The organism is Candidatus Eisenbacteria bacterium (genome assembly GCA_018831195.1).
GTDB lineage: Bacteria > Eisenbacteria > RBG-16-71-46 > CAIMUX01 > JAHJDP01 > JAHJDP01.
Window position 1 is genome coordinate 1 of sequence record JAHJDP010000037.1, and the last position, 57671, is coordinate 57671.

41 protein-coding genes (1 of these 41 running past the window's edge) are annotated in these 57671 nt (G+C 55.0%); 25 read left to right on the forward strand and 16 right to left on the reverse strand.

What is annotated here, in order from left to right; all coding sequences use genetic code 11:
- The first annotated feature begins 462 nt into the window (after positions 1 to 462).
- From KJ970_07535 to KJ970_07565, 7 genes are all read left to right on the forward strand, one after another.
- Complete coding sequence (locus tag KJ970_07535; protein MBU2690766.1) at positions 463 to 969, forward strand: hypothetical protein; 507 nt, start codon at positions 463 to 465, stop codon at positions 967 to 969.
- A gap of 155 nt (positions 970 to 1124) precedes the next feature.
- Entirely contained in the window at positions 1125 to 1601 is a 477-nt protein-coding gene (tsaA, locus tag KJ970_07540) for a tRNA (N6-threonylcarbamoyladenosine(37)-N6)-methyltransferase TrmO (GenBank protein MBU2690767.1), read from the forward strand.
- A gap of 87 nt (positions 1602 to 1688) precedes the next feature.
- Positions 1689 to 2825, forward strand: a complete 1137-nt coding sequence (locus KJ970_07545) for an ATP-binding protein (protein MBU2690768.1) — start codon at positions 1689 to 1691, stop codon at positions 2823 to 2825.
- A gap of 211 nt (positions 2826 to 3036) precedes the next feature.
- Positions 3037 to 3291 carry a hypothetical protein gene (locus KJ970_07550; GenBank protein MBU2690769.1) on the forward strand — a complete coding sequence of 85 codons (255 nt, stop codon included), beginning with the start codon at positions 3037 to 3039 and terminating at the stop codon, positions 3289 to 3291.
- A gap of 341 nt (positions 3292 to 3632) precedes the next feature.
- Positions 3633 to 4085 carry a hypothetical protein gene (locus KJ970_07555; protein MBU2690770.1) on the forward strand — a complete coding sequence of 151 codons (453 nt, stop codon included), beginning with the start codon at positions 3633 to 3635 and terminating at the stop codon, positions 4083 to 4085.
- Positions 4086 to 4316: 231 nt separating this feature from the next.
- Positions 4317 to 4799 carry a DUF3795 domain-containing protein gene (locus KJ970_07560; GenBank protein MBU2690771.1) on the forward strand — a complete coding sequence of 161 codons (483 nt, stop codon included), beginning with the start codon at positions 4317 to 4319 and terminating at the stop codon, positions 4797 to 4799.
- A gap of 122 nt (positions 4800 to 4921) precedes the next feature.
- Positions 4922 to 6010: a toll/interleukin-1 receptor domain-containing protein gene (locus KJ970_07565; protein ID MBU2690772.1), complete on the forward strand. Its 1089-nt coding sequence runs from the start codon at positions 4922 to 4924 to the stop codon at positions 6008 to 6010.
- 645 nt (positions 6011 to 6655) lie between these two features.
- Here the strand turns inward: KJ970_07565 and KJ970_07570 are convergent.
- Together KJ970_07570 and KJ970_07575 are read right to left on the reverse strand one after the other, a co-directional pair.
- Positions 6656 to 7885, reverse strand: a complete 1230-nt coding sequence (locus KJ970_07570) for a YcjF family protein (GenBank protein MBU2690773.1) — start codon at positions 7883 to 7885, stop codon at positions 6656 to 6658.
- Positions 7886 to 8010: 125 nt separating this feature from the next.
- Complete coding sequence (locus tag KJ970_07575) at positions 8011 to 8316, reverse strand: nucleotidyltransferase domain-containing protein (GenBank protein ID MBU2690774.1); 306 nt, start codon at positions 8314 to 8316, stop codon at positions 8011 to 8013.
- Positions 8317 to 8506: 190 nt separating this feature from the next.
- Here KJ970_07575 and KJ970_07580 point away from each other — a divergent pair, with 190 nt between their 5' ends.
- The 4 genes from KJ970_07580 to KJ970_07595 all read left to right on the forward strand — a co-directional run bounded on the left by KJ970_07580 (position 8507) and on the right by KJ970_07595 (position 15330).
- Positions 8507 to 9844, forward strand: a complete 1338-nt coding sequence (locus KJ970_07580) for a 3-hydroxyacyl-CoA dehydrogenase family protein (GenBank protein ID MBU2690775.1) — start codon at positions 8507 to 8509, stop codon at positions 9842 to 9844.
- Between the two features lie 84 nt (positions 9845 to 9928).
- Entirely contained in the window at positions 9929 to 11170 is a 1242-nt protein-coding gene (locus KJ970_07585) for a 3-ketoacyl-CoA thiolase (GenBank protein MBU2690776.1), read from the forward strand.
- Positions 11148 to 12293, forward strand: a complete 1146-nt coding sequence (locus tag KJ970_07590) for a glycosyltransferase (GenBank protein ID MBU2690777.1) — start codon at positions 11148 to 11150, stop codon at positions 12291 to 12293. Before KJ970_07585 ends, KJ970_07590 begins: the two co-directional genes overlap by 23 nt.
- A 118-nt stretch (positions 12294 to 12411) precedes the next feature.
- Complete coding sequence (locus KJ970_07595; GenBank protein ID MBU2690778.1) at positions 12412 to 15330, forward strand: M28 family peptidase; 2919 nt, start codon at positions 12412 to 12414, stop codon at positions 15328 to 15330.
- Positions 15331 to 15421: 91 nt separating this feature from the next.
- Here KJ970_07595 and KJ970_07600 read toward each other — a convergent pair whose 3' ends face one another.
- Positions 15422 to 16879 (reverse strand): aminoacyl-histidine dipeptidase, encoded by a 1458-nt coding sequence (locus KJ970_07600; GenBank protein ID MBU2690779.1) that lies wholly within the window; start codon positions 16877 to 16879, stop codon positions 15422 to 15424.
- Positions 16880 to 17029: 150 nt separating this feature from the next.
- Here KJ970_07600 and KJ970_07605 point away from each other — a divergent pair, with 150 nt between their 5' ends.
- Complete coding sequence (locus tag KJ970_07605; GenBank protein ID MBU2690780.1) at positions 17030 to 18589, forward strand: tetratricopeptide repeat protein; 1560 nt, start codon at positions 17030 to 17032, stop codon at positions 18587 to 18589.
- Between the two features lie 34 nt (positions 18590 to 18623).
- Positions 18624 to 19550: a DUF362 domain-containing protein gene (locus tag KJ970_07610; protein ID MBU2690781.1), complete on the forward strand. Its 927-nt coding sequence runs from the start codon at positions 18624 to 18626 to the stop codon at positions 19548 to 19550.
- Positions 19551 to 19737: 187 nt separating this feature from the next.
- Here the strand turns inward: KJ970_07610 and KJ970_07615 are convergent, their stop codons facing one another.
- Positions 19738 to 20013 (reverse strand): hypothetical protein, encoded by a 276-nt coding sequence (locus KJ970_07615; protein ID MBU2690782.1) that lies wholly within the window; start codon positions 20011 to 20013, stop codon positions 19738 to 19740.
- A gap of 74 nt (positions 20014 to 20087) precedes the next feature.
- Between KJ970_07615 and KJ970_07620 the strand changes: the two genes are divergently transcribed.
- From KJ970_07620 to KJ970_07630, 3 genes are read left to right on the forward strand one after another with little or no spacing between them, the layout of a single operon-like run.
- Complete coding sequence (locus KJ970_07620) at positions 20088 to 20849, forward strand: nitroreductase family protein (GenBank protein MBU2690783.1); 762 nt, start codon at positions 20088 to 20090, stop codon at positions 20847 to 20849.
- Positions 20846 to 24043, forward strand: a complete 3198-nt coding sequence (locus KJ970_07625; protein ID MBU2690784.1) for a PDZ domain-containing protein — start codon at positions 20846 to 20848, stop codon at positions 24041 to 24043. The genes KJ970_07620 and KJ970_07625 overlap by 4 nt, the downstream gene beginning before the upstream one ends.
- 16 nt (positions 24044 to 24059) lie before the next feature.
- Complete coding sequence (locus KJ970_07630) at positions 24060 to 25469, forward strand: malonyl-CoA decarboxylase (GenBank protein ID MBU2690785.1); 1410 nt, start codon at positions 24060 to 24062, stop codon at positions 25467 to 25469.
- A gap of 8 nt (positions 25470 to 25477) precedes the next feature.
- Here KJ970_07630 and KJ970_07635 read toward each other — a convergent pair whose 3' ends face one another.
- Positions 25478 to 26392: a DMT family transporter gene (locus KJ970_07635; GenBank protein ID MBU2690786.1), complete on the reverse strand. Its 915-nt coding sequence runs from the start codon at positions 26390 to 26392 to the stop codon at positions 25478 to 25480.
- Positions 26393 to 26578: 186 nt separating this feature from the next.
- Here KJ970_07635 and KJ970_07640 point away from each other — a divergent pair, with 186 nt between their 5' ends.
- Entirely contained in the window at positions 26579 to 28654 is a 2076-nt protein-coding gene (locus KJ970_07640) for a S9 family peptidase (GenBank protein MBU2690787.1), read from the forward strand.
- 42 nt (positions 28655 to 28696) lie between these two features.
- On the opposite strand, the gene KJ970_07645 is transcribed toward KJ970_07640, so the two are convergent.
- The 5 genes from KJ970_07645 to KJ970_07665 all read right to left on the reverse strand — a co-directional run bounded on the left by KJ970_07645 (position 28697) and on the right by KJ970_07665 (position 34364).
- Positions 28697 to 29677, reverse strand: a complete 981-nt coding sequence (locus KJ970_07645) for a class I SAM-dependent methyltransferase (GenBank protein ID MBU2690788.1) — start codon at positions 29675 to 29677, stop codon at positions 28697 to 28699.
- Positions 29678 to 29751: 74 nt separating this feature from the next.
- A complete protein-coding gene (locus KJ970_07650; GenBank protein MBU2690789.1) occupies positions 29752 to 30402 on the reverse strand; it encodes a T9SS type A sorting domain-containing protein in 651 nt (216 codons plus the stop codon).
- A 243-nt stretch (positions 30403 to 30645) separates the two neighbouring features.
- Positions 30646 to 31035, reverse strand: a complete 390-nt coding sequence (locus KJ970_07655) for a hypothetical protein (protein ID MBU2690790.1) — start codon at positions 31033 to 31035, stop codon at positions 30646 to 30648.
- A gap of 221 nt (positions 31036 to 31256) precedes the next feature.
- Positions 31257 to 32675, reverse strand: coding sequence for a metallophosphoesterase (locus KJ970_07660; protein MBU2690791.1), 1419 nt, complete (start codon positions 32673 to 32675; stop codon positions 31257 to 31259).
- A 12-nt stretch (positions 32676 to 32687) separates the two neighbouring features.
- The gene (locus tag KJ970_07665) at positions 32688 to 34364 is read right to left on the reverse strand and encodes a BamA/TamA family outer membrane protein (protein MBU2690792.1); all 1677 of its coding nucleotides are present in this window, start codon (positions 34362 to 34364) and stop codon (positions 32688 to 32690) included.
- A 111-nt stretch (positions 34365 to 34475) separates the two neighbouring features.
- Between KJ970_07665 and KJ970_07670 the strand changes: the two genes are divergently transcribed.
- From KJ970_07670 to KJ970_07685, 4 genes are read left to right on the forward strand one after another with little or no spacing between them, the layout of a single operon-like run.
- Entirely contained in the window at positions 34476 to 35567 is a 1092-nt protein-coding gene (locus tag KJ970_07670) for an NAD-dependent epimerase/dehydratase family protein (GenBank protein ID MBU2690793.1), read from the forward strand.
- A gap of 34 nt (positions 35568 to 35601) precedes the next feature.
- On the forward strand, positions 35602 to 38445 hold the full coding sequence (locus KJ970_07675) for a prolyl oligopeptidase family serine peptidase (protein ID MBU2690794.1): 2844 nt from the start codon (positions 35602 to 35604) through the stop codon (positions 38443 to 38445).
- Positions 38442 to 39314 (forward strand): MBL fold metallo-hydrolase, encoded by an 873-nt coding sequence (locus tag KJ970_07680; protein MBU2690795.1) that lies wholly within the window; start codon positions 38442 to 38444, stop codon positions 39312 to 39314. Before KJ970_07675 ends, KJ970_07680 begins: the two co-directional genes overlap by 4 nt.
- A 23-nt stretch (positions 39315 to 39337) precedes the next feature.
- Positions 39338 to 40570 (forward strand): winged helix DNA-binding domain-containing protein, encoded by a 1233-nt coding sequence (locus KJ970_07685; protein MBU2690796.1) that lies wholly within the window; start codon positions 39338 to 39340, stop codon positions 40568 to 40570.
- A 4-nt stretch (positions 40571 to 40574) separates the two neighbouring features.
- Here the strand turns inward: KJ970_07685 and KJ970_07690 are convergent, their stop codons facing one another.
- The 4 genes from KJ970_07690 to KJ970_07705 form a co-directional block, all read right to left on the reverse strand.
- Positions 40575 to 43970 (reverse strand): tetratricopeptide repeat protein, encoded by a 3396-nt coding sequence (locus KJ970_07690; GenBank protein ID MBU2690797.1) that lies wholly within the window; start codon positions 43968 to 43970, stop codon positions 40575 to 40577.
- A gap of 62 nt (positions 43971 to 44032) precedes the next feature.
- Complete coding sequence (locus tag KJ970_07695) at positions 44033 to 44827, reverse strand: nucleotidyltransferase domain-containing protein (protein MBU2690798.1); 795 nt, start codon at positions 44825 to 44827, stop codon at positions 44033 to 44035.
- 59 nt (positions 44828 to 44886) lie between these two features.
- Positions 44887 to 46263, reverse strand: coding sequence for a S41 family peptidase (locus KJ970_07700; GenBank protein ID MBU2690799.1), 1377 nt, complete (start codon positions 46261 to 46263; stop codon positions 44887 to 44889).
- 162 nt (positions 46264 to 46425) lie between these two features.
- Positions 46426 to 47637, reverse strand: a complete 1212-nt coding sequence (locus KJ970_07705; GenBank protein ID MBU2690800.1) for a hypothetical protein — start codon at positions 47635 to 47637, stop codon at positions 46426 to 46428.
- Between the two features lie 252 nt (positions 47638 to 47889).
- On the opposite strand from KJ970_07705, the gene KJ970_07710 reads away from it, so the two are divergent.
- A complete protein-coding gene (locus KJ970_07710; protein MBU2690801.1) occupies positions 47890 to 50538 on the forward strand; it encodes a carbohydrate binding family 9 domain-containing protein in 2649 nt (882 codons plus the stop codon).
- A gap of 24 nt (positions 50539 to 50562) precedes the next feature.
- Here the strand turns inward: KJ970_07710 and KJ970_07715 are convergent, their stop codons facing one another.
- The gene (locus tag KJ970_07715; protein ID MBU2690802.1) at positions 50563 to 51816 is read right to left on the reverse strand and encodes a hypothetical protein; all 1254 of its coding nucleotides are present in this window, start codon (positions 51814 to 51816) and stop codon (positions 50563 to 50565) included.
- A gap of 349 nt (positions 51817 to 52165) precedes the next feature.
- Between KJ970_07715 and KJ970_07720 the strand changes: the two genes are divergently transcribed.
- Together KJ970_07720 and KJ970_07725 are read left to right on the forward strand one after the other, a co-directional pair.
- Positions 52166 to 53266, forward strand: a complete 1101-nt coding sequence (locus KJ970_07720; GenBank protein ID MBU2690803.1) for a hypothetical protein — start codon at positions 52166 to 52168, stop codon at positions 53264 to 53266.
- 69 nt (positions 53267 to 53335) lie between these two features.
- Entirely contained in the window at positions 53336 to 54640 is a 1305-nt protein-coding gene (locus KJ970_07725) for an NAD(P)/FAD-dependent oxidoreductase (protein ID MBU2690804.1), read from the forward strand.
- A 51-nt stretch (positions 54641 to 54691) separates the two neighbouring features.
- Here KJ970_07725 and KJ970_07730 read toward each other — a convergent pair whose 3' ends face one another.
- Entirely contained in the window at positions 54692 to 56527 is a 1836-nt protein-coding gene (locus tag KJ970_07730; protein ID MBU2690805.1) for a T9SS type A sorting domain-containing protein, read from the reverse strand.
- Between the two features lie 325 nt (positions 56528 to 56852).
- Here KJ970_07730 and KJ970_07735 point away from each other — a divergent pair, with 325 nt between their 5' ends.
- Positions 56853 to 57671, forward strand: partial view of a winged helix-turn-helix domain-containing protein gene (locus KJ970_07735; protein ID MBU2690806.1) — the 5' portion only. Its footprint extends 1338 nt past the window's final position; only the first 819 of its 2157 coding nucleotides appear in the window; it begins with the start codon at positions 56853 to 56855; the stop codon falls past the right edge of the window.

Consider the following 57671-nt stretch of genomic DNA (forward strand, 5'->3'; position numbering starts at 1 on the left):
GATAAGGACGTGAACTTTCACTGCACAACCGCGCCATTTACCGTGTCCCCCGGACCACAGGGCTTTGTCATGTTGTGCTGACTCGCCCCGGGGATGTCGGCCTTCTATGGCGTTCGTGTTCCTCGGCTCGCAGCTTTGCCGCCGGCTTCCTTCGGACCATTCCTCGCGGATTGGCCCTTGCCTTGAGCTGGCCGTTGGCGTCATCATTGATGACGGTGGTCCTCCTACAGGGGACTTTCACCCCTTGAGTTCACGCCCATGCCGGGCGTACACAACCGGCTCCACCGGACTCGCTTCGTTCGCCGGTGAGCCGAACGTTATAGGTACTTAACTGAAATTGACGGTCGGTCGATTGTCAAAAAGCGGAGGCACAAATTGAATCCACGATTATCCTTCGCGCTTGTTTCCGCCCTCCTCCTCGGCTCCCTGCCCGCGAGTCAAGCTCTAGATGCAGAGATTTTTGTGGATTTTGATACGGATAATAGTATCTGGACGATCAATCAATATGCCGGAGCGAGCTACGGGACGATCAGCATTATTTTGGAAATATCTGAAGGCAATATTGAACCCGGCGCAGAACTTATGTTGGTCGCCGAGCATGATATGTATACGGTTGGCATTGATGATGACTACCCCTGCATAATTTTCGAGGGTGATTGCGGACCATATGAATGGGGGAACCCAGACCTTTTTGAAGAATCATATTTAATCCCGTGCCCTGTGTGCTGTGCGGACAATCGGCATATCTACGGGAAAATTAAGGAAGGGGTGACTCTATCCAGTGGAAACAGGTATCTTTTGGGCTCTGTAGGCCTATCTCTTGACACTTCAGGAGAGTGCTCATCCCGACTCATAATTAGAGGGGAATGTGATCATATCGACCATGAGGCATGGGCGCCGGCTTGGCTTGAATCAGATCCGAATCCTGTCAAACAGGGAACCTGGGGCAAAGTAAAATCCTTATATTAGTAAAGTGATACAGACCTATAACGACTTTTGAACCTGCCGAGGGCCCTTGTCACGGCCTCTCGCACAGGACTATTATAGTGACGCAAAGTTGAGAGTGGGCGGGGGCCGCGCCAAGCGCGCCTCGCAGGTTAAAAGAACGTTCGCGTGAGGAGAAAATGACTGAATTGAAGCCCATCGGCACTATCCACAGCCCATTCAAGGAGCTGAACGGCATGCCGATCCAGCCCGCTGGCGCGGCCGGCGTAAAGGGTACCGTCGATATCTTTGAGGAATACCGTGCCGGGCTCAAAGATCTGGACGGATTCTCTCATATCATATTGCTGTACCAGTTCCACCGCAGCCAGGGATTCAACCTCCAAGTCGTGCCTTTCATGGATTCAGAACCCAGGGGCCTCTTCGCGACCCGTGCGCCCAGGCGTCCGAACCCAATCGGACTCTCTGTTGTGCAACTGGACAAGATCGAAAACGGTTTGCTGCAGATTCAGAACGTGGACATCCTCGACGGGACCCCACTTCTGGACATCAAGCCCTATGTTCCGGAATTCGAGGCCCAAGTGAAGGTGCGCACCGGCTGGCTTGAGACAGCCAGGAAGACCGTTTCACACCGAAGGGCGGACGATCGATTCAAATAGGACCGCGAACGCCAAGCAGCTTGACTCCCTCAAGCGCGTTATGCAATATGAATAATGCAGTACGCATAATGCGGAGGGCATACTGAAATGAACCCATTCCAACACAGCGCGCTGGCACGCAAGGGCGCTTTCTGTAATCGAAAGAAGGAGTTACGCGAGATCCGCCGATCCATGGAGAATGGCGATCGTGCGTTTATCTACTCGGAGCGCAGGCTGGGCAAGACTTCTCTGGTGAAGCTCGCTCTCAGTGGTCTCCCGAAAGAGGAGTTCCTGGGTGCCTACATAGACCTCTGGCCCACGGATGACGAGGAGTCCTTCATCATTGCTATGGCGCGAGGGATCTCGGAGAGCCTCGAAAGCAAGGCGGACAAGATGCTTAAGTCTGCCCGCCAGTTTTTCGGAGCAATGGCTCCGTCCGTGACTATGGACTCTGATGGCAAGCCCACCGTGACTTTCGCCCAACGCACTGCAAGTCCAGGACACCCCGAACTCCGCTCGATCCTAGCCACCCCTGCAATCATAGCCAAGAAACGCAAACGACGCGTCGTCATTGTCTTCGATGAATTCCAGCGCATCCTTGAGTATGACAATGATCTGGTAGAACGGACTTTGAGGAGTGTCATCCAAGAACAATCGGAGATTGCCTATATCTTCCTTGGAAGCCGAAGACACCTCATACGAAGCATGTTCTTGGATCAGAACAGGCCGCTGTATCGGGCAGGCACGCACTATCCACTTGGACCAATCGCAACCGAGCACTGGATTCCGTACATTCGATCACGATTCCGCAAGACCGATCGGGAAATCGCTTCTGCTGTCATCAAAGAACTCTGCGCAATGACTGACGGACATCCTTTCTACACACAGCACCTTTGCCATGTCCTTTGGGAAATGAGCGATCCTGGTACCGTGATCTCTGCCGACAATCTTCAGGCGGCCCTTGGGCTGGTTCTTGAGCGAGAGAGCTACGCGTACACCGTTCTCTGGGAGTCCTTGGGAACCAATCAACAGCGCTTCGTGACTGGCCTGGCCCACGAGCCTCCGGGAACTCAAGTTTATTCGGCAGATTTCATTGCGCGCTATCGGCTTCGCAGTCCCGCCAGTGCTCAACGTGTGGTTCAAACGCTTCTTGAACGTGATGTCATCGATCATGCGGAGGGGTCCTTCGTCTTGACGGACAGGATATTTGGTGCTTGGGTCAGACAATCAGCATTGTTGCCGTGATCGTGGGAAAGGATGAAGAGAGATAACACTACATGCACCAGATGTCTCGTGCCGTCACGGTCCTTGCTGCGCAAGGTCCGCACCGGCCCATCCGCCGGTGATGTTCTCGTTACAGAGGTTGGAATTTTCTTGATTTTGCCCTTGACGCCCACAACTACGATTTGTAGTTAATTGACTACGATATGTAGTCAGCCTGTTTGCGGGCGGCCCAATGGCAAAAATAAATCGTACATCCCCTTCTCTGGCAAGGCTTTTCCCGAATCCAGCTATGCTCGATGTCATGGTTCTGATCATGTTGCATCCCGACCAGGAGTTCTACCAGCGGGAAATTGTTGAGAGAACACAAAATACAGTTCTGCAGGTTCAAAGGGCTCTGAAGCGAATCCAAGATGCAGGCTTTGTTCAAAAGAACAAAAGTGGCAACCGAGCCTATTACAGGGCGCGACGCGAACCAGCCTTCCATTGAGGCCTTGATGTCCACTGCATGCGGATCCGCACAGGGCGGTTCACGATGATGGAGCACACGAGAAACCTCACTCTTACAACTGATCGCTGTCAAAATCACCGCGCGTTGGCGCGTTCCCATTGCTAACAGATTCTCCACCGTGACCCAACAAGGGAGCGGGGGTGTCCACAAGGAGGATGAGTATTCGTGATAGTCTGACACTGACGCCATCATAATCGGCCTGCGCCGTCTCGTCTGAGGCGGGTACCCGAGACCGTCGGGTTCATCGCGGGCCACTTCTTTGACATGCCATCCCCGTTGCAGCGGATCGTGTTCCCTCGCTCGGGGAGCGTGAACGAGACGTGGACCGCGAGCTGATGCTCGACGTGGAGGCAAGACTCTTCGCGGCCGTTGGCGAGTACGGACAGGGAGCAAGCGAACAGGGAGCGGCCGGGCTCCGCAGCGCGCTTCAGGATGGTCTCTCGGGAGGCGTTCTCACGGAGGACATGATAAACGACGTGGGCTACTACTGTCTTGAGAACGGCCTCTCAGAGGCCGCAGTGGAAGCTTTCATGTTCAACGTAGAGCAGTTCCCGGATTTTGCGAACGCCCACAAAAGTTTGGGGGATACGCATTCCACGGTTCTGGCTTTAATCCGCCGGCCCATCCGAATGCGGCCCCGGGATCCCCCCCATCCAGCTTTTTGTACTGGCTGCAATACAGACTTACCGATATCCGGGCTCCCATGGTGTTATCGCAACATCATAGCGCAGGAAAACCGTTACAAATTGGACACCCAACAGGGTTTGCTGTAATCTATTTTCAGCAGTGTGCCAGTGAATAAACATGTAATGAAACAGAAGCATTAAGGGAGCCGTTTGCAGCGCAGACGCCCCCCAATCCTGTGAATCATGATGGTTAGATAAGGAATGGTTAAACAGAGAAGAAATATTTGAAGATAGGCCAATGCATTGAGGTTATGAAATATGAATAAATTCAACCCCGATACATATTGCGGAATCTACTGTGGTGCTTGCTCAATATCTATGCATGATAAAACCGGTCTCACTGATGATTTTTCTGCCTGTCTCAAAAGTGTGCCGAAGGAGGATTTATCTTGCGGCGGCTGCAAATCCGACAATGTGTACTATGGTTGCCGTATTTGTACTCTCCGTTCCTGTGCGCGTGAAAAAAATGTCGAGCATTGTATCGACTGTCCCGATTATCCATGTAAAAAATATAGAAAGTGGCAAGGGGTGGCAAAATTTCTCCCTCACATTAATGAAGCTGAGGATAACCTGGAGGCTATCAAAGACGACGGTGTTGACCACTGGCTTGATTCGCAAAAAAAAGAATGGTCATGCCCTACCTGCGGCAATCCTTTCTCATGGTATGCATCTATATGTTCAAAGTGTGGTCGTAGCCTTGTGTCAAAAGCATTCAAACTATCCGGCTGGAGGAAATTCTTGTGCCGCTTTATGATCCCGATGGTGTATCGAAAGGGAAAGGCGAGGTATAAGAGTGTTTAACAACGGCATTAAGGGCGATGGCAAAAAGCCGTCGCGCCTTATGTCGGGAGTTAGGCCGATTTTAAAGGGTTAGATATCCTTGCGAGAACAATCGGCCACGGGTTGACAGACAGGAACACGCCATGGATTCGTTTCCATATCGAGTATTTATAAGCTATTCACATACCGATCGATCGATTGTAGATAGTCTAGTTCAAGTTTTACGAGATTCAGGGACCTATCCAATGTGGGACGACGACTTAGTTGGCGGGAGCGGCTTTTCAGATCAAATTCAAGATTTCATCAGCAATTCTCACATATTCCTTCCTGTGCTAACTCAAGAGTCAAAAGATCGTCCATGGTTACACCAGGAAATAGGCTACGCACTCGCCCTGGGAAAACCCATTATACCGATTGCCTTAAACGCCTTGCCGGATGGAATCATAAGTGGAGTTCAGGCAATTCAATTGAAAGACGATCTCTCGGACGCGCAGCAAAAACTTACGCCGGCTCTATTTCGAAAACACATGACATCCATCCAAGAGCACCCGATAACGTATCAATGCACCGATGACAACATCCGCCGCGCGCAACTGCTAGCCCAACATGCAGATAGCGTGAGCTCTATTCATCAACATGGCCGAGTGCGCCAAATGGCCTCGCTAACATCATTCCATCTCCCGGGGCGTGGGACCAAGGACCCTATCTGGAAAAAATATTATCCAGCGACTCCCGATAACAAGATTCTCTTTGATGCGTTGCGCAAAGAGCGAGTTGCTTTAACTGAACACGCCGAAATAGCCGGATGCAGCCTAATCCTTGATCCGTTCGATCGACTTGAAGAAATCTACAAAAGACATGGCGCAGGTAATGTTATAGCCCGTGTTAACGGACTCATTTCCTTTCTGAAAGACGATACAGTAAGTAACATAGAAGTTGCTATAAATGATGACAGAGAGCGCGAGATCTCACTGACTGTTGTTGGTGATTGGTTTTCATCCGAAGCTGTGTCTTCAGGCGAGAAAAGCATCTTGAAGGAAGCCGTTTTTACACGATGTGCCACGGAGGTTCGACAACATATCGAGGATTTTGATGAACGGCTTGAGGAGCTCCTAGATTCCAGAGGGTGGCACGTGGAATCATCTCGCACAGAAGCAATATCATGTTTGGAATCCTATCTGGAGAATTTGAAATCCAAGGAGCCTAATTTGGCTCAGCGTAGGTTAAGATAATGCGGTCTAACGAACGTTAGGGTGCACCAATAAAGGAACAGTGAAACATGATAACTATGAAAACAAGAATCTCTATCTTGCAATCGGGCAAATGTCGTTGGCAATAAGCATTCTCCTAAATCGCTTTGTAGGTGATAGTAATCCTGTTTCATTTATCGTCGGTCTACTGACCGGATTATCAATAGTATTCAACATTGCATTTATGATGCTTTATCGAAAAGACAAATCAGACAAATGACATTGTCTCTGAGGATCTTTGTGCGCCCTAACAATTGCATGACCCAGATTTGGCTTTCACCAAGCAGGTTATGCACCCGTTGGGCACGCACGTGCAGCATGAAGCGGTGGAGCAAGTGTTTCGGCCAGTCGAGGAGAAACCCTCGGGCGAATGCGGAGCACGGTCCGACTTCTGGAAGGAGCGCACGGAGAGGCAGGCATGAGCAGCTTGTCCGGAAACTGCCGTCTTGTGAAGGAGTCCGCCCGATTGCTCCTCCGAATCACAACCATCAAGGAGGTGTCGTGTGAGAACTGCAATCGTGTGCTTTGCACTCATCGGCTCGCTGCTGGTCAGTTCGTCTGCGGGTGCCGACCCCATCAGCCTCATATAGATGATAGCACTACTCCTAAGTACGGCAGCCGCGGTCTTTAATCCACCGGTCCATCCGAATGCGGCCCCGGAACCCGCTCCGTCTCAGGTTCAAAGACCTCTTCTATATGTTCCCAGAAACGAATCATCTGCTTCACGGCAAAGACAGGCGGTTCGGAAACCTTCTTCGCCGCGGTGCCGGCCGCTTTGCCGGCCAGCTTGGCGATGCCGGCGAGGAGATGACCGCCCACGCCTACCGCCCCCACCACCCCCATCGCCGCCTTCTGCGGAAATCTTACCGCCCCGCCGACAACGAGGCGACGTGTTGCGGCGGCCACACGGCTCGCTCCCTCGGCCACCACACCGCCGAGAAGACCGGCCGCTTCGAGCGAGGCGCTGCGTGTTAAAGCGCGGCGGTCCGCATCAATGCGGATTCCACAATAGCGGCGCGCGAGAACACCAATCCGCAAGGTGAGCAGCGCGTTCGCCGAGCCGTCGAGCAACGAGTTCACAAGCAGAGAGATCAGGGGATCCATTCCGTTGACGGGGATCAGTCCCGAGAGACCGGCCGAAACGGGCGCCCCAAGGACGGCGAGGACTTCGCTGTCCTGGATCTCCCCCGCGATAAAGGCCGCCGTTCCCACATTAAGATAGAGCGCCCACAGCTCACGGGGGTGGGGCCGCTGATAATAAACCTCAGCGATCTCCTTCACCATACGCAGTTGCGCCGAGAGCACGATCGCCGTATCGAGGCGGCCGCTTTGTGAAACGGCTGTCGCGGCGAAGACGGCGGCGGCATGCCGGCGGATGATCTTCTCCGTACGCCGGTCAAGAAACGTTAAAGTGTTATTGATCTCATCTTCCAGTTGCGACACCCGCATGACGGATGAAACAGCCTCGGCGCCCGATCCGGCACCCTGCCGCTTCTTCTCACCGCGGGTCGCATTGAAGGTCGCCTCCAGCGCGGCCAATCCCTCATACTCATTCCGCACCGCGCCGTTCTTGAGAATCCGCCCGGCATACCGCTGTAGAAATTTCTCCCATTTTCTGCCCGATGTCTTTTCGGGGCGCACCAATGAGGCCGGCAGCATGAGAAGTTTCGCGACAGGATAAACAATAAGAAGTCCCACTCCCACCAGGAGAAGCAGGATGACAAACCAGCCCAGAATCGGGTGCACCGCGGCCGCTTCCCGATAAAGCATCAGGGCCGAACCGAGCAGGCCGATCAGGGCCAGGATCGTGAAGCCGATCCCGACGGGAATCAGAATTTTTCGGAGAGTTTGCATCATGATTCTCAGTCTACTCGCTATCCGAGGCTTCTGCTGGAGGAGGCGGAACCAAGCACTCCAACTTATCAATTAAATCGTTGATGTGCGAAGTGGCAACTTCCCAAAGATGGGCCGGATCACGTCTATTAAGCGGCATAAATGACTTTCCTGGTCCGAAGAATCTCAGATCTCCTAAAGGGATTTCGCAGGCTTCTTTTTTCTATGAGATCAACTTCTCGACCCAAAATCGTCTGAAGTTCATCACGCATATCAATAAGATCGAATAAGGACCATTTGGCATGATCCTCAAAAGCAACAAGCACATCAACATCACTGCTCGAGTTGAAATCATCCCGCAAAACTGAGCCAAAGAGAGCCAACTCCGTGATCCTCCATTTTCGAGCGAAGTCACGGATACGCTCATCACCAAAGTCAATTCGAGTCTTCTTCATCTTTGGAATCCCAGGGTTTACATCGATCTATCCTATTCATTGCAATCGCTTGAATAAGGATAGCGTTTACCGCCCTATCGTGCAAACGACACGCTCATAGACCAACCCATTTCCTCCCCGCCCCTCCTTATGCTATTCTCGCGCTGGTATGGCTGAAACCTAGGGATGGCTGTCATGGGAGGAGCTCAGGATGGAGTTGGCGGAACGTTATGAAAATGTTGGAGTTATAGGCGCGGCGGGGAAGATGGGCAGCGGCATCGCTCTGCTCCTCTCCCAGCAGATGGCGGAGCGCAAGCTCGACCCCAAGGGCAAGGGCCGGCACTTTCGCTTGGTCGCGATGGATGTCGATGATGCCGGATTGGATGGGCTGCGCTCGTATCTAGCCGCCCAAATGCGCAAGGCCGCCGAGAAGATGACGGTCGCCCTCCGCGGCCTCTATGCCGATCGCGCGGATCTGGTCGAGAATTCCGAGATCATCGATGCCTTCATTGATGACGCCGTCGGCGTCGTCCGTTTTACAACCGACCTCAACGCCCTCAAAGATTGCCACATGATCTTTGAAGCGATCGCCGAGAATATTCCGCTCAAAGTTAAGATCTACAGCAGGCTCAATGAACTCTGCGGGCCCGACACCTGGTTCTTCACCAACACATCATCGGTTCCCATCAGCCTGCTGGATCGCGATGCAAATCTCGGCGGACGGATCATCGGCTACCACTTTTACAATCCGCCGGCCGTTCAGAAACTGCTCGAGCTGATCACGACGCCGGCGACAAAGCCCGAACTGATTGAAGCCGGGAAGGCCATCGCCGCCGATCTCCGCAAAAAGGTGATTCCGGCCAACGATATCGCGGGATTTATCGGTAACGGCCATTTTATACGGGACGGACTCCACGGCATCGCCGAAACGGAGCGTCTCGCCAAGGAACATGGTTTCGCCGAAGCGGTATATATGGTGAACCGGGTGAGCCAGGATTGGCTGGTCCGCCCCATGGGGATTTTCCAGCTCATCGATTATGTCGGCGTGGATGTCTTTCAGTGCATCCTCGGTGTGATGAATCCGCATATCGATGGCGAGGATCTCCACTCCGACCTGATCGACAAGCTCATGAAGGCCGGTGTCAAAGGCGGGCAAAACCCCGACGGCAGCCAGAAGAACGGCATTTTACAATACGTCAAGGGGCGTCCCGCCGGCGCGTACAGCTTCGACAAGAGCGGTTATGTTCCCTTGGAAGCAGCCTGGACGGGCAAGTTGGACGCTCTATTAGGCGCCCTTCCCGCGGGTCACGCTCCGTGGAAGGCGCTGATGGGCGATCCAGGCAAGGACGAGAAGCTGGCCGCCTATTTTAAGAATATGAAGAAGGACGCAGGGATGGGCTCCCGTTTGGGGACGACCTATCTCAAGAGATCGAAGGAGATCGGAGAGCATCTCGTCAGCAGCGGCGTCGCGGCGCAGGCCGACGACGTCAACGGTGTTCTCATGAACGGCTTCTTCCATCTTTATGGGCCGATCAACGATTACGCCTGATGTGGCGGATGGAGTGGCGGATAATGTTGCCGATCCTGCCCAAATGCGTATCAAGATTTTAACTTTGGAGCTGGAGGGAAAAAGATGCCGTTAAGCCGAAAAGTCTATGGAGCCGCCGGGGCTTATACAATTTCGCTCGGATCGGGCCGAAAAGAGTTCAATCCCAAAAAAGCCCGCCCCGGTCTCGAACACTACATCAAAGAGGCGGGCCAAGCCGCCATCGCCCAGATTTCCGATCCCGCCATCATCGATGAGTGCGTCATCGGGAATTTCATGGCGGCCCGTTTCAACAGACAGGGCAACCTGGCGGCTCTGATGCCGACCATCCATCCCTCGCTCGAGTACAAGCCGAGCACGCGGACCGAAGGAGCCTGCGGATCGGGTGGGTTGGCCGTGATGACCGGACTCAAGTCCATCGCGGCCGGCTTGGCCGATGTTGTTTTGGTTCTAGGAACGGAAGTGCAGAACACGGTGAAGGCGATCTATGGGGCCGATATTCTCGCGGGCGCGGGCCACTATGCCTCGCAGCGCAAAGAAGGCCACGCTTACTTCTTCCCCTCCATGTTCTCCGACCGGGCCGGCGCGGCCTTCGAGAAGTTCGGCGAGGAAAAAGTGCGCCGTGCGATGACCCAATGGTTTGTCAATGCGGTTGAGGGCGCCCGCCGGTGCCCTGAGGCGCAGGAGCACCACAATACGGTTGAAGATCTTCATGCCTTGGGCAACACGAAGCCCAATCCCAGAGCCTTTGTCGACAACTTGAACGTTTTCGATTGTTCAAAGGTCTCCGACGGCGCCGCCGCCATCCTCCTCTTTTCCGATGAAGGCCTGAGAAAAGCCGGCATCGCAAAGAAGGACGCGATGGAAATCACGGGCCTCGGCTGCTCGGTCGCCGACCTCACCAAACCGCCGGTGGATCCCACCAAGGCCACCACGAGCGAAACGGCCGTACAGAAGGCTTATAAAATGGCCGGCATCACGGCCAAGGATCTCGGCTTCGCCGAGGTGCACGATTGCTTTACCATTACCGGCGTACTGATGGCCGAAGCGACCGGCTTTGTGGGCTACGGAGAAGGGTACGATTTCATCTCCGAGGGCCACACAAAGCTCGGCGGCCGTTTCCCGCTCAATCTTTCGGGCGGACTGGTCGGCTATGGCCACTACACCGGCGGCACCGGTGTGCGCCAGACGGTGGACAACTGGAAGCAACTCACCGGACGCGCGGGCGACTTCCAGGTCAAGAATCTGGAAGGCAAGCACGGCCTGGTGATCAGTATGGGCGGCAACGACCGGACCGTCGTATCGCTTGTCACACGGCGCGCACAATAGAGGAATCGGCTGCATTCCCGGGGAGCGGGTTCTGAAAACCGTTCATATTGATACCGAACGCACATGGCGCGGCGGTGAGCAACAAGCCCTCTACCTCGCGCAGGGTTTGGCGCGGCGATCGATCGATGTGACAATGGTCGGAAATCCCGGAAGCCCATTCATTGAGAGCGCCCGGCGGGACGGCCTGCCGGGCTTTGAATTGCCGCTGCGGGGTGCGTTGAACCCCGCGGCCGTCTTCCAACTGATGCAGCTGTTCCGCGACATCCGGCCGGATATTGTACACGCGCACAGCGCGCATGCCCACGCGCTCGGCGCTCTTGCCGGCCGCCTCTCGGGGATCGGGCGCATCGTCGTTTCCCGGCGCGTCGACTTCTCGATTCATCATGCGCCTCTTCGATTGAGCCTCCTCAAATACCGTTTCGGCGTCGATCGCTTTATCGCCATTTCCGAAGGTGTCAAAGCGGTCATGATCCGGGACGGTGTTCCGGCGGACAAAATCGATCTGGTTCCCTCCGGCGTTGATATTGAGATGCTGGAAGCAACGCCAACCCGCGATTTCAGGAGTGAATTCGGCATTCCGGAATCGGCGCCGGTTGTCGGCGATGTGGCCCATTTCGGGTGGCACAAGGCGCAGGAAGTGCTGGTCCGGGCCTGTCCCCTCATCTGGGAGCAGGAACCGGAAACCCGTGTGATCCTTGTCGGCGACGGCGGCGAACGCGCCAAGGTTGAACGGATCGCGCATGCGATCGGAGCCGGTCACCGGCTCATCTTCACGGGGCACCGCACGGACGCCCGGGAGCTTATCCGCTGGTTTGACATTTTTGTCATGTGCTCGGTCCTCGAAGGACTTTGTACAAGTATTCTGGACGCGCATATCCTCGGCACACCGGTGGTGGCGTCTGATGTCGGCGGCATCCCCGAGATTGTTAAAAATGAAGAGACCGGATTGCTCGTGCCGCCCCAGGATCCGGCATCCCTCGCCGGCGCGATCCTCCGGCTGCTTCGAGACCGGCATCTGGGCGCCCGGCTCAATCAGGCCGGCCGCTCGCTCGTCATGAAGCGCTACAGCGTTAACGCCATGGTGGAGGGAACGTTGGCGGTTTATCGCCGGCTCCTGCATTGATCGGACCCATCCCCACAGATGCATATAAGACTTGAAGATACGCCGCATGAGGTGTATCCTATTAGCATGTAGGATTGCGAAAAATTCTAGGGAGGAAAGATCAAATCGAGGGGGAATCATGATGTCGCAGCGTCGCAATGGAAATCATCTTCTTCTCTCGCTGCTGCTGGGCTCCATTTTTCTACTGAGTGGAGCCGGGGCAGGAGCGGAGGAGACCTTACTCTGGGCGCCAGCTTCAATAGATATCAGCACGGCTCAGAGCACCACAAACCTCTACTACAACGGACTCAGCGGACGGCTTCTCGGCGCCGGAACCGAACAGGCGGCGGAATTGGAGAACCGCGGGGCGGTACGGATCTCGGCCGGCGCGGAAGAGGCGCTCTTTGTTTATCTCATCGAGGATGCGTCACGGGCCGCGTTTGAAGCACCGGCGCGCATTCTTTTTCGCAGCGGGCATGAGGTTCTGCTGGCCACCGACGGCGCGACGCCGCAACTCACCGGCGCGGCTGATGCTACTTCAAACGGATTGAAGCAGCCGGTGCGCCTCGCCAGAATTCCCATCACCTGGCCGGCGGAAGCGGCGGCGCCGCGGCTGCAAGACCGGGAGGCCGATCCACTCATCCAGCAGATGGTCTCCGGCCTGACCATTGCGAGCTATATGTCCACATGGCAGCCCCTCGAGGACTTCGTGACGCGCTACACCCTTGCTCCGCAGAATCTGCAGGCGTCGCAATGGATACTGAACCAGTTCCTCTCCTTTGGGATCGATGCGGAATTCCATTACTTCGAGCAGAGCGGGCAAAGGCGCAATGTCGTCGCCACGATTCCAGGCCAAGTCGATCCGTCAAAGGTTGTTTATATTACGGCCCACTTTGATGCGACATCTTCTGATCCCTATGTCTGCGCTCCCGGCGGTGATGATAACGGAAGCGGTTCGGCCGGGGTCATTGAAGCGGCGCGCATCATGAGCCAGTACCTCTTTGAGTACACGATTAAGTTTGTTTGCTTCAACGGGGAAGAACAGGGGCTCTACGGCTCTTCCGCCTATGTCGCCGATATTGCCGCCGCCGGCGAGGATGTGATCTGTTGTTACAATATGGATATGATCGCCTACGCCGGCACCGATCCGGCGCCGCCCGATCTCATCATTTACACCAATCCCGCTTCAACCTCCGTCGCGGCGACGCTGGCAGAGGCCGCCAATACTTATACACCGGGTCTGATCGAACCGGTGATCGTCAACGAGAGCATGGGATCGAGTGATCATTCGCCCTTCTGGAATCATGGTTACCAGGCGATTCTGGCGATTGAGGAAGAAGCCTGGGGGCCTGATTTCTGCCCCTGGTACCATACCTGCAACGATATGATCTACCGCTATCCTCAGGACTATCCGACCTATTGCGCCCAAGCCGTCATGTCCGCGGTCGCCATGACCGCCATCCCATTGAACCCCAATGGTCCCTACCTCGTCCTCAACGAGTCGACGCTGGATGATGACGGCATCGCGCCCTCCAATGGCGACGGCGACGGCATCCCGAATCCGGGAGAGACGATCGAGGTTTGGGTCAATGTGAGAAATGTCGGAACCGATATAGCGCAAAATGTCTCCGGCGAGCTGAGTTCGGCCGGCGGAAGCGTTACTATCCTCACCTCCTCGGCTGCATGGAATAATATTCCGGCCAGCGGGCAGGGAACCAACCTCACCGCCTTTCTCATCGAGGTTTCCTCATCCGCCGTCGATGGCGAGACCCTTCCTTTCACATTAACCATGACGGATGATTCCGGGAATCGGGAGCTGGCCTTCCAATATACCGTCAGCGCCCCCGATCTCTCGTTTTACTTCTACACCCTGGATGACGCGCCCAGAGGAAATGGAAACGGCGTCATCGACCCGGGAGAGGCCTCTGAAATCTTCGTCACCATCGCCAATCGCGGCGGAAGAAGCGCGGCGGGAGTCTCCGTCGACATCTCAAGCCCGAGTGGTTATGTCAACATTATTGAAGGCACCGCGGGTGTGAGCGAGATCCCCATCGGAGAGGAGCGAGAGTTGACCTCTTCCTTCCGGATCGGCGTCGCCGCGGGCGCGCCGGCGGGGGAAATCCTGCCATTGGATCTCGCGATCACATCAGGCGCCGGGTACCAGGCCGATTCGGGCTTTAAAGTTAAAGTCGGCGCGGCCACCTACGACGAACTGGAAGCCGACGGCCCCTGGAGCACCGCCGCCGCGGGCGATGACGCCACATCAGGCGTTTGGATCCGTGTCGATCCCAACGGCACCTTGCAGGATACCAGCCCGTGCCAGCCTGAGGATGACCACACCGCGGCCCCGGGAACCGACTGCTTCGTCACCGGGCAGGGTCCGGTGGGCGGCACCGCGGGCGGGAATGACGTCGATGGCGGCAAGACGACGCTGACATCGCCCCTCTTCAATCTTCTCGGCATGCAGGCGGCGCGCGTCACCTACTGGCGCTGGTATACAAATGATCTTGGCAACGCCCCGGATGAGGATGAGTGGGTTGTGCAGGTTTCCAGCAACGGCGGAACCAACTGGGTCGATCTCGAGCGCACGATGCAATCGGCCAATTCCTGGCAGCAGCAATCTTTCTTGTTGGATGGATACATCACCCTCTCCGACAATGTGCAATTCCGGTTCATTGCCAGTGATGAAATCAACGGATCGCTGGTGGAGGCGGCGGTCGATGATTTCGAGATTACCGGCGCAACCGCATCCGTCGATGTCGGGGATGCGATCGCGCCCCTCGCGCTGCGCCTCTATCCCGCCCGGCCCAGCCCGGCCAGCGGCAACACGTCGATCGCGTTCGCCCTTCCCACCGCCGGCCGTGTTAAACTCGATCTCTACGGCGTCGACGGCCGGCATATCCGTTCCCTGGTGAACGGGCGGCGGCATGCGGGAATCCACAATATTCCATGGGACGGTGCGGGATCCAGCGGGAAAACCGTGGCGCCCGGTGTCTATTTCTACCGCCTGGAAGCGGGCAACCAGAGCCTGGTGCGGAATCTCGTTGTTATACATTAACGAATAATTTCAGCGAAGCATTCCGCGTTGATGCGGATGGGGCCGGTGTTGATCTCACCGGCCCCATTGATTTGCTGATAGATACCGTCTCTTATTCCGTAGCAAGAGCTCGGATATATTCACCGACGAAATCAAAGAAACGTTGAACCGATCCGATATGCAGCCGTTCGTCGGGTGAATGCGGATTTTCGATCGTCGGTCCCAGCGAGATCATATCCATCCCCGGATATCTCTCACCGATGATGCCGCACTCCAATCCGGCATGAACCACCTCGAAGGCCGCATCCCCATGGTGAACCCGGCGCCAAACCTCCTTCGCCCGGGCCAGCATCCTGGAATTCAGATCCGGCTTCCATCCCGGATAGCCCTCATCCATATCGACGGTCGCGCCGTTGGCCAGCGCCACCGACTCAATTTGATCCATGACACCGTCGATCGCCGACGCGATGGAGGAACGGGACGCCGTCAGAATGGTGAGGGAATCCTGCTCGAGGCGGACCCGGGCGAGGTTACTCGACGTCTCCACCTTGCCGGGGATATCTCTGTTCATCGCCAGGACGCCGTAGGGCAGACCGAGGATCAACCGTAGAACGGCGTCTCTCGATCCGGCGGTCAGAACGCCGGCCGGCGCCTTGTCTTGCGACACCGTCAATGACAGATCCGGATCACCCGAGGCGAATTCATCCCGGAATCCATCCAGCTGTTCTTGTATAACATTCCGCAGCGTCTCCTCCTGCCCAACCGGCAAAACAACCACGGCCATCGCCTCCCTCGGGATGGCGTTGTGCTTGTCACCGCCGTGAAGCGCCGCCAGAGAGAGATCCGTCATCCTCGTGAGAGTACGGATCGTGCGGGCCAGAAGACGGATGGCGTTCCCGCGATTGTGTATGATATCCATCCCGGAATGACCGCCCCGCAGCCCCTTGAGATCCAACCGATAAGCTTGCCCGGCGGGTGTGGATCCTGATTTGAGCGGCAGCGTTATGGAGGCGTCCCGGCCGCCGGCGCATCCGATATAAAAGATCCCATCCTCCTCCGAGTCGAGATTGAACAACATCCGTCCTTTAACAAAATTGGAATCCAGGTTTCGGGCGCCGGTTAATCCGGTTTCCTCGTCGACCGTCATCAGCAGCTCGAGCGGCCCGTGAACAGCGTTGGGGTGATCGAGAAAGGCCAGGGCGGTCGCGACCCCGATCCCGTTGTCGGCGCCCAATGTTGTGCCATCCGCCGTGATCCAATCCCCATCGCGGACCAGGGTGATCGGATCCTTTTTGAAATCGAACTCCTTGTCGGAGTTCTTCTCGCAGACCATATCAATATGGCCCTGCAAAACGACGGTGGGCGCTGTTTCAAGGCCTTTGGAGCCTGGAATGCGGGCCAGGATATTCCCGATCGCATCGATCTCGCATTCGTATCCCTTATCAAGGACCCAGGATCTGATCGCCTCTCCCAAGGCTTTTTCATTCCCCGATCCATGCGGGATTTGGCAGATCCGGGCGAAATATTTCCAAACGGCTTTCGGTTCGAGCGACTCCACTGAAGTTGGCATCTTTCCTCCTTGATTCGAAATAGGGGTACCCGCAAATGCTATCACACGGCTCGGGGTCCAGCGAGGGAAACAGATTCCGGGCGGATCCGTATTCCATCAAGAGCCACCCACCGGGGAGAAAAATCCATGATCCTGAATAAAAACGTGCCCATGACGGCCATCCTTATGATCCTGCTTTGCCTCGCCCTAGGGGCGGCCGGAGCCCAAGACCGATTCGGTCGGGCCACTGCGTTTGAAAAGGCCGGAAATTACGAGGCGGCCATAGGCGAATATGCCTCCTTTTTGAAGGCACATCCCCAAGACGCCTTGGCGCCGACGGCGGCCATGGCGATCGGAAATATCTCCTTCCTCGCTCTCGAAAATCATACGGCGGCGGTCGAGGCGTATGACCGGGTATTGAAAGAATATCCGAAGAGCTCTTGGGCCGCCGAGGCGGCGCGGCGCAAGGCCGAGTGCCTCGAGGTGGAGGAAAATTGGGAGGGCGCCGGCGAGGCTTATGGAGAAGCCCTCAAATTATGTGGTGAGGGGGACAACCGCCCTCCTCCAAATTGGGTCAACGAGGTCTCGTTGGCCGCCGCCGATTGCTACTACGAACTTGGGGACCGGAGCCGGGTGATTGAAACTTATGAGACCGTCTTAAAATCCTCGATGCCGCCCCCCGCCGCCGCGACGACCCTTTACCGTCTCGCCGATTCGTATGAATCGAATGCGCAGGGAGAAAAAGCGGCGCGGAAATATGCCGAGCTTATTGAAGATTATCCATTCTCCGCCGAATACGCACAGGCGATAGGCAAAAGGGAATGTATCGATCAGTACCTCGATTTCGAATGGGAGCACTATCTCACCTACACCCAAACAACCCAGGATTTTCAAACGCGGGATTTTGCGGCGGCCATACCGCGCTGTGACGATATCATCACCCGAAGTCCAAACGAGAAGCTCAAGCTCTGTGCTGAATACCGGAAAATCGTCGCGGAGACGGTCATCGCGGGAGACTACACGGAGGGCGCCGGGCGGCTGGAATCGTTCCTCAACCGTATCCCCGACCGCCGGGCCTTTCCGAACGCCCAGCGGCAGTTGCTGCTCTTCCAACAGACCGCCGGTTTGGAGCGACAGGTGCGCGAATCGCCGGATGATGGTGCGGCGCTCCAGCAGTTGGGCGAGCAATATCTGCGGAGCCAATCCCTCGCGAAAGGAGTGGATGCGCTCGAAAAGGCCCGCGCGATGGATCCCGATAATGCCGATATCGCGTTGAGTCTGGGTTTGGCCTACCTCAATACCGGCCAGCCTGAAGCGGCGCAGACGGCCTTTGGCGTTTACTTCACACAGAATCCCACGAATACCGGCGTCCTAAATCAGGTTGGTTATACATATCTCGGCCTGGGCGATGTCGAAACGGCTCTCGAGTATTTTGTTAAATATGTCAAGGCGGGGCCGGATGACGCCAATGCCCATGACAGCTATGGCGAGGGACTCCTGGCGGCAGGCCGGGTGGAAGAGGCCGAACAGGAGTATGAAACCGCCGTCCGGATTGATTCCACCTTCTTCAATGCCTATTTCATGCTGGGAACAATCTATCAGCAAGGGAGCAAACCTGAACAAGCTGTAGCGGCTTATCAGAAATTTCTGGAACTGGCTCCGGCCGACCCGCGAGCTGAAAGGGCTCACACCGCCTTGCGCGAGCTGCGGGCGGCGCAAGCTGCCGACTGAAAAGCCACCGCGGAAACCTTCACCTGGAGGCGACATGAAGAGTTTCGATCACATTTCCAGAAGAGAATTCCTCAAACGCTCGGCCGCCCTTGGAGCCCAGACGGCCTTGATATCATCCGGGATCGGTCTCGGGGTCGGATGCGGCGCCGGTTGTCATACAACGCGCGCGGGCATCGATCTGGCGGTCGCCAAGGGAGATTCTCCCGTCAAAAACTGCCTGGCCGCGGTGGAGGCCATCGGCGGGTTTCCAAAATTCGTGAGCGCGGGAAACCGGGTTGTCATCAAACCGAATCCGATCGGCCGCAATCAACCGGACCTGGCGACAAATACGCACCCGGACATGATTGAAGCGGTCATCAAGGGCTGCCTCGCGGCCGGCGCCTCCGAGGTGCTCGTCGTGAGCCATGATGATCTCGGAAGTATGGAAGCCAACGGTACGGCCGCGGCGGTGGAACGCGGCGGAGGCATCCTGAAATCCTTGATGCGACAAGAAGAGTACCGCGAGATCGTTGTTCCACGCGGCAAGATCCTCCGCACCGAACAGGTCGCCGCGGATGTCCTCGATGCCGATCTCTTTATCAATATGCCGATCGCCAAACATCATGCCGCGACAGAGGTCACCCTGTCGATGAAGAACCTCATGGGGATCAATTGGGATCGGGTTTTCTTTCACCAGACCGATCTCCACCGCTGCATCGCAGAACTCACCAGCCTTATACGGCAGGATCTCATCATCATGGATGCCAACCATGTGTTGATGACCAATGGCCCGAGCGGTCCAGGAGAGGTTCATCTGGGACGGCAGGTGATTGCAGGCGTGGACCCTGTGGCGGTCGACGCCTTCACGACCCAGGCCTTTTTCCGCGAGCCGGACCGGATTGATCATATCCGGATCGCTCATGAGCTGGGTGTCGGCGAAATCGATCTGGCCAAATTGAAAATTCATGAGTTTGAGGTGTAATCGCGAAGAGAATACCGAGTGAGATTGCCGAACTTTAAAAAAAAAATCTCACTTCATCAATTTTCTTTGAACCCATTTGTCATTTTTTACGTCTTATATAATACCATGGTTACCTTCTCATACCCCATGAGAAAGGTGCTGATACACCATGATTCTGCCAGTGGGCCGACCTGGCGGCCACCCCCCGTCAGTCGGCCCATCTCCTTAAAATGTAACCCCTTATGGGTCTCGGCATTCCGGCGATGCCCACCCCTTCATTCGCTGGATTGTTCGAGACCCTTAAGTCAGGCGCGCCGTTGTCAAACCGGCCTCCGAGGTCCATGCCGCCTATACTCGCTGGTGTATAAGGATAGCGCTCTGGATACCCCGGTTTGACGGCGGCCGTCGATGGAACAAAATACGTCTCTACCAAGGTGACTTCAACCCCGCGGATACTCTTCCAGCCATAGGCTTTACACCGCAAACAAAAGATTGACCTTCACACTAAAAGCTCCAAGGATAAAGGATATCATTTCCATTCATTGGAGGATCGGCGCTATGGAAAAGAATCCTATGATCGACATTCTCATGAACCGCAAGTCGGTGCGCTCATTCAAGGAAGAGGCGCCGTCGCAGGAGGTGATTGAAACGATCTTCCGGGCGGGACAGCAGGCGCCCTTCGCCATGCAATTGTGCAGCGCTATCTTGGAGCGAGGCGAGGGTATCCCCTGGGGCGCCCCACTGAATTTTATCATATGCGCCGATGCGCATCGGATGCGCTTGATCGCAAAGAAACGCGGCAGACGGCTCCTCATGAATGATCTCACGATGCTGCTCTTTGCCCTGCAGGATGCGGCCTATATGGCTCAGAATATGGTGATCGCCGGCGAGGCCCTGGGCTTGGGCAGCTGCTATATCGGCTCCGCACCCATGATCGCCGGCAAAATCGTCGAACAATACAAACTTCCGCCCAAGGTCTTTCCAATGGTCATGCTTGTCATGGGATATCCGGCGGAAAACAAACCGGTTCGTCCGAGATACCCCCTCTCCTTTTCACTCTTTGAGAATGAATATCCCTCATTCACGGATGAACAGGTAACGGAAGCCATGCGAGTCATGGATGAGGGCTACCTTGCACAAGACTACTATAAAGAGGGCCGTCTTATGATCAAGATGGAGGAGGGCAAAGAGGAGACTTCCACTTTCGACGACTATTCCTGGACGGAACATATCTCGCGGAAGTTTCAATGGTTTCCCCTGCAAAGCGAGATCCTTGAAAGTCTGAAGGCCTGTGGATTCAAACTAGGAAGCGACTTATGAAACGTTATTCCGTTTTCGCCATGGCGCTGCTCCTGCTCCTCGCCGTATTCACTCCGGCTGCCGCAATCAAGCCGGTTCTCCCCCGGCACCCCTCACTCAATCCGGACGGCAGCCTGATGGCCTTCGATTGGAGAGGCGATATCTGGATCGTCCCCGCGGAGGGAGGCGCGGCCCTCCGCGTGACCGCTCATGTCGCTCATGATGCCTATCCCTATTGGTCCCCCGACGGCAAGGAAATCGCCTTCTCAAGCGACCGCTACGGAAATACCGACATCTTTGTTGTCGGGACCCAAGGGGGATCGCCGGAGCGACTGACCTTCCACAGTGACGAGGATCAGATTTACGGCTGGAGTCCGGATGGGGGCACCGTCTATTTCGGCAGCCGCAGGGAGTCGCGGCAGAATCTCATCTACGCTGTTTCACGAACCGGTGGCAGGCCGCTTAGAATCACGGGTGATCTTGCCTTCAACTCATCCGTGAGTCCCGATGGCCGCTGGCTCGCCTATGTCCGTGGTTATACAAATTGGTGGCGGAAACACTACCGGGGTTCAGCGAATCGGGATATCTGGATCCGTCCCATGGGCGGCGGCGAAAGCTTTCAGATCACTTCCTGGGATGGGGATGACGATCAACCGAAGTGGGCCGCCGGCGGCCGGACCCTTTATTTTCAGAGCGAGCGGGAAGACGGCGTGATGAATTTATATCGTCTGGATCTGGCCGTAGACGGGGAAAATATATCGCCGTCCGGAGAGCCGGTCCAGATCACCCACATCACCGAAGATGGGATTCAGTATCTTAATCTCAGTCAAGACGGCCACTGGGCCGTCTTTGAATGCAACGGCGGATTGTACAGAGTCTCTACGGCCGGCGGGGAACCCCTGGAGGTCCCCATCGATTGCCCCGGGGATCTGAAGGAAAACCCGGTGGAACGCCGGATCCTCACTTCCGGAGCTTCTGAATTCGCCTTTGCTCCGGGTGAGAAACAAATTGCCTTTGTCGCCGAGGGGGAAATCTATGCGGCTCTAATAAATGAAAATGAGCTGCGGGAGCCGATCCGGCTGACAGAGACCGACGCCAGGGAGAAGGATCTCGCTTGGCTGGATGAAAACACCCTCATCTTCACCAGCGATCGTTTCGGCGATGATGATCTGTTCTTATTGCGCAGCACCGATAAAGAGGAAAAGCGGCTGGGAAAGAGCCGGTATCGCGAAGAAATCCGTCTGACGGATTCACCGGAAACAGAGCGGGCGCCTCAGGTCAGCCCCGACTCGAAAACGATACTCTACCGCCGCGGCACGGGGTTTCTTTGGACCATGGACGGCGAGGGAAGGCATCAGAAGCTTCTGGTCGACGAGCCGCAGGTGCTTCACAGCAGCTGGTCCCCTGATTCGCGTTATGTAGCCTATAGTTATACAACGCTCGGCCACGCTGAGGATATCAATATCGTCAGCCTTGAAACTTTGGAAACACATAATGTATCAAACCATCCCAATGATGATTTTCATCCCCTTTGGACGGGCGATGGGAAACGTCTGAGCTGGGCCAGCCGGACCGATGATGGTTTCTATAGTATCCGCTATCTGTGGCTGACGACGGAAGAAGCCGACAAGAGCAGCGCCGAAAGGGAGCGCGAGGAAGAGCAAGAGGAGTCCCTAAAGAAGGATCGCAAGGATGGCGGCGCATCCGATGACGATGAAGACAAGAACAAAGAAAAAGACAAAAAGATTCCTGAAGTGAAAATCGACTGGAGTGATTTTCCGGATCGCATCCGAACGGTTACAACGGTCCGCGGTTATTATTGGGATTACGATCAAAGCCCCGATGGCAAACATTACGCCCTCAAGACGGATGCCGTGGAAGGGATGGAGCTATGGACGGTTGATTGGGATGGAGACAATCTGCGCCGGCTGACGCATAACAGATCCGATCCGGACAAAATGACATGGAATGAAGCAAGCGACAAAGTACGCTATTTGAGCCGCGGGCAAATTAGAGAGATCGAGAATAAAGAAGGGGCGGAGGAATCAACTTATACATTTTCTGTGGATCTCACCGTCGATGCGCGCGCACGGCGCCTCCAGAAGTTCAGTGAGGCCTGGCGGCTGCTGAACGACGGCTTCTATGATCCCAATTTCCACGGCGTTGTTTGGCCGGCGATGAGGGAAAAGTATCTCCCACTCGCCGCTGAAGCCTTGATGCGCGAGGATTTCAATGATGTCGTTCGTGAAATGATCGGGGAGTTGAACGCCAGCCACCTCGGCATCTACGGTCCCCGCGACAGCGGCGGTGATGAGACCGGGCTGCTCGGCTTTACACCTGATGACAGCTATGACGGCCCCGGTATCAAGGTCGCGGCCGTCCTGAAGCGGGGTCCCCTTGATCGCGAGGGCCGGCGGGTTCATCCGGAAGACATCATCTTATCAATCAATGGCCGGGAGATCGAACCCGGCCAGAATTATTATCCCCTCCTGAATCATATGGCCGGCAAGGAAGTCGATTTGGCCATCTCACCCATGGGAAAGGGCGGGAAGAAGAAAACGATGACTGTCGAACCCCTCGATGCCGGCCGGTATTGGACACTCAGCTATAGTCAGTGGATGGATTCCAACCGTCAGATGGTTGATCAGCTCTCGGAGGGAAAAATCGGTTACCTCCACATGAGTGCTATGGGGGATGATAATTGGGACCGATTCCTGGAGGACATTTTCAGCCGGGCGCTGGGAAAAGAGGGGCTGATCCTCGATGTTCGGTTTAACAATGGCGGCAGCATCCATGATCGTGTTCTGACCTTCCTCAGCCGCCGCGCCTACTGCTATTCAAAAGGCCGCGGAGATCGCAACATCACCTATGATGCGCTCCAGCGTTGGGAAAAACCGATCGTCCTTCTCACGAACGAGCGCAGCTACAGCGACGGCGAGATCTTTCCCTGGGGATTTAAGGCCTTGGGGCTGGGGTTGGTCGTCGGAATGCCGACGTTCGGCGCGGTGATCGGCACCAATGATGTCCGGCTCATTGATGGAACGGGATTCCGGGTTCCCGGCACCGGGTGGTACCGGATGAACGGGGAGAGCCTCGAAAACAACGCCGTTCAGCCCGATATCCGGGTGCCGGATGTGCCGGAGGAAAATCTCCAAAACCGGGATGCCCAGCTGGAAAGGGGCGTCCAGGAATGCCTGAGAATGATTCAGTTTTAACATTCACGGAGAGCAGATGTCCGAAATACCATTTGAATCTCTTCTCAACCGCTCGCTACAAAACCTAAAGGGATTCTGGCGCGATATCAAAGCGCGCACACCCTTCCCCACCGGGCGGACGATTCATCCCGATCTTCCCAACGAGGAGATCCCGCACATCCGGAAGCAGATGCAGGATTGTCTCGATGCGAAGGGTGGCGAGGTCTCGGCCCGCCTGAGGGCGGCGGAGTTGGGCCGGGCTTATTTGCACTTGAATCCCACGGGCCGGGAGCGTTTTTTGGGGATTTTAGCCGCCGATTTTGGCGTCCATCGCGAGGCGGTGATCAAGGCGGCCCAGGAATATCAGCACGCCGAGGGCGGGGACAACTTCGAGAAGGAATGCCGGCTCCGTGACGCGCTCATCGCTCCACGTGTGCGCCTGCTGACTCAGTTTAACGATTTACCGGAAGGTGTAAAATTCCTGGTGGATCTCAGAAGCGATCTCCTGGATAACCTGAAGAGCCATCCGGAATTTCAACCTCTCGACTGGGATTTGAAGAGCCTGCTGGCCTCATGGGTTGATGTCGGCTTCCTCGAGCTTCGTCGGATTTCATGGGATTCCCCGGCCTCCTTACTCGAAAAGCTCATCGCCTATGAGGCTGTCCATGAAATCGAATCCTGGACTGATCTTAGAAACCGGTTGGAGTCCGATCGGCGCTGTTATGCTTTTTTCCATCCCCATATGCCGGGTGAACCTCTCATTTTCATTGAGGTCGCATTGCTCGATCAAATGGCGGGCAGTATTCAAGTTCTTCTGGATACGGAGGCGCCCGAATTTAATCCCCGCGGCGCCAGAACCGCGATTTTTTATTCGATAAATAATACTCAGAAGGGACTGCGGGGTATCAGCTTCGGGAATTTTTTGATCAAAAGGGTTGTTGACGATCTTCTCAGGGATTTTCCGAGACTTAAACAATTCGCGACACTTTCTCCCGCACCCGGCTTCTGCCATTGGCTGTCCGAGCAAATCTCCGGGGGTGGAAGTTTGCTGACCGAGGCCGAATCCAAATCGATTGAAACCGGCACCGGGAGAGATCCTGACATAGCGCTGCAGGCCGTCCTCGCCGATCCCGGCTGGAACCAGGATCTTGCCTTGGCGGCCTCATTGGAAACGCCATTACTGCGCCTTTGCGCCCGCTATTTGACGGAGGCCAAGCGCGGCGGCCGGCCGCTGGATCCCGTTGCGCGGTTTCATCTTGGAAATGGCGCTGTCATCGAGAAATTGAATTGGCTGGGCGACACATCCCCAATTGGTTTGAAACGCTCCGCGGGAATCATGGTGAACTACGGTTACCGGCTGGAGGAGATCGAGAAAAATCATGAGAACCATGTGGGCACGGGAGCCGTTGCGCTGGCGCCGCCGGTCCGGCGTTTGTTAAAAAGCTGATCCGGAACCTAGAGATTAATCAAAACAAGCGCAACGATGGTCATTAGGACCGCTGTCAAGTCCCTTGGCTTGAGCCGCTCTTTAAAAAAGGTCATCCCGACAAGGTTGATAATGACGATACTGCCGGCGCCGTAAATGGGGAAAACAACCGAAGCGGGAAGTTCGTTCAAGGCCAGAATCAGAAAGAATGAAGAGAAGAGGTTCGGCACACCAACCGCCGATCCCATGAGGATCTCCCGCCGTGCCAGGGGAATTCTTCGCCGCAGAACGACAGCCAAACTAAACAACAAGGCGACAAAAAAAACACAGAATAGAAAGAGGGATTTGTGTTCCAAAATCGCATATCGCTGAAAGACCTTATTGCTGAACTCGGCCAATCCACCAAGAACAAAGAGCATGAGCAGAATCGGGCGGATCGTACGGCCTTGTTGCGCCCGTGACGGCCAGTTGACCAGTACGATTGAAAAGACCGCCAGGCCGATTCCCATCCATTGAAGGAGCTGCGGGCGCTCCCTCCAGATAAGCAACGACAGCAGCATCGGAACAAGGATCCCAAGCTTTGCGAAGGCTCCGGCAAGACCGACCCCATGCCGCCGGATACTGATCTGAAGGCAGATAAAAGAAAGGAAGAAGACCCCCCCGGCGATCCCCCCGACAAACACCGCCCAAAGGAAACTGCCATTCAGCGAAAGCTTATGTCCCGGCCCGGCCAGAGCACTCCCGATATCCGAGATCGATTCGATCAAATGCAGCGGATGGGTCAACGGAAGGCCCTTGATCGCAAGAAAACCCGCCATGACAACACAAGCCGCGATGTAGTTTACCGAAGTAATGGCATAGCGATTCATCCCTTTGTTTTCTGTATATTTAAAAATCAGCGCGATCGAGGCGCTGCAACACACCGCGAGCAGAAGGTATGGCATTTAATTCAATTGCTCAATTCTGGATCAGGATTGGGAATTCCGGCGGCCGGCCGTTCCATGCAACGCGCTTCGCGGGATGGCCCGCTGCCGTATATGAAACTCAACACTATCATGATCCGTATCTTTCTGCTACGATGGCCGCGTTGTTTGGCTTATTTCAGACAAAATCAGAGGAGCGAGGGAACGATGCCAGCAAGAAAACAGATCAAAAGAAAACCCGCCAAGCCGGTACGAAAGACGCTGAAAAAGCGCCCGCTCGCCGCCGAAGATCTGCTGTCGATCAAATTTGTGCATGGGGGATCGATCGCCCCCGACGGATCTTCTTACGTTTTCCCCGTACGAACGGCCAGAAAAGACCGCAAGGGGTATAATTCCCACCTCTACATCGTGAAAACTGAAGACGGCACGATGCGGCAATTTACCTTTGGAAAGCGATCCGATGGAGCTCCTGTCTATTCACCCGATGGCGCCACCATTGCTTTTGTCGGAATGAGGGGACATTATCCGGGCATTCACCTGATCCCTGTCGATGGTGGTGAAGCCCGGACGCTTGTGGAGAAGGACGGTTCTTTTGACAGCCTCTCCTTTTCGCCGGATGGGAAAACAATCCTCTGCGCTTTCCGCCCCAACGACCCGCTTGAGGGCGCTGACGGCAAAAAAAAGGATAAGAGCGCCGAGAGCGATCCAGAGGCGCCCCCCCCCAAGCGGGAAGCCCCAACGCATCGCCATATCACCCGGCTGTTCTATCGGCTCGACGGCGCGGGTTTTCTTCCCAAGACGGAAAACCAGATCTGGATCTTCGATATTGAAACAGGCAAGGGCACCCAGCTCACCCAGGGCAAGCGCGGGGCCAACCATCCGGTTTTTTCACCGGATGGGAAGCGTATCGCCTTTGTTTCGAATATTCGCCCTGATCCCGACGTGGAGCAGGATCTTATCGATCTCTTTGTTATGCCGGCCAAGGGCGGGAAGCCAAGACTCATCCCGACGCCGCCCGGCATATCAACCAACCCTAGTTTCTCTCCCGACGGCACGAAGATAGCCTATCTTGGACATGACGATCCCAAAGATCCCTGGTTTGAGAACACGCGGGTTTGGGTCGTTCCTGCGAACGGCCGGGGTGACGCCAAATGTCTCTGCCGGAAATTCGATCAGCCGGCCTATGACGGCACCATCTCCGATATGGGCGGCGGTTTCTTTGAGATGAAACCTCAATGGAGCCCGACGGGCGGGTCGATCTATTTCATCTCCTGCGGTTTCGGTTCATCGGGATTGTACAAAGTTTCTTCGCGCGGGGGGACGCCGGTTCAAATCACGCCGGACAAGATCCACCTTCAGTCGGTTGCCTTGTCGGAAAATCGCCGGACGGCCATAGGTGTTGTTTCATCAGCGACGATGCCCGCGGAGGTCTATGCGTTCGATGTCGCTTCAGGTGAAGGCAAGCGCCTGACATTCCTCACCAAGGATTGGGCCGCTGAAATCGATATCCAAAAACCGCAATATGTCCGCATTAAATCGACGGAAAATACAAGGGTCGACGCCTGGATCCTCAAGCCCCCGAAGTTCTCTCCACGCAAGAAATATCCCGCTATTGTAGAAGTCCATGGCGGTCCGATGACGCAGTACGGATATTCCTTCTTCCATGAACTCCAGCTTCTCGCGGCGAAGGGCTATGTCGTCTTCTACAGCAATCCGCGCGGATCCCTTGGTTACGGCCGGGGCTTCTCAGAGGCGATCAAGAATAACTGGGGCGGCCGTGATTTTGAAGATGTCATGGCCGGCACCGACTATCTGGAAAGCCTGCCGTATGTGAATCCCAAACGGATCGGCATCACCGGCGGCTCCTACGGCGGGTTTATGACCAACTGGGCTGTCGGACAAACACACCGGTACAAGGCCGCTGTGACGCAGCGTTCTGTTGTGGATATGATTCCCTTCTTCGGCTCTTCCGATGTGGGATTTTCCTTTCACCACGAACTCGGCGGTCATCCGTGGGAAAATGTGGAAGGCTACCGCAAGCAGTCTCCCCTGACCTACGCGAAAAATATCAAAACACCACTGCTGATCATCCATTCGGAAAACGACATGCGGTGCAACATTGAACAAGCCGAAAATCTCTTTGCGACACTGAAGGTTCTTAAGCGGAAAACAGAGTTTATCCGTTTTCCCGAGGAGCCGCACGGGTTGTCAAGAGGCGGCAGGCCGGATCGGAGGATCATCCGGCTGGAGAAGATCCTGGATTGGTTTGAGCGGTATCTCTAAAGGGCGCTGCTGGGGCCCGGGAGCATTTCTCGGGCCCCCGGTCTATCCCATGGGTTTTTTAAAGGCGATATTGAGATAAGGAAGAATGGCGGTGATCGGCGGCCGATTCCCGGCGCCTCGATCCATGAGATAAGCGCACGGCAAAAACAACAGGCTCAGGGCCTCAACAATAGCGCGGGTCACTCCCTTTTTGCGCCCCCGTATTCTCTCGAAGTAGGCATGATGCTCTTGAACCGAATCGGTGGGAGCGGGCCTGGCCTCGTTTGGCAAAGACCGGACAACGCCGCGCCATGTCGATCCGACAATGCCGTCTGCAATCAGCCTCTCTGTTGATTTATTGCGGAACTCGACGGGTCTGATGAGGCGGGCCGATGAACAAGCCATCGAAAGCGGCAGCCAATGCACAAAGGGAAGACGTGTTGTGTGGCCGTCGAAGGGCCAGATACGATTCGGCGTCTCGGTAATGATCAGCATTCCGCCGGGTTGAAGTCGATCCCACAGATGATTCAATATCGAATGGCGTTCCTGTGGGTGAATATGTTCAAGGACCGCCGACAAGGTAATAAGATCGAAGGACGCCTCTTCAAAAGGAAGGTCGTCCATAACCGAAACATCGGGAATGTCAACAAGCCCTCCAAGTCCCTCGTCTTCAATCCTTAGTCGCGCCGCGCGCCGGTTTCCTTCGTGGGGATCGACGCCGGTAACGATGGCGCCTTCTCTGGAAAGCAAGATGGATGAGCTCCCGCATCCGCACCCGAAATCCAGAATTTTTTTGTTCTTGAGGGATGTCTGCCGCCGCACAAAACTTATGAATTGATCCCGCAAGTACCCGTCATCATCCACACGCAGGATTTCATCGTATAGAAAATCGATCTTGGCGGCATAGAGGGCTTCCAATGTTTCTCTGCGATAAGATGAATCAAATGAAATACCCTCTGGATGCCAGGACCCATTATAGAAAACCGGATCCATGAGGCGCACTTTGCGCCGGGACCCGACATCCTGAATTTCAATTGAAGCCACTCCGCTAAAACTCCCTTAAAAAAGAGGGCTCCGCTTGGGAGCCCTCTCTCCGGCAAGCCTTCGAAGGAAAGCTTTTATTTTACCAATGCCAAACGCCTGGTTTCCGTTTTTCCGTTCCACTTCATTTGGTAAAAATAGATCCCATCAGCAATGGACGCACCGATCTGGTTGGTGCCGTCCCAGGCGGCCTGATAAACGCCCGGCGATCGATTCCCATCAACTAAAGTCTGTATCACACGGCCCTGAAGATCAATGATGCGGAGTTGCACCCTGGCGTCCGGGGAGGTTTCAGGAATTATATAGGTGATCTGGGTCGCGAACTGGAAGGGGTTCGGCGAACAGGAGGAGAGCCGCCCCTGAGCCGGGACATCATCCCCCCACTCGACCGTCGCTGCGGCCAAGCAACCCTGCGGCCAGGCCCCAAGCAGATCACAGGATGTGTTCGGTGGAGAGAAGGCAAGACAGGGGGAATCACTCTGCAGCGTGAAATTTTGAAACAAGGGATCGCAGAATATCGGATCCAAGCTGATGTTGCCGTCAACACCATATTGCCCGGCGATCGATCCGACCCAATCCCCCCCCTCGTTGCCGTATATATCACAGCATGCCAGCGCCGCCGTGCTGGTGTCTACGGTGACAAGACCTTGCATCGTGGTGTTGAAGGCGATAATCGAATTCTCGATCATGAGATGGGAGCCCATCTCAGCGTACAATCCCGCGCCCATGACCGGGGCATCATTGCCGGTGAAGGTGCAATTTCTGAAGGCTGATGTCGAGAAAAAAGCACGGACCGCACCGCCCCAGATCAGGACCCAATTGTCACAGAATGTACAATTAATAAATTCCGGCGACGCTTGGTAGCAATGGATCGCGCCGCCGTGCTTGCCGTAATTGTTCGCAAAGATGACATTTTCAAAAGTCGGATTCGAGCTATATTGAAAGAGGGCGCCGCCCCCTGAGTTGCATTCTCAGTCAATTCCTGAGACGTATCCACCCGTCACGGTTAGATTTTCAATCCTTGAGTCGGAACTCTCTCCATTTGAGAAGAAGAAAGCCCGATGCCAATCCTCGCTTGTTCCCTCGCTGTTGATAATGCACGCATGCGGATCCCCGCTTTGGGACCGCACGGTAAGGTCCAACCCGAGAAAATTGATATCCCTATTGCCGTCGCCGGTGAAGGTTCCATCCGTCAATTCAATCACATCCCCATTGCCAGCCACATCAATCGCATCTTGGATTGTCGGATAATCGCCGGTTCCTTCCGGATTGATGACATAGATTGTAGCGATCGAAGGCGTGGCGGTGGAGCCAAGAACCAGCAGAAAGATCAAGAAAGCAGATACAGTCCAAAATCGCATAGCACCGATCCCCCTTTCATCCCAACACGGCGGTGCCTTGATGTCTGAGTCGTATCCTTCTACTCCTTAGGATAAGTATTATAGATTCTTGAATCAAGCTTGTCAAGAATGGAAAATCGCCATCAAGAGAAGAGGCACTGGTTAATATTTATGCTGTTACAAATAACGACAGGGGACGATTACGCCGTAAGCGGAATCCGAGCCGGAAGGACTCATTCCTCCTAAAAAGTAAAGTCTAACACGGTCTCATCAACCAAAGAAACCGCCCCCCGGCCGCCGGGATCGACCCGGAATGTCTGCAGCCGTCCCACCCCGTTGGTGTGAAGAATCGAGAAGAAACCGGTATCCGGTTCATGCATCAAAAGGCGGGAGGGATGGCCCCAAGGCTCGGGGCTCCACTCTCCATCAGGCAATCTCTTGTAGGGCTGATAGGTCACACCCGTATGGCTCGATTCGACATAGTGAATGCCGTCCACAATGCGATGATTCACAATATGATTATGCCCGTTCACGACCAGATCGACACACCCCTCCTTCAATAGGGGGACAAGATCGCGCACGAGGAGATCCTCTTCATAATCCGGCGGATAACCGAACGGCGGAAGGGCACTGTGCCCCTGCGCATAGATGCCGTGGTGCATCAATACGATTCGCACCCGGGCCGAGCGGCAGGCCGGTGATCTGAGCTGTTCTTCAAGCCATCGATACTGAGGACTCCCCATGGTCACCGGCTCGAATATGAACCGCCCGGGAGACTCGTAAGCGGGCCCAGTACAAGCGTCATGATTTCCGCTCACATAGGCCCTGGTGACAAAAAGGGACCCGATCCAGACATCACCCAGCCGGTTTGCATAATAATCCGAGGGCCCGATTCCGGGACCGGCCACGTTGCGTCGCAGCTCCTGAAAGGCGGCGCTATGGCGGGGCAACGGGAAAAGATGTGAATAAACCCGGAGATTCCAGTCATCGGGTTTCACATTATCGAAACGTTCCTCCGCTGTGGCGCCGTATGCGCTGCTGATATCATGATTCCCCGGACAGGGTATCAGCAGTGAAGTCGCCAAAAGACCTGGAGAGGCAACCGGGCTCGTGAGATCGAAAAATGACCGCCCCGTGCTGTCTCCCCACCAATCCTCACGGCGTTCCGGATGGGTCACCATATCCCCGGCGAAAAGAACACCATCGACCGGGTCCTTCAAATGCCGGTCCATGGCCGCTGGAATCGTACTGGCGATCAACGGCAGCAATTGTAGATCCGAGAGAATAAGAAACTCGGGTGGTGTTTCAGGGGATCGATCGGGATCGTCGGCGCGGCAGGACCGCGGCAGGGACATCCATGCTGTCTCCCATCGCTTCCCCAGCATGCGGTAAGAATCCCATCTTTTACATTCTACCTGGAATCGAGCGGCCAGCACTCCCGGCCAAACGGGGGACGGCGGCTGTTCATCCGGCAGAAACCGGGCCGTTTGGCCCCGCCGCTTCAGCTCCAATACCGCCTGCGGCGGCAAAGAACCAAGCTCTTGACCATGTTTCTCCAGGGGAAATGCAAGAATCAGACTGGCCCACACCGATCCCTCTCCGGCGGGGGTCCAATAGGGGCCCGTCACCGGATAGAAACCTCTGTCGGCATTCTGACTCATATCCGGAGGGTATCATGGGCGGTGATCGAAGATATCCAGAACCGGCTGGGCCAGATCGAGAACGGGAACAAGATAGAGCAACCGGGAGGAGGAGATTCCCAAATCCCAGGCCCGGGAATCATCCAGACGGGCGGCGAATTCAACACGCAGAACACCCGACGCTGATTTGGGGTTGCCGATCATAAGGCCGAGTCCCGCGGCCGGTTTCCATTCCGCATCGCGCAGGCCGTCAAGATCATCACCGACCCAGGCGGCGTCGGCAAAGACCGAGAAGCCGAGATGAAAAAACTGCAGGTGCATAGCGGTCCAATATCTATGCTCCAGATTGAGGACCAGGTAGCCTGTGCCCGCCAGGGCGCGGGAGGGATACCCTCTCAATCCATTGCCGCCGCCACGGTAGACCCGCTCCTCTGATGGAAGATGCTTTCCCCAGCGGACCCGGACCTGCAGGGCCGTCAGGGATTGGGTCGCGTGCCTTCGCATCAGGAGCGACTGCACATTCATCCGCCGCCGGTTCGGCAGATCGCCGCCCCATTCCAGGGAACTCCACACAAAAATATGAGCCCACCATCTCATCAGAGGGTGCACGGCTCCGGCGAATTGAAGCTCGGCGTGCCGGCGCCGGTCATCGGCGCCGAAGGGATGAAGATTGCGGCCGAGGATAGCCCGGGTAGAGAAACCGAGGGGGACATCTTCAATAACGCCGTAACGATTCAAATTCCGCGTTTGTATAAAGCGTCTTTTTTGCAGCCCGGCCGTCAAAAAAATCATCCGGTATTTTTCACCCACCGGATCATCGATCATTCGATCCGTCATCCGAAGGGTGATCAACGTGTCGGGCTCGAAATCATAATATAAAAAACCCGCGCCGCCGCCGATTTGTACATTTCTTCCAGTATAATTCTCCACATGAACTTGGCCCATCTTCTCGCGCATGGAAAAACGAAGGACCTCCCGGTCATCCTCATACAATCGGTACCGGCCCTTGAAACGAAAGCCGGAGAGACCGTAACTCCACGGCTCCAAAAAATTGTCATAGGTATGTCCGAAATATCCGCCCCAAACCTGGCCATCTGAGGTCTCACGGAATTCAACGGCCATATTCTCGCGCCGCCCGAAGAAACGCGGCGCCCACAGCGCAAGACGGGTCTGATCCTGGTCGGTTGACCAACGCTGGCCGGCGCTCAGTGTATTCCCCGTACCGGCGAAATTGGAGTCGAAGACACCCAAGAGGACGGACCGCAACCCCCCTTCCTGGGAATACCCGGCCTGCAGGGCCAGTGACCAATAATCCTGTGTGTGGATATGGGCCACCATCCCCGAATCGGCCGATTCCAGATGACCCTCTACAACCTGAAAGAGGCTGCGCTCGCGCAGAAGACGAATCGATTCGGCGAAGATGAGACTATCGACCGGTTCGCCTTCCTTCAAAAGAATCTCATTGCGGATGACATAGGGACGCGTTCTGCCGTGAAACCGGTTCGCCAGCTGATAGACCCAAGGGAGGGATTCCCCCGGCTCCGCCTGGAAAACATTCTCGCGTTGAAGACGGATTTCTTTGAGGATGGAGCGCTTCGCCGCAGGAGGATCACCCGCTGCCATAACAAGCGCGGGATGCTGTAGGAACCAAAGAAGACAACAGAGAAGGAGCCACACGCGCGGCCGGAAGAGAGCCGGAAGGCATCTCATCCATTTCATCATTGGTCCGGGGTCCGTACCGACATTTCTTTGGGTCCCATCGCTCACAATGGTTTATCCTAACCCACAGACATGGTTTGAGCGATAGGGAGGTTGGTTTCCATGATGAATCCCGTGGATCGTCTGGACGGATGGGAAGCCCTGGTTTTGGGTGGGACCGGTCTGATCGGTGCCCATGCCGTCCGTTCCCTCAGCCGGCGTGGTGTAAAGGTGAGGGTTCTCATCCGTTCCTCCCATACCCGACGCGATGTTTTGGATGATGTGCCCGGAGTCCGATTTATTCGGGGGGATCTCTTCTCCCTATCCTCCCTGGAATCGGCCATGGAGGGATGCCACCTCTTCGTCCACGCCGCGGGCCCCTATCCGGTCAGCGCGCGCAACAGGGATCACGAAATCCAGCGGGCGCACCAATCCATGACCAACATCCTCGACGCGATGCGCCGGAATGTCGCCGGGGAGGTTCGTTCGGCGCCCTTGAACACCGAATCGATTCCGGATGGTCTTGTCCGGGCGGTTTATGTCAGCAGTTCAACAACGATCGCCCCGCCGGGAAACGGCGAACCTCTTCAGCGGATGGCCAATGAAGATAATCTCTATGAGGAGCCGCCGAAAGGTCCTTCTTACTTTGCCGTCAAGGAGGCGATGGAGAGGAAGGCCCGTGACGCCGCCCGCGGAGAAGGATTGCCGATCGTCATCGTTAATCCGAGTCTTGTGATCGGTCCCTATGACACCAAACCGACAACGGGACAACTCGTCGTTTCGGTCGCTCGGAATCGGATGCCCTTTCTTCTTCATGGGAATATCAATGTCGTCACGGCCAAAGATGTCGGGGAGGGGATCGTTCTCGCCGCTCTGCGGGGAGAACCGGGCCACCGTTATATCCTCGGCAGCGAGAACATGACCATGGATGATCTGGTTCGCCGCATTGCGATGGCGACGGGAGCCAGGCCGCCCAAACTTCATCTTCCTGTCGTCCTGGCGAAGATATTCTCCTATCTCACCGAGGGTCTATCCGTTTTGACACCCGGCCGGCCGCCTTTGTTTCCTCTGAACGGACTTCATATGCTGCTGAAGAGCCAATACCTCGACGCCTCCCGCGCGAGGGAAGAGCTGGGCTGGAATCCCAGTTCGGTTGACCTCGCCATCACCCAAGCTGTCGCCTTCCTCAGGAAGGAGGGCCGGATCTGGAGTTGAGATGCCGGATCGCCCCCATTCCGGAAAGGTCCCAATGATGCCACGATACCGCAACATCTCCATCATTTACATTTTGCCGATCCTGTTCATTGGACTATCGATGTCCCAAGACGCTGGAGCCGGCGCGCCGGAGGCAGCCCTCCCCAGCCTCGCCGATACCCTCGAGATAGGCCGCTGGCATCTGATAGGACCTGTGCCGATGGGACCCCGGGACGGCGGTGTCGAACCGCTCGATGCCATGCGTCCCAACGGAGCTTGGCCCCCCGACCTCACGGCGCGGCTGGCGACTTGGCTGGTTCCAGGCGGATGGGTCTCGTGGGAAGCGCTGCCGGACTCCGCTATCGGCGAAAGGGGGCGCATCTCCATCGAGTGGCCCGACTTGAACTGGACGGATCGGATGGATGAGTGGGGATTCCCCGGGTTGCTGAATGCAGGCTACCTCTATGCGCAATTCACCGTTCCGGCGGCTTGCCGCGCGCTCGCCAATGTACAACACACATCATCCTTTCGACTCAACGGCGATTGGTTCCCCGGAGCGCCTTATGCATTGGCGCCGTATCGTGTACCGGTCATCCTAAAGGCCGGCGTCAATCGTATCCTGCTCTGTACAACCGGCTACGGCACCAACCTTTGGGGCACCTTCCATCTCGCCCCGCTTCCCGAAGCCCTGTGGCTGGATGGGAGCGATGCGGTCATCCCGGATATCGTAGCGGGACTTGATCTCGACGCCCCCATCGGGATTCCCGTTTGGAACGCGACGTCCGGCGAGAGCGGTCCGATCCGGCTGGAGGCGGTGGTTCCCGGCTTGGGGCCGGTCGGCTCCCGGTCGCTTCAGGGTGTCGCGCCCCTTTCCCTTCGAAAACCGGATATCCCGATCAAGATCTCCTGGATATCGATCGCGCCATTGCTTAAACAATTGAAGCCATCCACGGAAGATCCGGATGGCGAAGAGGATCAGCCGCAAGATCGCTCTCTTCCCATCATCATCACCGCCAAGTCGATCTTAAAAGTGTCGGATTCAAGCCACCTCGCGGCGGTTCCGGAGACTCTTTCGATCCCCATCCGCAAACCGAATGAAGCCCGGCGTGTCTCCTTTATTTCCAAGCTAGACCTCTCTCCCCAGTTCTTCGCTCTGCTGCCGCCGAGCAATCCGCATGCAGCGGAATCCCGCGCTCTCATCTTTTCGGTTCACGGCGCCAGTGTCGACGCTTTGAATCAGGCCCAGGCCTATAAGGCCAAAGAGTGGGCCTATTTGATCGCTCCCACAAACCGGCGGCCCTACGGCTTCGATTGGCAGGATTGGGGCCGGCGGGACGCTCTTGAAGTATTGGACATCGCGCTGAACACGCTCCCCATCGATCCCGACCGGGTCTGTCTAACAGGCCACTCAATGGGTGGGCACGGAACCTGGGCGATCGGCGTTCACCACTTTGATCGCTTTGCCGCCATGGCGCCCAGCGCCGGTTGGTCTCACTTTGATCTTTACGTGCCGATGACGCTTCGAAGAGGCGCCTTGGTGGGGGATCCCGTCATGGAAGGCTTCTGGCACCGCATGCGAATCGGTGACAAGGTCCCCTTACACATTGGCAATGTAAAAGGTCTTCCGGTCTTCGTGCTTCACGGCGGCTCCGATGATAATGTGCCGCCGACCCACGGCCGTTTCCTCTCCGCGGAGCTTCAAGCAAAGGGCGGCGAGGTGAAATATGTAGAAGTCCCCGGCAAGGGTCACTGGTGGGATGACGATTCGGGTGAACCCGGCGCAGCTTGTGTCGATCATCCTGAAATGATGGCGATCTTTCAGGAAGCCCGGCGGAATCCTTGGCCCACCGAGGTGGAGTATATCCTTTGCGATCCGACGGTGGACGGAGGGACGCGGTCTTGGGTGGAGGTTTTGGAACAGGTCGAGCCGCTGCGGGAATCCTGGGTGCGGGCCAGGATGGCCGGTTGGGGCCGTTTGGAAGTTGAAACGCGGAACATCGCGGCCCTGGCCCTCAGACCTGAAAAGTGGGTCGAGGATCCTTTGCCGCAGCAGGGGACCCCTCAGCGGCCCCGGTCGAAATGGCACATTGTCATCAATGACCAGGAACTGGAAGTCAATTCATCGCTGCCCCTGATCCTTGTGCAAAAAGATTCCGGGTTGTTCTTTCAGAAAAATAAAATTCAATGGGAGGCCGTCCCTCCTGACAGCCACGGCGGACGATTCCTGCGCAATCGGCCGGAACCGGGCCATGTTCATGGACTCAAGTCCGGTTTCATGTCTCCTTTTGTTTTTGTATATGGCGCCTCGGGAACGGCCGAGGAGAAGGATGCGGGGCTTCAGGTCGCCCGAATCCTGGCGCGACAGTGGGCTTATCGCGGCAATGGAGATGCTCCCATCCTCTCTGATCGAGAGATTGAGGGTCTGCGATTATCCACGGACGAGGCGGCGCGAGGGTTTTTCAAGCGAACGGGGCAGGTGGATAATCGCCTTAAACACTTCGAAGGACGAAACGATTATTCTCCCCGGCTTATTCTTATCGGAAATGAGGAATCAAATACGCTTCTGCGGGATCTAGCTGATGAGTCCATCCTCCGGGTCCGGCGGAATGCTGTTGAAATCCGCCAAGGAGCCGAGTGGATCGGTCCGGTCACGGAGATGCGGGGAGCGGGCCTCTTGAGCGGCGATTTCTCCGTGACGGCGCTGATACCCGATCCCATGGATCCGGCGCGTGTGGCGTGTCTTTGGGGCGGCACCTCGGCGCGTGCGATCCTCCGCAGCGCGTCGGTGAATCCCTTTTATGCCGGAGCCGGATGGCCTGATTTCTTATTGTTCAATGATTCATTTCAAGAGAACGGTTGGGCGGGGTTTTACGGCGCCGGTTTATGGATCAACAAATGAAGGATAACCTGATCGGATACTCAAAGGCCCTCTACGCCTCGTGGTTTTATTACAGGCCGGCGCGGCTTCTGCTGGATTCCGGCGAGGGGGTTATCCATCACCTGAAAAAGAGAATCTTTGGGATCCAGAAAATTTTTATCACTCACGGGCATGAGGACCATATCGCAGGCTTGCCCAGCATGGTCAATCTCCGCAACCTGAGCAACGGCCCCCGCGAAGCTCCGCTGGCCATCTATTATCCCAAGGGGGATCCCTGGATCGCTTATCTAATCGACTACTTGGACAAGAAACAGAAGGATCAACTTCGTTATAAGCTCAGCTGGTTCCCGATCGAGGCCGGCGCGGAGATCCCGCTCGAGTTCACCCGGCGACAAGTGCGGGTCTCAGCCTTTAAAGTAGAACACGCTCCCGATAGAACCTGCCTCGGCTATCGCATCGAAGAGCAGCGGCGGCGTCTGCGGGCGGCGCATGACGGCTTGGAGCCGATGGAGATTAAAAGACTCATCGCGGACATAGGACGGGAGAAGGTTTTGGAGGACTTCTGGCATCCCCTGCTGGTCTATACGGGCGACACAATGCCGCTGCCGGATACCCATGACTGCGTGGGCGCCGAGATCCTCATGATCGATTCGACCTTTCTTGATCGAATCGGCATGGAGGGAAGCGGCCACAGTTGTATCGAGGCCAATATGGAGCTGGCGGTGCAGGCGAATGTTAAACATCTAATTCTCACACATCTTTCCGGGCGTTATAAAGAGACGGAATTATTGGCTTCTATTAACGATTCAGTAAAGCGCTTTGGACGCCCTCCGCGCTTAGGATACTTCTTCGAGGAGCAGTACATCGAACTCCCCGCCCTGGAGGGTTGAGCACAGCCTTCAAGGAACCCTTTATGAAATCATTCACTATTCCACTTTCACTGGCCCGTCGCATGGCGCTCGACGCCCAAGGGCTCTACGGCGATTCGAAACATCCCAAAGGGAAGGAAGGGATTGCCCGGACCATTGAACACCTGGGCTATATTCAGATTGATACAATATCAGTCATTGAACGCGCGCATCATCACACTTTGTGGACACGCAAATCCGATTATCATTTCGAAATGCTTCACGAACTTCAGGCGGCGGACCGCCGGATCTTCGAGTATTGGGGGCATGCCGCATCTTATCTGCCGATGTCCGACTATCGGTTTTACAAACCCCGCATGAGAAGATTCGAACAGCCTAAAAGCGCGTGGGCGGCGCAGTGCATAAAAGAACATGGGCATCTGATGCAGGGAATCCTTAAACGAATCCGCGCAGAAGGCCCTTTGAGCTCCAAGGATTTTAAGCCGCCGGCGGATACAAAACGCGGGGACTGGTGGAGTTGGAAGCCGGCGAAAGTCGCCCTGGAGCTTCTTTTTTGGAAGGGCGATCTGATGATTTCGGAGCGCCGCCACTTCCAGAGGCTTTATGACCTCACCGAAAGAGTTTTGCCGGAGTCCATCGATACGCGGATACCGGATGATGATGAACTGGGCGATTTTCTCGTCCATCGCGCCCTCTCGGCCCATGGGGTCGCCCGGGAACGGGAAATTCGAGATCATATTCGCGGCGCGGAGAAGGGGATCATTTCAAAATCGCTGGCGCGTTCGGTCGATGCAGGCGATGTCGTGCCGGTTACTTTTGAGGGGGATCCGCAGAATCAGTATTTCGCCCTGCCCAAGATGATAAAGAGGGCTCAACGAATCAAACAGAGGGACCCCCGTCTCTTTTTACTTTCGCCGTTTGATAATTTCATTATCCAGAGAGAGCGACTGCAATCACTCTTTTCCTTCGACTACACCCTCGAGTGCTATGTCCCCGCAGCAAAGAGAAAGTACGGGTATTTCGTTCTTCCGATTCTCTGGGGAGAGGAATTCATCGGCCGCATCGATCCTGTCGCCGACCGAAAGGCGAAAAAACTGACGATCCGCAAAATGATCCTGGAGGCGGATCGTGGAAAAATCGGAGATTTCTTTCCCTGTCTGGCGAAGACGTTGGTTGACTTTTCCCGATTCAATCACTGCGATGAGATTCTAATTGAGAATATTAGACCAGCAGGCTTAAAACGCAGGCTTATGAAATTGATAAAGGGATATCAATAGAGTCTTAGTCGCCGCATAATAGCCGGGCGCTCAACTCAAGAAGTTCTTTGTCGGCATCTCTCACTGATTCCAGAATCGGCTCACTCATCGCCGGTCTGATAGCATTCCGTTCGCCGAGCCTGCGCCCGAGGGGACTGAGAACAGGATGATGGCGCACCATCTCCAGAATTTTCTCCGCCGATTCCCTGTTATCTTTATCGGGTACACCTTTTTCTATTTCAATATTTGCAATCTCGACCAGGCACTCGAGCCAGGTCGGCGTTTCCCTGTCTTCAAGCGAAAGATGGATCGCTCTCTTAAGAGATGATCGAGATTCTTGGTACCGCTGTTCCCTGAAAGCAAGGCGCGCCATCGCCAGATGCCCCCATGGATTTTTGGGTTGGAGTTCCCTATCAGGCACCAGAAAGACTGTCTGATCTCTATCGTCCGCTTCGAAAGGCTGCGAGGTTGCTACCTGTTGAAGATGAGAATGGGCTTCACCAAGATCGCCTTCAAAGATAAAGATATTCGCATAGAGGGAGCGCAGGATGCCCATCCACGATTCAGTACCGAGTGTTTCAGCGATGGGCAGAGCCTCATTCAAACAAAGCCGAGCCCTGGGGAAATCATCAAGTTCATAGTGGATGACGGCGATTTGCGCGAGCATTCGCATGATCCTCAGCCGGTTCCCTGTTTTGCGGGATCTCTGAAGACATCTTTCAAAAATCTGAAGGGCTTCAATGAACCGGCCTGTTTGCCGGGTGACATACCCCTGGCTCGCGAGACATGAGACAGCGCCGTCAGGATCAACACCTAACTTATCACGTATGCCCAGGCTTTCTTGAAAACGCCTTCCGGCCACATAATACATTTTGCGCTCTTCCGCCGCCCATCCCAGTATAAAGAGAGATAATGCGACACCCCAATGATCCCGAATTTGCCGGCGCAGCCGAAGACTCTGTCTTGCATAATTCAACGCCCTCCTAGGATCGACCGTTCGAAGAGAAAAGGAGAGCACCTCCAAAGAAAGAGCCATGCCCCATCGATCATCTTCAGCCTCAAAGATCGAAAGGCTCTTTAACAACTCCTTTTGAATTTCTTCAAGAGTTAACCATCGACCCAATATGACGGCAAGAATCGTCACAAAAGCGACATGTGTGTTTGAATTGGGTGCTTTAAAGCAATTTAAGCTCCTCTCAATAAGATCGCGACTCCGGTTGGGATCCAAAAACTTGTTAAACCAGCCTTGCGATGCAAGCAGAAGCCCGAACAGCGTGCGCTGTGTGGATCGGCTTCGCTTATTTATCAATTCCAGGGACTCTCCACTGATATCAGCGCCTTCTTGATATCGATTTTGAATGTCATAGAAAAGAAATATCCCCAGAAAGGCTTTCGTCATGAGAGCGAATAACCCGTCTTTCGCGGCATGAAGCCAGGCAACCCTGATATTCCCGCCCTCTCTCGCCAATGCTTCGAGATATTCCTTTTGTTCCGGTCCCTTCAGTTTTACACCGGCTTCCACCAGTTTATTGAGGTAAAAACGGGTATATCGGTCTATTGTGGCTCTATGTTCTCCGGCATCGCTCTCTAACTTCTCACCGGCATATTGCCGCAGCACCTCATGAATCTGGTATTGTTCATGGCCTGCCGGGAGCAGCAGGGACTTATCAATTAGACTCCTCAATGTCAGGATCGAACATCCCGAGATCTTTTCCGCCGCTTCACGAGCAAAGGTTCCATGAAATACCGACAGCCGCCGGAAGCAGGTCTGTTCGTTTTTTGCTAAGATCCTCCAGGATTGCTCAAAAACATTCCGCAAGCTGCGGTGACGATCGGGAATGTTCTCGTGCCGGCTCACCAGAAAATCGAAATTTGAATCAAGTTCCTCGGCGATTTCATGACAGGTTAATGTTCTGACCCAGGTCGCGGCGAGCTCAATCCCCAATGGGCTCCCCTGAAGACGCCGGCAGACCCCGGCCACCGCCGCGAGGTCTTCCGGCGCCGGTGAGAACTCAACTCCCATACGATTCGCCGTCTGCACGAAGAGTTGTACGGCGCTATAAACTTCATATTGGGATGGTTCCGTCCCCGGTTCGGGATAAGGCAAACCCTGCAAATCCATCACCCACTCGCCCTGTAGGTGAAGGCGTTCCCGGGAGGTTCCAAGGACCTTTACGCCGGGGGCCTGCCGGATGATGCCGGCGATGACATCGACACTACCGACCAATTGTTCAAGATTATCCAAGACCAGCAACATCTGCTTTTCCCGGAGAAAATTATATAACAGAGATTTCCAGTGATCTGTTGTCAGACCCGCCTTTTTTAATTTGGCCTCCGATCGATGATAAAACGGCGCTCCAAGCGCTTTTAAAATAGAGGGGACAAGAAATTCCTTCGAATCAACCGCCGCCAATGGAACAAAATGAACTCCGTCGATAAATTTTCCCGCGATTTCGCCGGCTACTTTCGTGGCCAAGCGCGTTTTCCCGACGCCTCCGGATCCCACCAGGGTCAGCAGCCGCACCTGCGGCATAGCGAAAAGCTCATGAAGCTTTTTCAACTCCATTTCGCGGCCAAGAAACGGTGTCGGCGATTCAATAAAGTTTGTCGTTAAGATTCTATCGCGGCCTGAATCCGTTTTGATCCTATTATTTTCGAATACGATCTTGTCTCTGAGCGCCGTCGTTTCGGCGCTTAACGACATTCCCATTTCCTTTTTAAAAAGCCGTTCGCTCTTTTCAAATAAGTTCAAGGCCGCTCCGCGCCGCCCCAGGAGGGCATAAAGGGCCATCAGGCGGCGCAGTACCGATTCATTGAAGAAATCCAAGGACAACAATCGAACCGCATAATCAATCGCTCTATCGATTTGATTTTGTTTTTCATGAATCGAAATCAGAAATTTCAATATTCTTATGAGAGCGGCCCTGCACTTCTCTTCCTGGAACAACAACCATTCATCAAATGCAAAGTTGTCGCCAAGACCAAATCCGGCCAGGAAATGATCCCCGTACAATTCGGCCGCCTTTTCACAATGTGCCCTGGTGGCGGGCATCTCACCGGCGGCTTTGGAGCGTTTGGCCGCAGCTTCCACCTCATCGAAAAACACAGAAACATCAACCCACAAATCCACGCCGGGTCTGAGTTCGACACCCTCGTAATCCGCCTCCAGAAACTTACCAACGGGGCTTTTCTTCAGAATCCAAATGGCATTGCGGAGATAGGCGTGGGCTCTGGCGGCGTCGGTGTCGGGCCAAAGAAAGGCGGCCAACGCTTCACGCGTATGGCGGCGTTGCGTTACGGCCAAATAAGCGAGAAGCGCCAATGCTTTGCGGCGTTTAATGATAAACGGCTTTCCAGCATAAAGGACCCTTGGAGATCCCAATAGCAGTATCTTCACATCCGGCAAAGGACTCTCCAACACCCCGGCCTCCCTCTCCATGATTGTATACCATGAGAGGCCAAAGGGGAGATTTAAACTCGCGATCACTCCGGAGAGGGCAGCCCCCATTCGCTCCGGTCAAGGGCATCCAGCTGTTGCCTGAATCGGCCCACCGCTTGATGGTGCAGTTTCAATAGATGTTCGGGGGTTTGTGGATAGGCGAGGATTTCAATTTCCTTGCGCACATCATCGGGTAGATCCCGGTCCAGATACCGAAGGCTGTAATCGTACCGTTCCGGGCAGTACCGCATCCGCAACAATTCGACGAGGGGTTTCATCGTCAAAACCTGATAGGCCAAGGCGCTCTCTGCAATATGACGCCGGTGAACACCGCGGGTCACCAGTGGCTGCAGCAGGGGAAAGGTGACCCGAAGATCGGCCAGCCTCTTTCCCATCTTCTCCCGATGCGCTTTCCAATCCAGTGAGGGAGGCTCCAGCAGCACCCCCCGATCAAAAAGAATCAGCGGTACGCCATGACGTTCGGGCTCCAGAAGACGGTCCTGAATACTCTTCTTCATCACGACAAAATCCAACATGTGATTTGGATCCGTCCCGCGCAGACGCAGTAACTCCTGTGAATGCCCATGCCAAGTTGGTTCTGGGAATCGGTAGCGCAATTCGGTCGGGGAGAGGTCATCCAAAATCTTGTGAACAAGATCAAATGTCTCCTCAACATGGTCATCTTCTACAATGACCTGCATATCAATATCCGAATACTCATCTGTCCGCCCCGAAGCATCGCTGCCCCCCAGCCAGGCGGCGAGAATTAGAGCGGAATCAGCAAGACCCTTGTGCAAGGTATCGATGATATCCTGCCGGGATATCTCAAATGTGGGCATGGTTGGCGCTCCTGGCTTCTATAGCCGCTGACCTCTCCTGCATTCTCCTAAATAAGTCATCAATCAGCTTCGGACCGCAATGACTCATCCTGTCGGCCATCGTTATAATGCCCGATGAGTTTGATGGGATCTCCAGCCTCATCAAGGACAACTTCGATACGGAAATAATCAGCCTCTTCAAAGCGAAAGAGTCGATCCCCCATCGGAATGGCGGCCAACTTGGACCGTCCCTCCCTTTGGTAATATAGCTGTCCCTCTTCGACCGTCAATCGCCGGGGGCCATAAACGCCGCTATACGATTCGAGAACCGAGACATCGATGGCCACCGGATGTAGTTGTGATTCAAGCCTGACCAGATTCCAATCGGCCAGAAAAATGGCATCCTCATCCGTTTCATGTTCCTTTATCTTTTGCAGCGCCAGCATATACGCATAGTCCAGCGCTTCCTTCTCCGGCACCACAAGATCCGGGGCGACTCCTGTACCCTCCCAATTCGTGCCGCTGATCGGGTTAATCGCCCGGCCATAAGGCACTCTGAGCATGACATTCAGTTCGGGGTAAAGCGCCGGCGCCACCGGATGGGCGCCGCCTCCGGTCGTATCACCGACGATTGTGGCCCGTTCCAGATTCTTGAGGTTATAGCTGAACTCCTCGGCTCCTGAAAATGTATATCCGCTTGTCAGGACATAGAGATCGGTGTCGGGCATGCGAGGCCCTTCAACATAAGCAGCCGTCCAAAATTGTTTGGTCGTGCCGCTCTGCCGGATATAGAAACTGTTCAGGTGTACCGGCTCTTCAAAGAAATAACCGGTGATGAGCTGGATCAAACTTGGATCACCGCCCCCGTTGTTGCGTAGATCTATGATCAGGGCCTTGCAGTGAGCCAGAAAATTCATGGCGGCGATAGCCGTCGGACCGGCGTATTCCGCACCAATAAAGCTGTCGAAACGAAGATAGCCGATATTGCCTGGAAGTATCTCGACCTTCTTAAAGTCGAAGTTTGTCCGGGCAAGTTCCGTCATCCGGCGGGCCTGTGCATCCTCCGGCTCTCGTTCGGCCGTCATCTCCGCCATTCGTTCGGGATCGATATACCGGACGCCCAGATGAAGATCATGGCTGATCGATTGCAGATCCTCGGTGAGGATCCTGGCAAACTCGGCCACCGTCACCAGGTCATCATAGTCGCCATTCTTCAACCGGTCGCGCAGATGCCGCTCCATTTTCTCAGCGACATCGAGAAAGATATAGGTCTTATTGAGGTCGGCGCTGATGGAGTCAATGATCGCCGCGCGCTTGGCCGCATCGGCCGGCACATCTTCCGGCATCCGGCCCGCCTGAGCCCATCCCTTCGAGAGAGTCGCCAGGATGAGGGCCAGGATGAGGAAGCCGAGGTAACGGGATCCAGGACAACTTCTACCCATCTTCGTGAAGGCCATTTATTCCTCCGCTGTCTATAATTCCATTAAACACAATAAGATGCGCCTTATGTCCGGAGGTTTAATCATCTCCCACCGGAGGAGACGCCCGCTTCTCTCCCTGGCCTATAATACGATTATTTATGTTAGTTGTTACCTAATAAAACGACTCAGGGAGACGCCTCACTTCATCCTGTAGCAGATTACTTCCATTGGACCGGCTTCCTCCTCTTCGCTGAAGGAGACGCCCCGCGCATCCATGCTGGAAAGCCTCGCCAGCACCAATCCCTTGATCAATAAAACCCGCCCGTCGTTGAGAAACTCCAATCCGTCAAAGGCGGGATCGCCTTCACAAGCAATGGAGATTTCCTGCTGGTATTCACCGTTGGAATTGAAGAGGTCATAGGTCAACAAAATCCCATCGGGTTGTTCCCGTCCGCTTCGGCTATGCTGCACCCAAAGGGCGCCGTCATCCATGACATGCATTGCTGTAATGGCTGGATCATTCGGCTCCACGTCGCGTGTTGTTTCGAAAGGTAACTGCGCTGCCCAGGTATCAAAGAGGGTGTTCCACCGGCGCAGATCCCGCGCATCCCGCTTCCACGCCGTGTATTCCCTTTCAATGGTTTTCACGAGAGTGCCGTCAGGCAAATAGACCTCAATTTTATAACGATCCCGTTCCGGTGCGACATATACTTTTCCGTCCGGACCGACCGTGTTGGCGAAAAAGAATCCCGGCAAAAGGTCCCTTTCGACCATACTTCCTTTTTGAAAATCGAGAAGGGTATGGGCTTCTTTGAAGCGAGCGATCTCTTTCCCCTCAATATCCAGGCTGCAGAGGTATTGAATGCGGGCTTGTCCCGTTTCATTGGGAACCGAATGCTGCCCGGCCAATAGCAATGTTCCGCCGCGGCACTTGCTTCCCATCGAAGCTGTAAAACCGGTCTGCGGTCCGTCATCACCGCCGATTTCAAGCGTCGGCCGCGGTTCCCCGTCGACAGTGAGCCGGATAAATTTTCCCGGAAACAATTCCAGTATGCCGATCGTCTTATCCGGCAACATTACAAGATTCATGGGGCGCCGGACTTCACCGGGACCATCCCCCTCGCGGCCCAAGGTTCGCAGATGCTCCCCGTCGGGGGAAAAAACCTCAACGTGGCATAGCTGATGATCCAACAAATGTACGTTTCCATTCTCTTCTGTCTGAACATCGATGAGCAGCCCGAAAAGAATATCGTCATCTTCCCCGCCAACACGCCAGAGTTCTTCCATCGCGACCGTCTTCGGCGGCAGCTCAGGTGTTGTGCTGTTGATGACATCCGCGCCGGACGCCGGAAGAGCCCCGCAGCAGGCGGCAAGCAAGAGGACCCATGCATGCCCGGACAGAATCTTCATTATCATCTATTGCTCCCTTGATAAATCCCTGATCGGCGATTCATTTATGATGTCTTCACCCCGGTTCTATGGGGTGCTCTTTTGGAATACGAAGTCGCCGGCGAAAAGGTTCTCCCCGCTGCGCTGATCCGGGAAAACCACCTTTTCGCAACCAATCCGCCGCATATGACGTCTTATGAAAAGAGGAGGGGGCTTCATCGAATGTAGACTGAGGCGCCGGGTCCACAACTCTCATGATTAGAGGATGTTTCCATGAAAAGGTCTCAGGCCGCTCTGCATCTATTTCTTACTCTTCTCATGATTCTGGCGGCAGTGCCGCTTCGCGCTGATGAGAAACGGGTCTGTACAACCCGCCGGATTGATGCTGAGTCCCCGGTCATTGACGGCCGGATCGATGAGCCCGTTTGGGATACGGTCGAGTGGTCCGGTGGATTCAGACAGCATTCTCCCTATTTTGACAAGGATCCCCACCAAGAGACGGAGTTTAAGATTCTCTATGACGATGAGGCGCTCTATGTCGCCTTTAGGGCGTGGGACACCGAGCCGGATGAGATGACCTGCCGGTTGGCCAGGAGGGATTGGTTTCCAGGTGATTGGGTCGAGATTGAGATCGACAGCCGGCATGACCGGCGTACCGGTTTTTCCTTCACCACCAGTCTCTCAGGGACCCGTGGTGATGAGTTCATTTCCAAAGATGGAAGCGATTGGGACGCTGATTGGAATCCCGTATGGACGGCGAGAACCGCGGTCGACGAACAGGGCTGGACGGCCGAAGTCAAAATACCTCTGAGCCAGTTGCGGTACTCCAACGAAGAAGAACAGGTTTGGGGGATTCAGGTCATGCGGCGCCTCTTTAGGAAAGAAGAGAGGTCGACCTGGCAGCCCGTCTCTCAAGATGATCCGGGTTGGGTGAGTCTGTTCGGAGAATTGCACGGGATTAAAGGTCTGCACCCGCCGCGCCGGATTGAACTGCTTCCCTACGCCATGCTGAATCACGAACGCTATGAAGAAGAAGCCCCTAATCCCTATGCCACAGGAAGCGATGAGGATTACGATTTGGGATTGGACGGCAAGATCGGCGTAACAAATGATCTCACGTTCGATTTTACAATTAATCCTGACTTTGGCCAGGTTGAAGCCGATCCCTCCGAAGTCAACCTCACCGAGTTTGAAACCTACTTCAGCGAGAAACGCCCCTTCTTTATCGAGGGAAGCAATATCTACAATTTCCAAATCGCCCCGGCCATTACAGGTGGATCGTTCACAAGCGATAATCTTTTTTACTCCCGCCGTATCGGACGACAACCTCACGGCCGCCCGGCATTGATCGATAATGAATACGCCGATCTCCCGGACAACGCCACCATTTGGGGAGCGGGAAAGCTCTCCGGCAAGACGACGGGTGGATTGTCCATCGGTATCATGGAGGCTGTCACTGCGGAAGAACGCGCGGAGATCTCGGGGGTCGGCGGCAAGCGCAAGGAGAGTGTTGAACCTCTGACAAATTATTTTGTCGGGAGGCTCGAACAAGATCTCAGGGAAGGAGCGACCACCTTCGGCGCGATGCTGACGGCGACGCATCGAGACATTTCCAACCACGAGCTTTTCTATCTTCATGATGCCGCTTATGGAGGCGGCCTGGATTTGACACATAAATGGAATGATCGCTCCTACTACATCAGCGCGACCGCTCTCTTCAGCCGTGTCAGCGGGGATGAATCGGCGGTCTATTACGACCAAGTCTCTTCGGCAAGGTACTATCAGCGGCCCGATGCCGATTATGTTTCACTGGACACGACCCGGACATCTCTTGCGGGGCACGCTGGATCTATTCGTCTTGGGAAGCGGAGTCAAGAACATTTCCGTTTTGAAACAGGTGCGGCTTGGCGTTCCCCGGGGTTCGAAATCAACGATCTTGGGTATATGCGCTCGGCGGACGAATTCAATCAGTTTACATGGATTGGCTATCATTTTAATGATCCATTTTCAATATTCCGAAGATTGAGTTTCAATGGGAATCAATGGACGAACTTCGACTTCGGCGGATCAAACACATCGAACAGCTTTAATGTAAACTCTAGTATGACATTTAAGAGCAACTGGAGCGCCTATGCAGGATTGACATGGACTCCCGATTATATTTCGAATACCGCACTAAGAGGAGGGCCCTCGTCAAAATGGCCGGGTGAATTGTCTTATAGCTTCAACGTGAGTTCCGACAGCCGCCGCAGAATCGATTCCGCCCTGGGGGCGAACGGCGACAGGGGCGGCGACGATTATTACTCCCGCCACCAGGTCTGGGCTGATCTGAATATCCGGCCCACGGATGCCGTCAGTATAGGCATCAGTCCTTCGATGACAAAGATTGACAATGAATTGCAATATATCGATCTGGCCTCCTTCAATGGCGATAGCCGCTATATCTTCGGTAAAATGATTCGAAAGACGGCCGCCATGACACTCCGGATTGACTACTGCCTGACCCCCTCGCTGACCATTCAATTCTATGGGCAACCGTTTATTTCAACCGGCGAGTTCAGCGACCTCAAACGGATAACCGATCCCCGGGCGGATAAATACACGGATCGCTACCACACCTTTATCGACGGCGTGGAAATCACCCGATCAAATGGTGGGAATTTCTCTGTTGACGAGGACCAAGACAGCCGGACCGATTACACTCTCGGCAATCCCGATTTCAGCTTCAAGGAATTCAACTCCAATCTGGTGCTTCGCTGGGAGTTCCGGCCCGGCTCCACATTATATCTTGTATGGAACCAGGGCCGGTCAACATCCGATTCAAATGGTGATTTCTCACTGGGTGGCGACACAAAAGATCTTTTTAATGTTCACCCTCGCAACATCTTTCTGTTTAAAATCTCCCGATGGTTTTCCCTCTAGTGATTCAGAAGCAGAGAGGGAGAATCAAGTACTAATCCTATAACAGATAACTTCCAATTCCACCGGCTCCTTGGCCTCTTCTTCATCAGAAGCGCCCGTCATTCCTCGGACAGCGTCGTTGAATCCCTTCACGAGGATCATTCGCTCATCATCCAGAAATATGACCCGGTCGCTTTCGGCATTCCCTTCACAGGCGACCTCGGCTTGATGGATAAAATTCCCATCGGCGTCAAAAACATCAAAGGTCTGCATGACTCCCTTTGGCTGGGCATGCGTCCCGCGCGGAGTCAGCACCCACAATTCGCCGTTGTCAAAAACATAAAGGCTTGAGATGCACTCAGCATAATCCTCAGCTATAATGTCAAACTGAATCCGCTCGCCGTTAACGATCGCGACCAAGTTCTGCCCGACACGGCCCTTTTCTTCCGCCGTCCGCTTGAGGGGCTCGAACTCCCTTTCGATGACCCGGACACGCCGGCCGTCCGGGGCATAAACGGTGACGGCATACTGGTCCCGTGACTCCGCCGTAAATATCTTTCCATCAGGTCCCAGCGCCCAGCCTCCGGGGCTGGCAAAATATTCATCCTTCTCCACAAATCTCCGGCTCACGACAGGGTCCGGGCCGGAATCCTCAATGATGCGATGCTTCTCATTTCCATTGAACTCGACCGCGGCGATAAAACGAACACGGTTCATTCCTTGCGGAACCCGCTGCAATTGACGGCCGGAGATCGCCATATAGGAGCCGCGGCAAGCCAAATTATCCAGGAAAAAGAAGGAATCGGATCCGGGATCGCCGCCATCAAACTCGATCGAGCTTCCAGGTGTTCCATCGGGATTCAACACCACGACGCCGCTGGGCATCAGCTGGCCGACGCCGATCCGGCCGTCCGGCAGAATGATCAGATTCGCCCCGCGCCGGAATTCACCCGGGCCATCACCTTCCCGGCCGAGCGTCCGGATATAGGTTCCATCCGGCGCATAGACCTGAATCTGGGAAAGCTGGCGATCCAGCAGGTAAACATTTCCGTCTTTGTCAGTCACCGCCTGCGAGATGACACCCAAAAGAATCTCGTCATTACTGCCAATCCGCCATTGCTCCTGACATTTCAAGGTCTCCACCCCGGAGGCGGGCTTATCTTGGTTGCGGACATGAACGACACCGTCGACGAGCGTTTCTTCGCCGGCTCCGGCGGGTCCGGACCCGGCCAGGCCCATCAATAGAGTCATCAGGAGTACAATGATTGCCTGTAGAAAAAGATCTCCTAGGTTCTTCACGTCTCTTTCCTTTCTGGGGACACTTCACCACACATTCTATAAAACACATCTCATAGGTCACGGCTAACATCACACACCATCTAACGCAAACGATCAGCAAAAGATATGCCCCGCAGCAATGGCATCATAACACCTTGTTTTGCAATGGGATAGAGACAAGTGTCTTTCCCCGCGCCATCCCACGGCCCTCACATTTTTCCCATATGAGGAGCGCCGGATATGGGTCCCGGCCTCAAATGGGGAGATTCCCATTCCCATCCACCATGACATTTGCGAGACTTTGGAAAGGAGCCATCAAAAATCTAAAAACACCAAGCGAATGAACACAACCTGAACTCGGATGATCATAATGAAAGCAAGACCGCCGGTCCTTTTACTGATTTTTGTCAGTCTCTTGTTGATCAGTCCGCATCGCTCTTGCCCCCAATCTAATCCCGTCGACGCCGGACAGCCTCTCACGCGATCCGATATGATCCTCAATGCCGATGAATATGCCAGGGTTCATTGGACACTGCGGGAAATCAATCTCACCGGGACCAACTGCGGGGGCGGCTTCTTGAGCGAATACGAGACCGGCCCGCGCATCGGCATGGCATATAAATACGGCGGATGGGATCGGGTGCCGGACTTCTTGAAAATGCTGGATGAGGGTTATGGGGCCGGAACGGGTGCGGGGGCCCGTGTCTACGAACACTATTCGCAGGATTGTGTGACCGGTATTTCATGCACCGGGCTCGTCTCCAGGGCTTGGAACCTGAAAAGCAAATATACATTGAATTACGAGGATCCACGGATCCCGAGAAAATTCCAGGAAATTGCAAGTGAAATACCTGATGTCGACCTTCGCGAAGGCAGAACGGCGTTGCTGAGAAAGGGCGATGCCCTCATCAATAAATCACATATCATCCTTTTTATCTATGAGACAAAAGATAAACAGCCAAAGGTCATCGATTCCACTCGATCCGGCGTCCATTTTCACAAAACAACCTGGGGACGGCTGGCGAAGGAGGGCTATCGCGCCATTCGCTATCATCACATCGTCGAAGTCGGTGATCCCGCCGGCACAGCCACAAACCCGGTGGAAATTTCATCCGAGGATTTTCCCTTGCGGTTCAGCGGCAATACACGGGATTTCGTATCAATGGAATTTGATTCCTATGACATCAATCCGGCAAGAGTTGAACAAGGCCCTGAAAGCATTTTCAAGCTTAAGATGGATCAACCCGGTGTCGTTGTCATGAATGTCACCGATTTCAAAAGTGAAGATATTGATAACAACATCTATTTGTTGGACTCACTCAACAAAGATGAAAACCTGATGGCGACGCATTGCATCAATAGCGGGGACATCACTCTTTCAAGTCCTCTGAATTCCGGAATATATTATATAGTCGTTGACAGCGGCCCCGATCTTCCCGGAGAATTTGTTCTTACAATCGATTATCGCTGAGGGCCCTTTGAGTACAGGCATTAAGTACAGATATCAATGCGCGGTCTTTGCCGCCCAAGGTCGTACCGCATGAAATCCGGCGCAACATCTCCAAATAGGGTTGTCATCATCGGTGGCGGTGCCGCCGGTCTTTTCGCCGCCGGCCGCGCCGCCGAACTCGGCGCCCGGGTTCTACTTCTTGAGAAGATGCCTCATCCCGGCATGAAATTGAATATTACCGGCAAGGGGCGGTGCAATGTGACCAATATGGCCCCCACCGCGGAATTTATAACGCACTTCGGACGCAACGGCCGGTTCTTGCGCCAAGCGCTCTCCCGGTTCTCCAATGCGGATCTCGTCGAATTTTTAGAACAAAAGGGTGTTCGTTGCGTCACCGAACGCGGAGACAGAGTTTTCCCGGCGAGCAATAGAGCTGAAGAGATAACCAGCGCTCTGACATATTGGCTAAATGCTCATGGCGCGGAAATTCGCACCCTCGCGACGGTTTTGGGCATTGCCACGAAGGATCAAAGGGTTTCAGGTGTTACCTTCTGCGCCACGCCATACGGAAAGGCGCCGGCGACGCTGATACGCGCGGCGGATTCCAAGACGGCGCCCGCGGATAGCGTCATCCTTGCCACCGGGGGCGCCTCCTATCCCGCAACCGGATCCACCGGCGATGGATACGATTTCGCCGAGGAAACCGGTCATAGAGTCATTCCGGCGCGTCCGGCGCTTGTGCCGCTCGTGACATCCGGCCCAACGGCCAAGCGGCTTCAGGGTCTAAGCCTGAAAAATGTAACAGCGGCTCTTCTAGTTGACGGTGAAAAGCGGCGAAAATTGCTCGGGGAAATGCTATTTACACATTTCGGCCTTTCCGGTCCGATCATTCTCACTTTGAGCCGTGAGGCTGGAGACGAGCTCAAAGACGGAAAGAAGGTTGAGATTTCAATCGATTTAAAGCCGGCCCTTGATGAATCAAAACTCGATGCAAGGCTGATCCGGGAATTCCAGGCTCAAAACCGCCGGCAATTTCAAACCATCCTAAAGACACTTCTTCCTCAAAAACTCATCCCGGTTTGTATCGACCTCACAAAAATTCCCGCCGACAAACAGGGCCACCATATCACAGCCGGGGAACGGAATCGCCTGTGCGGTTGGCTCAAGAATTTCAAATTCGAGGTTCTTCGAACCCGATCGTTCAAGGAAGCCATTGTCACGGCAGGCGGTGTCGATCTTAAACAAATCGACCCGCGAACGATGGAATCCAAGCTGATCAAAGGCCTCTTCTTTGCAGGTGAAGTCATCGATCTGGACGGTGACACGGGCGGGTTCAATCTTCAGGCCGCCTTCTCAACCGGATGGGTCGCAGGAAGTTCCGCGGCGGGTGGATAGGCCACCCCACCGGCTGCGATCCGGTGGGATGGCCCGTCCTTCACCCGATTCTTATTCAACGACGACGAGGCGGCGGCTCCATCGTTCAATCCCATTGTCGATGAGGCAGAAATAGACGCCCGACGCCAGTTTCGGCAACTGGATTTGGTGGCGGCCGGCCCTGAAGCTTCGGTCAGCCATTGTTTTTTGGAGACGCCCGCGGGCGTCAATGATATCCAGACGCAGGGATTGATCTTTTAGAATTGTAACATCGATAGGCGATCGGGCGCGCAGCGGATTGGGGACATGCCATTGAATCGAGTCTGATCGGGAAGAATTTTCCCCCCGAACATCCGCTGGAAGGTCCCAGTGAATCGAAAAATCCTCCAGCACGGGGGACAATGCGGGGTCGGTTGTCTGCAGAAGAACCTTGTACTGGAAGTACCGATCCATCATTTCCGTCAGATCCCCCGGGCTACTGATGGCGGCCGACCAATCCCCCAAATCTCCCGGATCATCTGAACTTCTTACCTGGAAACTTAGATCGGTGCCGGCCGGTTCCTTGATTGTCCAATCGATATCGGCCGCGAGCGGATCGCTGTAGAGATCCAGAACAGAACTCTGCAGCTCACCGGCAGGCTTGAATTCGGTGACCTTCCACCAATTGATTTCTCCGGAAGTATGCGCCGATCCAATGATTTCAAGGGATCCATCTCCGTCGACATCCGCCGGGAAGGCCGTCAGAGCCGAGGGGTACGTTTCCGTCAGGATATGTTTGGTCCATGTAACCGATTCAGTGCCGCTGTTCTGGTACCAATAGATGGCATTCACAAGGGCGCCCACCGCCACGACATCCAGGAAACCATCACCATCGATGTCCGCGATGTATGTATAATGTCCTCCATAACATTCGACATCTATGCCATTCAGCGTCCAGGTGATCGGATCATCCCCTCCATTTTTCCACCAATGAAGCTGGCCGTCCCAAGCGGCGGCGACAATATCAAGAAGACCGTCATTATCAATATCGCCGAAAGTGGCGTAACGGCAGCCCGTCATGGTGTTGCTGATAAGCTGCTCGCTCCAGACAATGGGATCGCCGCCTTCATTGAAGAAGAGCGAGACCTCGTTGTGATTGGCCGCGGTGCCGACAACATCAATGTCCCCGTCATTATCCACATCGCCGCCGAACGCCGAGTGGGCTCCACTAAAGCCCGGGCCGATCATGAGACGGGTCCAGACAATCGGATCGCCGCCGTCGTTCCGCCACCATCCGATAAACTGGCTTGTCCATGATGTACTGATCACATCCGGATCTTCATCCCCATCCAGATCGGCGACAAAGACGTTGCAGGGAACCCACAGAGAATAATCGATTATGAATTTCGTCCAAACAATCGGATCCCCGCCATCGTTTCGCCACCAAGCCAACTTGTTGCCCGGGGTCTGCGCCGTACCCACAAGATCAATATCGCCGTCCATATCAAAATCAGCGGGATGAACCGCCGTCCCGCCCTCGAAATCATCGTCGATGATCTGCTCAACCCAGGTCACCGGATGTGTGCCCTGATTGATCCAGAGGATGACTTTCGCAGCGGTGTCTGTTGTTCCAAAAATATCCATATCGCCGTCATGGTCAAAATCAAACGAGTAAATCCCATAGACACAGGTCAAGGGAGGACGAACCGGTGTCATCTGAGGTGTTGAAAGCAGTACTGATGAGAGGGCAAGCTGGCCGGGTATGGACCGCCAGGAAATGTCCGACGATGCCGCAAAACCCGCGCCCCAGCTATGAACAGGACCCGGTTCCACGCCACCGGCGCACCAATCCGTCTGTACGGCATCATTCGCCGTCACACCGGCAGAGAACAAAGATAGGAATGCGGCAATGCATACAACCGCGCGCATGAAGACCTCCTTTTGACTGGCTGGCGACACCGGCGCGCTCGACTTGAGACGAGCCGGCCTCGATATTCAACCCCCTGAGAAAACAGCGCCCGTTTCACCCATTAAAGTCATTCCAGTCTCTCAAGACCTGAACGGAACCTTCAGAAAACCTAAAGAGTGACAAAAGATTTCTAACATGCTATATGTCAACGAGATGGATTCTCCCTCCGGCCCATACCCGATCAAAAAAATCCAAACTCCATCTCTGGAAATCGGCCGAGGCAGGGAATAGAATAGGATCAGATGAATCGCCGGGTTGGGGGGATCGAGGGAGAGCGAGAGCCGAATGGACAATCCGGGTAAACCATTGCCGCATCGCCCCGCGGCTGTCAGCCCCTTCTACCTTAACGAATACTTCATTCAGCCCTCACTGAACCGGGTGACGATTAAGGAAGAGATCCAACAAATAGAACCCCGCATCATGCATGTCTTGGTCTGTCTTGCCGACCGCCCCGGTGAAGTTGTCTCACGCGATGCTCTGCTTCAGGCGGTCTGGGGTGATTCTATCGTCGGTGAGGAAGCGATCACCGTCGCCATTTCGGAATTGCGCCGGATTCTGAAAGACAACACCAAGTCCCCCCATTATATCGAGACGATTCGCAAGGGGGGATACCGTCTGATCACCGAGGTGAGGCATGCTGAAGCGGATCAGCCGCCGCCCCGAACAGCGGAGGTTAACGCACGCCCGCGAACCGTTCCTCCGGCATTCGATAAAAGAGAGGTCTCCAAATCAAGACCATGGTTGATCTGGGCGCCGGCGATCATCCTGGCGATCCTCTCCATAGCCATCATTCAGCAGTGGCGCAAAGGGCCTCCGGCTGAACCGGCGATCCTCAAGGGGAGGCCTTTCACAAGCTATCCAGGAAACGAGATGTATCCGGCGCTGTCGCCCGATGGAAAACAGGTGGCTTTTGTCTGGGCGGGTGAAGATGGAGATAATTATGATATTTATGTTAAACAACTGGACACGGAGACCCCTTTAAGATTGACCGACAATCCGGCGGATGAATCGTATCCGGCTTGGTCCCCTGACGGCAATACAATTGCCTTCGTGCGCTATGGAGAGAGAGCAGGAATCTATATAAAACCGGTCCTGGGCGGATCA

Coding starts and splice junctions, on each gene's coding strand:
- tsaA (MBU2690767.1), top strand. CDS start 1,125: ATGACTGAATTGAAGCCCATCGGCACTATCCACAGCCCATTCAAGGAG.
- KJ970_07545 (MBU2690768.1), top strand. CDS start 1,689: ATGAACCCATTCCAACACAGCGCGCTGGCACGCAAGGGCGCTTTCTGT.
- KJ970_07550 (MBU2690769.1), top strand. CDS start 3,037: ATGGCAAAAATAAATCGTACATCCCCTTCTCTGGCAAGGCTTTTCCCG.
- KJ970_07560 (MBU2690771.1), top strand. CDS start 4,317: ATGCATGATAAAACCGGTCTCACTGATGATTTTTCTGCCTGTCTCAAA.
- KJ970_07565 (MBU2690772.1), top strand. CDS start 4,922: ATGGATTCGTTTCCATATCGAGTATTTATAAGCTATTCACATACCGAT.
- KJ970_07570 (MBU2690773.1), bottom strand. CDS start 7,885: ATGATGCAAACTCTCCGAAAAATTCTGATTCCCGTCGGGATCGGCTTC.
- KJ970_07575 (MBU2690774.1), bottom strand. CDS start 8,316: ATGAAGAAGACTCGAATTGACTTTGGTGATGAGCGTATCCGTGACTTC.
- KJ970_07580 (MBU2690775.1), top strand. CDS start 8,507: ATGGAGTTGGCGGAACGTTATGAAAATGTTGGAGTTATAGGCGCGGCG.
- KJ970_07585 (MBU2690776.1), top strand. CDS start 9,929: ATGCCGTTAAGCCGAAAAGTCTATGGAGCCGCCGGGGCTTATACAATT.
- KJ970_07595 (MBU2690778.1), top strand. CDS start 12,412: ATGATGTCGCAGCGTCGCAATGGAAATCATCTTCTTCTCTCGCTGCTG.
- KJ970_07600 (MBU2690779.1), bottom strand. CDS start 16,879: ATGCCAACTTCAGTGGAGTCGCTCGAACCGAAAGCCGTTTGGAAATAT.
- KJ970_07605 (MBU2690780.1), top strand. CDS start 17,030: ATGACGGCCATCCTTATGATCCTGCTTTGCCTCGCCCTAGGGGCGGCC.
- KJ970_07610 (MBU2690781.1), top strand. CDS start 18,624: ATGAAGAGTTTCGATCACATTTCCAGAAGAGAATTCCTCAAACGCTCG.
- KJ970_07620 (MBU2690783.1), top strand. CDS start 20,088: ATGGAAAAGAATCCTATGATCGACATTCTCATGAACCGCAAGTCGGTG.
- KJ970_07625 (MBU2690784.1), top strand. CDS start 20,846: ATGAAACGTTATTCCGTTTTCGCCATGGCGCTGCTCCTGCTCCTCGCC.
- KJ970_07630 (MBU2690785.1), top strand. CDS start 24,060: ATGTCCGAAATACCATTTGAATCTCTTCTCAACCGCTCGCTACAAAAC.
- KJ970_07635 (MBU2690786.1), bottom strand. CDS start 26,392: ATGCCATACCTTCTGCTCGCGGTGTGTTGCAGCGCCTCGATCGCGCTG.
- KJ970_07640 (MBU2690787.1), top strand. CDS start 26,579: ATGCCAGCAAGAAAACAGATCAAAAGAAAACCCGCCAAGCCGGTACGA.
- KJ970_07650 (MBU2690789.1), bottom strand. CDS start 30,402: ATGGGCGCGGGATTGTACGCTGAGATGGGCTCCCATCTCATGATCGAG.
- KJ970_07655 (MBU2690790.1), bottom strand. CDS start 31,035: ATGCGATTTTGGACTGTATCTGCTTTCTTGATCTTTCTGCTGGTTCTT.
- KJ970_07660 (MBU2690791.1), bottom strand. CDS start 32,675: ATGAGTCAGAATGCCGACAGAGGTTTCTATCCGGTGACGGGCCCCTAT.
- KJ970_07665 (MBU2690792.1), bottom strand. CDS start 34,364: ATGAGATGCCTTCCGGCTCTCTTCCGGCCGCGCGTGTGGCTCCTTCTC.
- KJ970_07670 (MBU2690793.1), top strand. CDS start 34,476: ATGATGAATCCCGTGGATCGTCTGGACGGATGGGAAGCCCTGGTTTTG.
- KJ970_07675 (MBU2690794.1), top strand. CDS start 35,602: ATGATGCCACGATACCGCAACATCTCCATCATTTACATTTTGCCGATC.
- KJ970_07680 (MBU2690795.1), top strand. CDS start 38,442: ATGAAGGATAACCTGATCGGATACTCAAAGGCCCTCTACGCCTCGTGG.
- KJ970_07685 (MBU2690796.1), top strand. CDS start 39,338: ATGAAATCATTCACTATTCCACTTTCACTGGCCCGTCGCATGGCGCTC.
- KJ970_07695 (MBU2690798.1), bottom strand. CDS start 44,827: ATGCCCACATTTGAGATATCCCGGCAGGATATCATCGATACCTTGCAC.
- KJ970_07700 (MBU2690799.1), bottom strand. CDS start 46,263: ATGGCCTTCACGAAGATGGGTAGAAGTTGTCCTGGATCCCGTTACCTC.
- KJ970_07705 (MBU2690800.1), bottom strand. CDS start 47,637: ATGAAGATTCTGTCCGGGCATGCATGGGTCCTCTTGCTTGCCGCCTGC.
- KJ970_07710 (MBU2690801.1), top strand. CDS start 47,890: ATGAAAAGGTCTCAGGCCGCTCTGCATCTATTTCTTACTCTTCTCATG.
- KJ970_07720 (MBU2690803.1), top strand. CDS start 52,166: ATGAAAGCAAGACCGCCGGTCCTTTTACTGATTTTTGTCAGTCTCTTG.
- KJ970_07725 (MBU2690804.1), top strand. CDS start 53,336: ATGAAATCCGGCGCAACATCTCCAAATAGGGTTGTCATCATCGGTGGC.
- KJ970_07730 (MBU2690805.1), bottom strand. CDS start 56,527: ATGCGCGCGGTTGTATGCATTGCCGCATTCCTATCTTTGTTCTCTGCC.